Annotated in this window: 48 protein-coding genes, 2 tRNA genes and 1 pseudogene (1 of these 51 running past the window's edge); 27 read left to right on the top strand and 24 right to left on the bottom strand. The window is 23.4% G+C overall.

The window, feature by feature from the left end; genetic code table 11:
• From N3A58_06955 to uvrA, 3 genes are all read left to right on the top strand, one after another.
• Window positions 1–388, top strand: partial view of a hemolysin family protein gene (locus N3A58_06955; protein ID MCX8059135.1) — the final stretch only. Its footprint begins 443 nt before the window's first position; 388 of the gene's 831 nt are visible here — the last part of the coding sequence; its start codon lies beyond the left edge, outside the window; it ends in the stop codon at window positions 386–388.
• Between the two features lies 1 nt (window position 389).
• Window positions 390–1217 (top strand): hypothetical protein, encoded by an 828-nt coding sequence (locus N3A58_06950; protein ID MCX8059134.1) that lies wholly within the window; start codon window positions 390–392, stop codon window positions 1215–1217.
• A 134-nt stretch (window positions 1218–1351) separates the two neighbouring features.
• Window positions 1352–4189 (top strand): excinuclease ABC subunit UvrA, encoded by a 2838-nt coding sequence (gene uvrA / locus N3A58_06945; protein MCX8059133.1) that lies wholly within the window; start codon window positions 1352–1354, stop codon window positions 4187–4189.
• Between the two features lie 133 nt (window positions 4190–4322).
• Here the strand turns inward: uvrA and N3A58_06940 are convergent, their stop codons facing one another.
• A complete protein-coding gene (locus N3A58_06940; protein MCX8059132.1) occupies window positions 4323–4877 on the bottom strand; it encodes a hypothetical protein in 555 nt (184 codons plus the stop codon).
• Between the two features lie 176 nt (window positions 4878–5053).
• Here N3A58_06940 and N3A58_06935 point away from each other — a divergent pair, with 176 nt between their 5' ends.
• The 12 genes and pseudogenes from N3A58_06935 to rsfS all read left to right on the top strand — a co-directional run bounded on the left by N3A58_06935 (window position 5054) and on the right by rsfS (window position 18116).
• Window positions 5054–5662 (top strand): S-layer homology domain-containing protein, encoded by a 609-nt coding sequence (locus N3A58_06935; GenBank protein ID MCX8059131.1) that lies wholly within the window; start codon window positions 5054–5056, stop codon window positions 5660–5662.
• Window position 5663: 1 nt separating this feature from the next.
• Entirely contained in the window at window positions 5664–8162 is a 2499-nt protein-coding gene (locus N3A58_06930; protein MCX8059130.1) for a hypothetical protein, read from the top strand.
• A 46-nt stretch (window positions 8163–8208) separates the two neighbouring features.
• Window positions 8209–10965, top strand: a complete 2757-nt coding sequence (locus N3A58_06925) for an AAA family ATPase (protein ID MCX8059129.1) — start codon at window positions 8209–8211, stop codon at window positions 10963–10965.
• Window positions 10966–10972: 7 nt separating this feature from the next.
• Window positions 10973–11359, top strand: coding sequence for a hypothetical protein (locus tag N3A58_06920; protein ID MCX8059128.1), 387 nt, complete (start codon window positions 10973–10975; stop codon window positions 11357–11359).
• A 29-nt stretch (window positions 11360–11388) separates the two neighbouring features.
• On the top strand, window positions 11389–12519 hold the full coding sequence (locus N3A58_06915; GenBank protein MCX8059127.1) for a hypothetical protein: 1131 nt from the start codon (window positions 11389–11391) through the stop codon (window positions 12517–12519).
• A 97-nt stretch (window positions 12520–12616) separates the two neighbouring features.
• Window positions 12617–13954, top strand: coding sequence for a signal recognition particle protein (ffh, locus tag N3A58_06910; protein ID MCX8059126.1), 1338 nt, complete (start codon window positions 12617–12619; stop codon window positions 13952–13954).
• A gap of 78 nt (window positions 13955–14032) precedes the next feature.
• Complete coding sequence (locus N3A58_06905; GenBank protein MCX8059125.1) at window positions 14033–15604, top strand: FAD-binding protein; 1572 nt, start codon at window positions 14033–14035, stop codon at window positions 15602–15604.
• Between the two features lie 53 nt (window positions 15605–15657).
• The gene (locus N3A58_06900; protein ID MCX8059124.1) at window positions 15658–16167 is read left to right on the top strand and encodes a hypothetical protein; all 510 of its coding nucleotides are present in this window, start codon (window positions 15658–15660) and stop codon (window positions 16165–16167) included.
• Window positions 16168–16333: 166 nt separating this feature from the next.
• A complete protein-coding gene (locus tag N3A58_06895) occupies window positions 16334–16882 on the top strand; it encodes a hypothetical protein (GenBank protein ID MCX8059123.1) in 549 nt (182 codons plus the stop codon).
• Between the two features lie 53 nt (window positions 16883–16935).
• Window positions 16936–17394 (top strand): small multi-drug export protein, encoded by a 459-nt coding sequence (locus tag N3A58_06890; GenBank protein MCX8059122.1) that lies wholly within the window; start codon window positions 16936–16938, stop codon window positions 17392–17394.
• A 129-nt stretch (window positions 17395–17523) separates the two neighbouring features.
• Window positions 17524–17604 (top strand): annotated as a pseudogene (locus tag N3A58_06885) (30S ribosomal protein THX).
• A 131-nt stretch (window positions 17605–17735) separates the two neighbouring features.
• Window positions 17736–18116 carry a ribosome silencing factor gene (gene rsfS, locus N3A58_06880; GenBank protein MCX8059121.1) on the top strand — a complete coding sequence of 127 codons (381 nt, stop codon included), beginning with the start codon at window positions 17736–17738 and terminating at the stop codon, window positions 18114–18116.
• 229 nt (window positions 18117–18345) lie between these two features.
• On the opposite strand, the gene N3A58_06875 is transcribed toward rsfS, so the two are convergent.
• Window positions 18346–19638, bottom strand: coding sequence for an MFS transporter (locus N3A58_06875; GenBank protein MCX8059120.1), 1293 nt, complete (start codon window positions 19636–19638; stop codon window positions 18346–18348).
• 151 nt (window positions 19639–19789) lie between these two features.
• Window positions 19790–21634 carry a pyruvate kinase gene (gene pyk / locus N3A58_06870; protein MCX8059119.1) on the bottom strand — a complete coding sequence of 615 codons (1845 nt, stop codon included), beginning with the start codon at window positions 21632–21634 and terminating at the stop codon, window positions 19790–19792.
• 116 nt (window positions 21635–21750) lie between these two features.
• Between pyk and N3A58_06865 the strand changes: the two genes are divergently transcribed.
• Window positions 21751–22506 (top strand): methyltransferase domain-containing protein, encoded by a 756-nt coding sequence (locus N3A58_06865; GenBank protein MCX8059118.1) that lies wholly within the window; start codon window positions 21751–21753, stop codon window positions 22504–22506.
• A 23-nt stretch (window positions 22507–22529) separates the two neighbouring features.
• Here N3A58_06865 and N3A58_06860 read toward each other — a convergent pair whose 3' ends face one another.
• The 7 genes from N3A58_06860 to N3A58_06830 all read right to left on the bottom strand — a co-directional run bounded on the left by N3A58_06860 (window position 22530) and on the right by N3A58_06830 (window position 28955).
• A complete protein-coding gene (locus N3A58_06860) occupies window positions 22530–22901 on the bottom strand; it encodes a DUF493 domain-containing protein (GenBank protein MCX8059117.1) in 372 nt (123 codons plus the stop codon).
• Between the two features lie 78 nt (window positions 22902–22979).
• The gene (locus N3A58_06855; GenBank protein MCX8059116.1) at window positions 22980–23150 is read right to left on the bottom strand and encodes a 4Fe-4S binding protein; all 171 of its coding nucleotides are present in this window, start codon (window positions 23148–23150) and stop codon (window positions 22980–22982) included.
• 113 nt (window positions 23151–23263) lie between these two features.
• Window positions 23264–24076 (bottom strand): hypothetical protein, encoded by an 813-nt coding sequence (locus tag N3A58_06850; GenBank protein ID MCX8059115.1) that lies wholly within the window; start codon window positions 24074–24076, stop codon window positions 23264–23266.
• 272 nt (window positions 24077–24348) lie between these two features.
• On the bottom strand, window positions 24349–25692 hold the full coding sequence (gene gdhA / locus N3A58_06845; GenBank protein MCX8059114.1) for an NADP-specific glutamate dehydrogenase: 1344 nt from the start codon (window positions 25690–25692) through the stop codon (window positions 24349–24351).
• 286 nt (window positions 25693–25978) lie between these two features.
• Window positions 25979–26869, bottom strand: a complete 891-nt coding sequence (locus N3A58_06840; GenBank protein ID MCX8059113.1) for a DUF2075 domain-containing protein — start codon at window positions 26867–26869, stop codon at window positions 25979–25981.
• 51 nt (window positions 26870–26920) lie between these two features.
• Window positions 26921–28087 (bottom strand): cyanophycinase, encoded by a 1167-nt coding sequence (locus N3A58_06835; protein ID MCX8059112.1) that lies wholly within the window; start codon window positions 28085–28087, stop codon window positions 26921–26923.
• Between the two features lie 19 nt (window positions 28088–28106).
• Window positions 28107–28955 carry a ZIP family metal transporter gene (locus N3A58_06830; protein MCX8059111.1) on the bottom strand — a complete coding sequence of 283 codons (849 nt, stop codon included), beginning with the start codon at window positions 28953–28955 and terminating at the stop codon, window positions 28107–28109.
• A 380-nt stretch (window positions 28956–29335) separates the two neighbouring features.
• On the opposite strand from N3A58_06830, the gene N3A58_06825 reads away from it, so the two are divergent.
• From N3A58_06825 to N3A58_06795, 7 genes are all read left to right on the top strand, one after another.
• A complete protein-coding gene (locus N3A58_06825; GenBank protein ID MCX8059110.1) occupies window positions 29336–29752 on the top strand; it encodes a transcriptional repressor in 417 nt (138 codons plus the stop codon).
• Between the two features lie 109 nt (window positions 29753–29861).
• A complete protein-coding gene (locus N3A58_06820) occupies window positions 29862–29999 on the top strand; it encodes a rubredoxin (GenBank protein MCX8059109.1) in 138 nt (45 codons plus the stop codon).
• A gap of 162 nt (window positions 30000–30161) precedes the next feature.
• Window positions 30162–31322, top strand: a complete 1161-nt coding sequence (locus N3A58_06815) for an FprA family A-type flavoprotein (protein MCX8059108.1) — start codon at window positions 30162–30164, stop codon at window positions 31320–31322.
• Between the two features lie 136 nt (window positions 31323–31458).
• A complete protein-coding gene (locus tag N3A58_06810; protein ID MCX8059107.1) occupies window positions 31459–31983 on the top strand; it encodes a ferritin in 525 nt (174 codons plus the stop codon).
• Between the two features lie 143 nt (window positions 31984–32126).
• Entirely contained in the window at window positions 32127–32507 is a 381-nt protein-coding gene (locus N3A58_06805) for a desulfoferrodoxin (protein ID MCX8059106.1), read from the top strand.
• Window positions 32508–32567: 60 nt separating this feature from the next.
• Entirely contained in the window at window positions 32568–32822 is a 255-nt protein-coding gene (locus N3A58_06800) for a hypothetical protein (GenBank protein MCX8059105.1), read from the top strand.
• Window positions 32823–33002: 180 nt separating this feature from the next.
• Window positions 33003–33581 (top strand): rubrerythrin family protein, encoded by a 579-nt coding sequence (locus N3A58_06795; GenBank protein ID MCX8059104.1) that lies wholly within the window; start codon window positions 33003–33005, stop codon window positions 33579–33581.
• Between the two features lie 295 nt (window positions 33582–33876).
• Here the strand turns inward: N3A58_06795 and N3A58_06790 are convergent.
• The 5 genes from N3A58_06790 to N3A58_06770 form a co-directional block, all read right to left on the bottom strand.
• A tRNA-Gly gene (locus tag N3A58_06790) sits at window positions 33877–33952 on the bottom strand.
• Between the two features lie 4 nt (window positions 33953–33956).
• Window positions 33957–34029: transfer RNA gene (locus tag N3A58_06785), tRNA-Val, on the bottom strand.
• 294 nt (window positions 34030–34323) lie between these two features.
• On the bottom strand, window positions 34324–34971 hold the full coding sequence (locus tag N3A58_06780; GenBank protein MCX8059103.1) for a hypothetical protein: 648 nt from the start codon (window positions 34969–34971) through the stop codon (window positions 34324–34326).
• A 242-nt stretch (window positions 34972–35213) separates the two neighbouring features.
• Entirely contained in the window at window positions 35214–37808 is a 2595-nt protein-coding gene (locus tag N3A58_06775; GenBank protein MCX8059102.1) for a cation-translocating P-type ATPase, read from the bottom strand.
• Window positions 37809–38146: 338 nt separating this feature from the next.
• Window positions 38147–40582 (bottom strand): chitobiase/beta-hexosaminidase C-terminal domain-containing protein, encoded by a 2436-nt coding sequence (locus N3A58_06770; GenBank protein MCX8059101.1) that lies wholly within the window; start codon window positions 40580–40582, stop codon window positions 38147–38149.
• A 376-nt stretch (window positions 40583–40958) separates the two neighbouring features.
• Between N3A58_06770 and N3A58_06765 the strand changes: the two genes are divergently transcribed.
• Complete coding sequence (locus N3A58_06765; GenBank protein ID MCX8059100.1) at window positions 40959–42491, top strand: L-serine ammonia-lyase, iron-sulfur-dependent, subunit alpha; 1533 nt, start codon at window positions 40959–40961, stop codon at window positions 42489–42491.
• A 122-nt stretch (window positions 42492–42613) separates the two neighbouring features.
• Here N3A58_06765 and N3A58_06760 read toward each other — a convergent pair whose 3' ends face one another.
• Together N3A58_06760 and N3A58_06755 are read right to left on the bottom strand one after the other, a co-directional pair.
• Entirely contained in the window at window positions 42614–43987 is a 1374-nt protein-coding gene (locus N3A58_06760) for a metallopeptidase TldD-related protein (GenBank protein MCX8059099.1), read from the bottom strand.
• A 28-nt stretch (window positions 43988–44015) separates the two neighbouring features.
• A complete protein-coding gene (locus N3A58_06755) occupies window positions 44016–45569 on the bottom strand; it encodes a metallopeptidase TldD-related protein (protein ID MCX8059098.1) in 1554 nt (517 codons plus the stop codon).
• Between the two features lie 288 nt (window positions 45570–45857).
• Here N3A58_06755 and N3A58_06750 point away from each other — a divergent pair, with 288 nt between their 5' ends.
• Together N3A58_06750 and N3A58_06745 are read left to right on the top strand one after the other, a co-directional pair.
• Entirely contained in the window at window positions 45858–47003 is a 1146-nt protein-coding gene (locus N3A58_06750) for an ABC transporter substrate-binding protein (protein MCX8059097.1), read from the top strand.
• A 46-nt stretch (window positions 47004–47049) separates the two neighbouring features.
• Window positions 47050–48798 (top strand): methyl-accepting chemotaxis protein, encoded by a 1749-nt coding sequence (locus N3A58_06745; protein ID MCX8059096.1) that lies wholly within the window; start codon window positions 47050–47052, stop codon window positions 48796–48798.
• On the opposite strand, the gene N3A58_06740 is transcribed toward N3A58_06745, so the two are convergent.
• The 7 genes from N3A58_06740 to purS form a co-directional block, all read right to left on the bottom strand.
• Window positions 48774–49694, bottom strand: a complete 921-nt coding sequence (locus tag N3A58_06740) for a hypothetical protein (protein MCX8059095.1) — start codon at window positions 49692–49694, stop codon at window positions 48774–48776. The genes N3A58_06745 and N3A58_06740 overlap by 25 nt on opposite strands.
• A 147-nt stretch (window positions 49695–49841) precedes the next feature.
• Window positions 49842–50468, bottom strand: coding sequence for a phosphoribosylglycinamide formyltransferase (gene purN, locus N3A58_06735; protein ID MCX8059094.1), 627 nt, complete (start codon window positions 50466–50468; stop codon window positions 49842–49844).
• Window positions 50469–50534: 66 nt separating this feature from the next.
• Window positions 50535–51581: a phosphoribosylformylglycinamidine cyclo-ligase gene (gene purM, locus N3A58_06730; GenBank protein ID MCX8059093.1), complete on the bottom strand. Its 1047-nt coding sequence runs from the start codon at window positions 51579–51581 to the stop codon at window positions 50535–50537.
• 17 nt (window positions 51582–51598) lie between these two features.
• Complete coding sequence (gene purF, locus N3A58_06725) at window positions 51599–53014, bottom strand: amidophosphoribosyltransferase (protein MCX8059092.1); 1416 nt, start codon at window positions 53012–53014, stop codon at window positions 51599–51601.
• A gap of 15 nt (window positions 53015–53029) precedes the next feature.
• The gene (gene purL, locus N3A58_06720) at window positions 53030–55333 is read right to left on the bottom strand and encodes a phosphoribosylformylglycinamidine synthase subunit PurL (GenBank protein ID MCX8059091.1); all 2304 of its coding nucleotides are present in this window, start codon (window positions 55331–55333) and stop codon (window positions 53030–53032) included.
• Between the two features lie 159 nt (window positions 55334–55492).
• Window positions 55493–56152, bottom strand: coding sequence for a phosphoribosylformylglycinamidine synthase subunit PurQ (gene purQ, locus N3A58_06715; protein MCX8059090.1), 660 nt, complete (start codon window positions 56150–56152; stop codon window positions 55493–55495).
• A gap of 39 nt (window positions 56153–56191) precedes the next feature.
• Entirely contained in the window at window positions 56192–56437 is a 246-nt protein-coding gene (gene purS, locus N3A58_06710; protein ID MCX8059089.1) for a phosphoribosylformylglycinamidine synthase subunit PurS, read from the bottom strand.
• A gap of 210 nt (window positions 56438–56647) precedes the next feature.
• Here purS and N3A58_06705 point away from each other — a divergent pair, with 210 nt between their 5' ends.
• Window positions 56648–57589 (top strand): phosphatase PAP2 family protein, encoded by a 942-nt coding sequence (locus N3A58_06705; GenBank protein ID MCX8059088.1) that lies wholly within the window; start codon window positions 56648–56650, stop codon window positions 57587–57589.
• Window positions 57590–57671: the final 82 nt, after the last annotated feature.

The following is a 57671-nucleotide window of genomic DNA, read 5'->3' as shown; positions in this document are numbered from 1 at the left end:
TAAAAAAAAGCATATAGCTTTAGTAGTAGATGAATATGGAGGTTTTTCAGGTATAGTTTGTCTGGAAGATATTTTAGAAGAAATAGTAGGTGAAATAAGAGATGAGTATGATAATGAAAAAGATGCTATCTTAAAAATTGATGATAAAACTTATAGAGTTTCAGCAAAGGCTTCAATATATGATTTAAATGAGATTTTAAATATAAATCTTCCAGAAGATCTTTCTGATTCAATTGGTGGTTTTATTATGGAAACTATTGGTAGAATCCCTATACAAGGAGAGGAGATTACTTATAAAAATTTAAAAATTAAAGTTGAAAAGATGAGATCATATAAGATAGAGTCAATAATAATTTCAATACTTGAAGATAATAATAGAGAAGGTTAGTGTGAACTATTCTTTTACCAGAGGAATACTATTATATACAAATAATTTTGATATTGATAGAAAACTTATTCATGTATTGAACGAAAATTCTTCTTTTGAATCTTTTTTTGTAGATAGGAAATATATTAATAGTATTGATAAAATTTGTATTATTAATTATGTTATAAAAAGTTATAAAAAATCTTATAGGATAATTTATTTAGAAAAGATTGAAGAATTTAAAAGTATAAGCTTAGAACTAAAAAAAGTTTTAGTTGTTCATCTTTTTTTTGAATTATTTCGAAAATTTGTTTTAGAAAAGGGGATATTAGTAGAATTCAAAATTTATGATTTTTTATATTATTACCTTTATTTGCTTGAAGAGTTAAACTTCGAAAACAATAGGAATTTTCTAAATAATATTTTTTATATTTTAACAGTTTTTTTAATAATAGAAGGTTTTTTAAATTTTGAATATAATTGTAGTTTTTGCAGAAAAAATTTATATGATGGTTTATATTTTGATATTAAAAACTATTTTGTTAGGTGTAAAGAGCATAGGACTGTTTATTCATATTTTATTCCAATAAAAATTTTAAATTACATAGATAATTTATATAGCTTTTTTTTAAAAAAAGATAATAAAAAAAATTTTTTTATATTGTTAGAAAATACTCATGAAAAAAATAAGCAAACAATAGATTTGCTTAAATATTCACTTCCAACTTTTAATGAAGAAGAGCTTAAAAAAACAATAATGTTTTATTTAAGATATATATATAATATAATTGAAGGCAGGAAAATAAATACCTTAAAATTTGTAAATTATTTTTTAAAAAATAATATGTAATATTTTTTAATTTTTTAATTATATAAAAAAATAAAAAATTTAAAATTTCTAATAATTTTTTTATAAAATATAAAATAATAAAAAAACAATAAAAGAAAATATATTATAATTTCAATTTATAATTAAAAAAGTTTATGAGTAGTAATAATATTGAGAATAGAAAGTGGATTATTGTAAAAGGTGCTAAAGAACATAACTTAAAAAATATTAATGTAAATATTCCAAGAGATTCATTTACTGTAATTACTGGTGTATCTGGTTCTGGAAAATCTTCATTGGCATTTGATACATTATATGCTGAAGGTCAAAGAAGATATGTTGAAAGCTTGTCTTCTTATGCAAGGCAATTTTTAGGAATAATGAAAAAACCAGCCGTTGACTATATAGAAGGTTTATCACCAGCTATTTCAATAGAGCAAAAAGGTTTAAATAGAAATCCACGGTCTACTGTAGGGACAATAACTGAAATATATGATTATTTGAGATTGTTATATACTCATATATCTCATGTTTTTTGTTATAATTGTGGCAAAGAGATTAAAACTCAAACAATTGATCAGATAGTTGAATCGGTAATGAAGAATGAAGTTGGCTCCAAAATACAGATTTTGGCTCCAGTTATAGAAAATAAAAAAGGAACTTTTATTAACCTTTTTGAAAACTTTAAAAAGCTTGGATTTTACAGAGTAATAGTAGATGGTGAATTAAAAACTCTAGAAGATGAAATTAATCTTGATAAAAATAGAAAACACTCAATTTATATTGTAGTTAATAGAGTTATAATTGATGAAGAAAAAAGAAAGACAATTTTTGAATCAATTGAGCAAGCTTTATCAATTGCATCCGGAAAGGTTATAATAGATAAAGAAAGTGAAAAGAAGTTTTATTCTACAAAATTTAGCTGTCCTGAATGTGATATATCTTATCCTGATTTAAAACCTTCTCTTTTTTCATTTAATTCACCAAATGGGGCTTGCACAGAATGCCATGGTTTAGGTTTTAAACTTGACTTTGACCTTGATAAAGTAATTGATTTTAATCTATCAATTAAGGATGGGGCTATAAAGCCATTTAAGTTAAATGAAGATTCCTGGACTGGCAAATATTTTAGTCAGGTATTCAATTTTTTTAATATTTCTCAAGATGTTAGTTTAAAAGATTTAGAAAAAGAGAAACTTAATATTCTATTATATGGTAGTGATAAGAAAATAGATTTAACTTATGAGGGTGAGAACTATACACTTCAATCTTTAAAAAGCTTTGAAGGCATTATAAATATTTTAAGAAGGAGATTTAATGAGACAAAATCGGATGAATTAAAGGATTACTATTATTCTTTTATGAAAGAGATAAAATGTTCAGTATGTAATGGCAATAGATTAAATAATTTTGCTTTGTCATGTAAAATAAAAGATAGAGGAAATAATTTTTACGATATAATGGAACTTTCAAAAAATAATGTCAAAAAAATTTATGAGATAGTTGATAACATCATTTATCCTGAAAATATTGAGACAGCAGTAAAAGATATCTTAAGAGAAATTAAATCAAGGTTAAAATTTTTAATAAATGTTGGGCTTGACTATATTACTCTTGATAGAATGGCCTATACTTTATCGGGTGGTGAAGCTCAGAGAATAACTCTTGCAACTCAAATAGGTTCACAACTTGTGGGTGTTATGTATATACTTGATGAACCTACAATTGGTCTTCATCAAAGAGATAATGAAAAACTTATTAAGACTTTAAAGGAGCTAAAAGATTTAGGAAATACTTTAATTGTTGTAGAACATGATAAGCAAGTAATGCTAGAATCTGATTACATTGTTGATTTAGGACCTTATGCTGGAATTAATGGAGGTTATGTTGTATTTCAAGGAAATAAAGAAGAATTTTTAAAAAGTGATTCTTTAACTGCTAAATATTTAAGAAATGAAAAAAAGGTTTATTTTAATACAATAAAAAGAAAAGGAAATGGGAAATATATTGAAATAAGTGGATGTAGAATGAATAATTTAAAAAATATTAATGTAAAGTTTCCTCTTAATACCTTTATTTGTGTTACTGGAGTTTCTGGATCAGGTAAATCAACTCTTGTAATAGATTTATTATATGATGTAATCTCCCGTATTATAAATGGAAATAAAAATTATAAAAATGAATTTTTTGATAAAATTACAGGTATTGAAAATTTAGAAAGAGTTATTCATATAGATCAAACACCAATTGGAAGAACACCTCGGTCAAATCCTGCAACATATACAGGGGTATTTAATTTCATAAGGGACCTTTTTGCAGAATTGCCTGAATCTAAAATTAGAGGTTATAAGCCTGGAAGGTTTTCTTTTAATGTTAAAGGTGGTAGATGTGAAAACTGTTATGGAGATGGAGAAATAAAAATTGAGATGCAATTTCTTGCAGATGTTTATGTAACATGTGAAGTTTGTGGGGGAAAAAGATATAATTCTCAAACACTTGAGGTAAAATATAAAGGAAAAAATATTTATGAAGTTCTAGAAATGAGTATTGATGAAGCTTACGAATTTTTTAAAAATATTCCACCAATAGAAAATAAACTTAAAATTATGCAAGATGTAGGAATAGGATATTTAAAATTAGGACAATCTGCACCAACTCTTTCTGGAGGAGAAGCTCAAAGAATAAAATTATCAAAAGAATTATCTAGAGTTATAAAAGGTAATACAATTTACTTTTTAGATGAGCCGACTACAGGGCTTCATTTTGAAGATATTGATAAATTGATAAAAGTTTTACATAGACTTGTTGATAAGGGAAACACTGTAGTTGTTATAGAGCATAACCTAGATGTTATAAAAAATGCTGATTATATTATTGATCTTGGTCCTGAAGGTGGGGAAAATGGAGGAGAAATTATTTATCAAGGCTACTATGATGAATTTTTAAAATGCACTAAATCCTACACCTCTTATTATATAAAAAACTCCTTTTAATTTACCTATTTCTAATCATTCTAATCTTAAACTATTATTATTTAGATTTTCAATAATAAAAGTTCTTAGTTTTTAATAAAATAAATACTATAAAAAAAGGATTACTTTAGTAATCCTTTTTTTAATTTTTGTTTTATAATTTTAGTTGTATTCCAATACCCCATATTGAAACCCATCCAATATAAGAGTACTCTAATATTAATCCAAAATTTTTAGATAAATAATAAATAACACCACTTGTTGTAGCAATGCCAATTTCAAATGGTTTTCTGGTAGAAAAATAATAATAGTTATCAGAGCTTTTATATATAGCAAATCCTACTCCAAGGCCAATGTAATAGTCAATTCCAATATCTGCTATTCCAGTATGCATCATAAAAAGTGGAGCTAAGCCTATATATGTTTCAGAATAACCAAACCAACTCCAAGTTTCAAAAATAGTTTTTCCTGAGATTCCAAAATCAATTGGCATAAAATCAGCAATATTCCATTCTCCTAAAATAATTTCAATTTCTCCAGAAAAAGTTAGTCCCCACCACCATCCTACAGAGGCATAAATACTCATTTGTCCATTTTGGTAATAGGAGTCAAAAAATTTTTCTGTGTTAGTTTGAGCTAAAGCTACAAAAGAAGATGAAATTAATAGAAATAAAATAAAAAAAATACAATAAAAAAGATTTTTTTTCATTAAATACTCCTTGTAAAAATTTCATAATTATATTGTTATTTATTTTTTAATAAAGTCAATAAAAATTATACAAAAAATATTATTTTATGATTAAATTAATTAGATAATAAAAAATAGAGATAATTAAATAAATAAATTTAACAAAGAAATATACAAAAATGTAAAGAGGTATTTTTATGAGTAACAAGATAATATTTAATGAAGTTAAGATAAATCTTTTTTATTATATTATATTTGTTATTGTTTTTATTTTATTTTTTTCTATATCTTCTTTTGCACAATCAAGTCAAAGTTCTACAAATCAAACTAGTCAGAGTTCAGGTTCATCTCTAAGTTTCTTTTCTGATGTGCCTCCTGATCATTGGGCTTATCAAGCTTTAGTATATCTTTTTTCATTAAATATTGTTCAAGGATATAAAGATGGTACTTTCAAAGGAGATAGGAATATTACAAGGTATGAAATGGCATTGATTATATATAATTTAATCATATGGATAAAAAATAATTATGATATTAAAACAACTTCTAAACCAAATAGTATGGATGAAATAAATGAGATAATTAATACTATTATGATGAGATCTATGATAACAGAAGAGGATGCAAAGTTAATTAAAGAATTGATTCAAGAATTTAGACTAGAAATTGAGACAATTAAAGAAAAGTTAGCTGAACTTGATAAAAGAGTAAGTAAATTAGAAAATAACAATATTCCATTTTATTTATCAACTCTTTCTTTAATAGTTTCTTTAATAGCTTTAATTATAGTTTTAATTAAAAATTAGTATGTTAAAATTAAAAAATAAAAAAATTTTAATTACTATTCAAATCATTACTTTTTTTATTATTGATTTTTTTTTGTGTTTTATTTTATTTTCATCTTTTTTATATGCTCAAGAAGCAACTTCAATTCTCAATTATTTTACTGAACAACAATTGATTGCTTTTATATTATATAGTGATGCTGAAGACATTTTAAGCATTGCTAAAATGTACGGGCTAGATATATCTAAAGACATAAAATCTTTAAGGTTAGATTTATTTAAAGTATTTAACCTTGAAATAGAATCTATTTTCATTGAGGAAAAATATTTATTAATTATTAAAAAAGCTGATTATCTTTTTACAGAAAACCATGAAAAAGAAAATATTACAATTGTAAAATTGCTAGGCAATATTTATATATATTTTGAGAATAAAGTAATTTCAGCAGATAAATTAACTTTTGATTTAAAAAATCAGCAATTAATAGCAGAAGGAAACGTAGTTTTTATAGATGATAAATCAATATATTACGCTTCAAGAGTTTTTTTTAATTTAAAAACTTTAACTGGTTTTTTTTACAATGTTAGAGGGAAGTTAGACAATATATGGATAATAGGGGAGGTCGTAAATAAACTAGTTGGAAAAACTTTTAGTGGGGAAAATTTGAAAATTTCTACATGCAACAATATCAATATGCACTATTATATATTAAGCAGTAATTTTTTCTATTCAGAAAATCTTATTTTAAGTTTTGATAACAAAGTTTACGTTGGTTCTTCACCTATTTTTTGGTTACCTATTTTCATAAATTTCGATTTTGGAATAGGTTACCCAGGAGAATTTGGTTTCGTCTATCAAAAAAGAGAGGGGTTTACCTTTTATAATACTTATATTGTTGAGAATGATCTTAGTTTTTTTCTAGATATTTATGAAAAATTGGGGATCTTTAGTGGATTTTACTATAATACAAATAATATAAAAGTTTTGTTTGGAATTGCATATTCCCAATATCTTTTTTATAACTCTGAATATGATTTGTGGACTCCATATAATAATTTATTAAATATTGACAAACCATTAAGAATATTTAGATATGGAGGAAAGATAAATTTGTCATATCCTATATTTAATATTCTAAATATAAATATGAATATTGAATACTATGGAGACCCATATTTTTCTTATGATTTTTTAACAAGAACAAGAAAGCTAAAATTTGAAATAGGAGATTTTGCAAGAACATATTACCCTTCTATTTTTCCTTCTTATACTTCAAACTTTGAAGAATCTTTAAATATTTTATTAAATACCAGATTTATTAATGTTTCTTATTCAGGAAAATTGGGTTTATCTTCTTATATTAAAGATCCATTATATATTTATACTCCAGGATACCTTAAATATTTTAAATATTTTTTTAATTTATATAATTTTAATATAAATATGAATCTAATAAATTTTAATCTCAGCTTTTTTTATTTTTCAACGAATATTTCTGGGGTAACTTCATATAGTGAAATTTATAATTCCAATGAAGAAAAGATATCTGGTTACAAGCAGACTAGTTTAAATATCCCATTTAACTTTAAATTAGATATTCTAAAATTATTTAATATTAATTTAACGATTTTAAATTCTTTAAGTTTAAATGATTCGATTGATTTTAAAACAAACACTATAAATAGTAAAAATAGTTATTATAATTTTAATTTATCATCTAATTTTTTAATAAATTTAGATTTTATTAAATTAAACTCAAGTTATACTACTAACTATATAAAAATGTTTTATATTGAAGATCAAAATGGATGGAAAAGTTCAATAATTAATAATTCTTTAAATATAAATTTATTGTATAATTTAATTATTATAAATATTTCAAATTTTATAAATTTATATGATAGTGAAACAAAAAATTTATTTTCCTTTAATTTAAAAAGGGTGTCTAATATAAAATATAGTTTGATTTTTAATCCATCTAGATTGATTAATCTTTCTTATAATGGAGAATATTCAATTTTTTATAATCTTTTTATTTATAATAATTATTTATTAAGAATAAATTTATATAATTTTAATTTTTATAATTTAAAAGTAAATATTTCTAATACAGTAGGATTTTATCAAAATTTAATTGACAAACTAGATACAAAATTTACAAATCTTTTTGTATTAAATGTTAATTTTCAAGATAAATTTAATATGAATGTTTCAATAAACTCTTCTAATGAAAAATTTTATACTTATAATAATTTAATTGATCTGATGATTGATTTATTTAGATCATTTAATTTTTTTAATATTAATGATAGAATTATTTCTTATTTTAAATTAAATTATATTTCAATTGGAATTAAAAGAGATTTTCATGATTTTTTTGGATATTTAAATTTAAGTGGTAATTATTTTTATGATTCATTAAAAAATAGTTATTATTTTAAGTTTGTTATATCATTTGGTATACAATCTATAAGTTTTACAGATTTAAGTTTTGAAGATATTATAGAAAAAATTTATTAGTTAATAAAATATTGAAAAAATTAATAATTCTAGCCAGGAAATTTAAATGAAGTTATCTAAAATTAACATTTATGGTTTTAAGTCATTTGCTGATAAAGTTTCTTTGCTTTTTGATAAACAAATTATAGCTTTAGTAGGTCCAAATGGTTGTGGCAAGAGTAATATTGTAGATGCGATATTATGGATGTTTCAAAAAAGTGGTTTAAAAATTTTAAGAGCTAGAGAAAAACAGGACTTAATTTTTAAAGGTAGTGATACAAGGAGTCAAGCTGGATTTGCTGAAGTAGAATTAATATTTTCAAATGATAGTGGAATTGAATTAGAAGAATATAAAATTAAAAAAAGGTTATATCAATCAGGCGAGTTTGAAGTATATATTAACAACAGGCAGGTAACTATTAAAGAGTTGGAAAAATTTTATCTTCAAAATGGGATAACTTCATCTGATTATTCTATAATAGCTCAAGGAAATGTAGAAACCATAATTTCATCTAAACCTGAGGAGAAAAGGGCTATTATTGAAGAAGCTGCGAATATTAAAAAAAATAGACAAGAAAGGGATGAAGCTATAAATAAATTAAAAAAAACAAATGAAAACTTAGTGCAAATTGATCTTTTATTAAATGAAATAAAAAATGAACTTGACAGATTGTATACCCAAGCTGAAAAAGCAAAAAAATTTAAAGAGTATAAAAATATATTAAGTGATTCTGAAAAAAAATTGTTTATAAAAAAATATTTTACGACTTTGAGAGAGCTTAAAGATCTTGAAGATGAGTATAATAATTTTGAAAAGAAAAATAATGAATTAAAAGAAAAAATAGAATATCTTGAAGCTATCTCTAAAGAAAAAAAAGATCAAATAGAAAACATTGGTAAAAAGATAATTTCTCAAAGAGAATTGGTTATTAAAATCGATGGAGAAATTACGACTGCAGAAAACACGATTGGTTTTTATAGAAGTATAATTGATGATTTGCAAAATCAGTTAAACAATAAAATTAATAACTTAAAAATTTATCAAAGTAAAAAAACAGAGCTTGAAGAATTGATTTTAATGGATATAGAGGATGAAGAAGGAAATATAGAAAGTTTAAAATTGAGGCTTGATGAGTATGAATTAAAAATAAGTGATATAAATTCAGAAATTAGTGCAAAAACAAGTGAAATGGAGAAATTAAAAGAAGAAGAAAAAAGTATAGAAAATCAGATTAATGAATACTCAAAAAAAGAGAGAGATATTGTAACTCAGCAAGTAGAAGATATAAATAAAATTATTTATAAATTGGAATTGAACTTTAAAAATGAAAAAAATTTTTTTAAAAATGAATTTGATAAATTAAACTTAATAAAAATTAAGTTAAAGAACAAATTACAATTTTTTCAAGATATCAAAAATTTAAATAAAAATATATCTGGAGATCTAATAACAAAAACAATAGAAGAATTAAATAATATCTATATTTCTCTTGAAGAACTTTTTAATACATTAGATAATCATTATTATTTGTTTAATGAAGGTGAAAATCTTTTATTTTCAGATAGTAGTTCTTTTAAAAAAAGAGAGGAAATAATAGAAATTTTAAATGATTTAAATAAAAAACATGAAGGTATTAAAAAAAATATTAAAAATTATGATGAAGAGTTGAAGAATATAACTAAGTTAAAAGAGATGTTTCTTATAGAAAAATCAAATATTCAAATTAAACTTTCTACTATTATGGAAAGAGTAAAGAATATTAGAAACCAGAGGGAAAAGTATAAAAAAGAGATAATTGAAATAAATTATCAAATAGAAAATACTAATTCTGAAATATCAAATTTGAATAACAAATTACAGGAGTCAAAAGAGAAAGTTTTACAAACAATTAAAAATAGAGAAAAACTCCTTGAAGAAAAAAATTCTATTGATAAAAATATAAAACAAATGGAAACTGAAATAGACAAATTATCTAATGAGTTATTATTTCTTCAAAAACAATTTAATGAACTTTTTGAAGAAAAGAGAAAATTTAATGACACTATTAATAGTTTTGTATCTTCAAAAGCAAAACTTGAAACACAACTGGAAACTTTAAGGACAATTTTTTTTGAAAATTACAGGGAGGATATTTCTATATTAAATTATGAGGATTTCTCGATTGAAAGTGAAGCTACTTTAAGAAAAAATATTAAAGATGCACAAATAAAACTTGAAGAAATTGGAGAAGTTAATCTTTTAGCTATAGATGAGTATGAAGAGGTAAAAAAAAGATATGATTTTTTGACAGAGCAGAAAAATGATATTCTTAAGTCGATAGAAGATATTCAAAAAGTTATCTCTAAGTTGAATGATGAGCTTTCAAAGACTTTTTTAAAAACTTTTGATGAAGTAAATAAAAATTTTAAAATGATTTTTAAAAATGTTTTTGGAGGTGGGGAAGCTTCATTGATTTTAACCAATCCTGAAAACATTCTTGAGACAGGAGTCGACATAAAAATTCAACCACCTGGTAAAAAAGTTAATTATTTAAATTTATTATCAGGGGGTGAAAAAACTATGAGTGCTATCTCTCTTTTATTTGCTTTGTTTTTATATAGACCTTCTCCATTTTGTATTATGGATGAAGTTGATGCAGCTTTAGATGAAATAAATGTAGAAAGGTTTAAAAAACTTTTAATTGAATTTTCTAAAGATACCCAATTTATTATTATATCTCATAATAAAATAACTCTTGAAATTGCTGATATATTGTATGGAATAACAATGGAAGAAAGTGGTGTTTCAAAGGTAGTTTCAGCTAAACTAGAAAAAATAAAGTAGATTTTTTATGGATGAAAAAAAAGAAAAAAGTATATTTCAAGAATTTCTAGAACTTTTAAGAAAATATTATGGTATATTAATCATTTTATTTGTTTCTATTTTTTTTATTACATTTCTTATAAACTTTTTAATTGCAAAAAGTATTAAAAATAAAGCTTTAAAAGTAAAAGAAAGTAAGAGAGTTGAAAAAATTATACTTTCAGAACCAATAGTTTTTATTGATTATAGCAAAGAATATTTGATTGAAAAGTTTAATATAGAAACAAAATATACTCTCGAAAAAGAAAAAATAAAAAATGCTTTTACCTTTACAGATTTTGGAAATAATATAAATTTTTATTACTTTCCAGATTATTTAATTAGAAAAACTCTTATTTTTTTATTAAGTGAATAAGTTTTTTTATTATAAAATAATTAATTTTTATGAATTACAAAACATTTATAATTATTGTTCTAGAAGTATTATTTATATTTTTGCCTTTTAATCTTCTTGCCCAAAATAAATCTAATTTTATAAATTATGATATAAATGTTGAATTTTATAAAAATGAAAATGAAGAGTTTTTTATCTTTATTAATTATTTAAATGCAACTGTTGATGTTTTGGATTCAAATTATTTTGAAATAAAAAAGGTTATTGATTCATATGATTCTACTATATTTGTAATTAAAATAAAGAAATATGGCAATTCAAATATAATATTCAATGTAAGGGATTTAAATATTGTTATAAAATATAGTCTAAATTTTAAACTTTTGGATTCTATAAATATAAATAAAGAAGTGAATCTAGGTCCTATTTCTGAAAATTCGCAATATTTTAAAAACTATTTTACAAATAGAATTTTTTATTTTTTTAATAATAATATATTTTTATCTCTAAAAGATTCAGAAATAAATAATTTAAACACCTCTTTAGATATTGAAAATTTAAATATTTCTTATTTATTTTATCTTGGTATTTATTATTATTTGACTGGGAACTTCTCCTTAAGTTCCTCTTATTTTACTTTGCTAAAAGATTATTTTAATAATTTTAAAGATAAGATTTATTCTTATAAAAAGCTAGAAAAGGATTTTAAAAAGATTGAAAAAAATATAAGTTATGAACAATCTATTAAATTACAGAATATTCAATATTTTGAAGGGAAAATATTTTTTTATTCATCATATATGCTTGCAAAGATTCATATTTTAGCTCAAAATGAATTTGTATCTCTATCAAACTTTGAGGAAGCATTAAATTTTATCTATAATAATAATTTTGATGAAGAAGATCTTGATAAATTTTTAATTATAATATTAAGAGTTTATTTTATTAAAAACGAGTTTCAAAAAATAGTTGAATTTAGTAAGGATTATTTAAATGTTATTTCAAATAGTAGGTTTAAAAATTATTTTTTTTATATTCTTGGGTACTCTTATTTTTATAAAAACCCACCAGATTTTAAAAATAGTTATTATTTTTTAAAGCAGATTGATAAAAATTTTGTAAATTATAATATTGTTTTAGGATTAATTAATGTGATTGAAAAAAATAAGTTAAATAAATAATTTTAAATGTGATAGCTAAATAAAATTTCTTTAATTAATAATAAAAGCAATAAAAAATATGAAAATAATTTTATTTTTATAAAGTAGAGGTTTTAATATGTTAGAATCACTTTCAAAAGGTATTTCAAATATTTTTAATTCATTATTAGGGAAAAAGGTAATAACAGAATCAAATATTAAAGAAGCAATAGAAGAATTAAGAAGTGTTCTTGTTGAAGCTGATGTTAACTTGTATGTAGTAGATGAATTTTTAAATAAAGTAAAAGTGAAAGCATTAGGTGAAAAAGTAATTAAAAGTCTAACAGTTAGAGAAAAATTTATAAGTATAGTTTATGAAGAGTTGAAGAAATTATTAGGAGATGATTACAAAGATTTGAAGTTAAAGTCCCCTCAAGAGGTTTCTGTTTTATTACTTGCAGGACTTCAGGGATCTGGTAAAACTACAATAGCAGCAAAACTTGCAAATTTTTATAAAGAATCGAGAAGACCTTTACTTGTTGCATGCGATATATATAGACCTGCTGCAATAGAACAGTTAAAAATATTAGGTCAGAGCATAGGTGTTGAAACTTATTCTCAAAAAAATATGTCTCCTGAAAATATTGCAAAATCAGCTATTAAATATGCCATTAAAAATGGATATAATCTTATTATCATTGATACAGCTGGTAGACTTCAAGTGGATAAAGAACTGATGGAAGAACTAAAAAGGATTGAAAAGGAAGTTAAACCAGATGAAACTATTCTTGTTGTTGATTCAATGACAGGACAGGTTGCTGCTGATGTTGCAAAGGAATTTAAAAAATATGTTAAAATTACAAAATTAATATTAACAAAATTTGATTCTGATACAAGAGGTGGAGCTGCACTATCTGTAAAGATGATAGCAGATGTTCCAATTGCTTTTGTAGGTATTGGTGAAAAAATTAATGAGCTTGAGAAATTTTACCCAGATAGAATAAGTCAAAGAATAATAGGAATGGGAGATATTTTAACTTTAGTTGAGAAAGCAGAGAAAGTCTATTCAGAAGAACAAGCTAAAAAACTTGAAAAAAAGATAAAGAAAAATGAGTTTGACTTTGGAGATATGCTTGAACAGATCGAAGGAATGACAAAAATGGGACCTTTAGAAAACATAATTTCTATGATTCCAGGTGCAGCGAATGTTGATAAATCTTTATTTGATAAACAAACACAAAAATTATTAAAATATAAATATATAATACAATCTATGACAAAAAAAGAGAGAGAAAATCCTTTACTTGTAATGAATAATCCTTCTAGAAAAAAGAGAATATCTAAGGGAGCAGGAGTTAAACTTTTTGATATTGAGCAATTAATTAAAGATTTTAATAATCTTAAGAAAATGATGGGTAAGGTATCAAAAAGAAGTATGGAAGATATGATGAAAAACTTTGAAAATTTTAAAATGTAAGTTTTTTTATCTTAATTAATATTTTTTTAAAAATTCATTTTTAAAATTTTAATTATAAAGACTATTTTAAGAAAATAAATGAAAAAAATAACGACGGATGTTTTAATTATTGGTGCAGGAATATCTGGTCTTGTTTCTGGAATACTTTTAGCAGAAAAAGGTGTTGATGTTTGTATTATTTATGATACTGAAGATATTACTAAATCATCAAGTTTTTGGGCACAAGGTGGAATAGTATATAAAGGTAAGGAAGATTCACCTGAACTATTGAAAAAAGATATACTTGATGCTGGAGATCATTTAAATTTTATACCAGCTGTTGATAAACTGGTTTATAATTGTTCAACAATTTTGCATGACATTTTAATAGAAAAAATTAAAGTGCCATTTGAGAAAGAACAAGATTTTTTTAAATTAACTGGTGAAGCAGCTCATTCAGTTAAAAGAATATTATTTGTTAAAGATTATACGGGTAAAGCTATCATAGAGTCTTTACTAAATTATATTAAAAGCAAAAATTTGTCTATAAATTTTTATCCATCATGTTATTCTATAGATTTAATTACATTATCACATTCGACAAATTATAGCTATTCAATGTATGAAGAAGATAGATGTTTTGGTGTATATGCATATGATGAAAAAGAAGATGATATAAATATTTTTATTGCTAAATATACTATTCTAGCTACCGGGGGTATGGGGCAGGTTTATCTTCATACAACTAATCCACCTAATATTTATGGTAATGGATATGCTATGGCTTATAGAGCCCATGTAAAACTAATAAATATGGAATATACTCAATTTCATCCAACAGCATTGTTTACAGAACATGGACACAGTTTTTTAATATCAGAGGCAGTTAGAGGAGAGGGTGGAGAACTTGTAAATATTTATGGTAAACCTTTTATGAAAGAATATCATAGCCTCGGTTCTTTGGCTCCAAGAGATGTAGTAGCTAGATCTATCATTTTTGAAATGCAAAAAACAGATTCAAAGTTTGTTTATATAGATATAAATAAAATAAGAAAAAAGATAAAAGATAGGTTTCCATCGATTTATTATACTTGTAAGGAGAATGGTATTGATCTTGATTATGAAAATATCCCTGTTGTTCCTTCTTTTCATTTTCAATGCGGAGGTATAAAAGTTAATCTTGAAGGAGAGTCTTCTCTTGATGGATTATATGCTGTAGGTGAGGTTTCATGTACAGGAATCCATGGAGCAAATAGATTGGCATCTATCTCTTTATTAGAAGGATTGTGCTTTGCTAAATTTGCTTCTGATTCTATTTATAATAAGTTGTTAAACAAAGAATACAAAAAAAATTATTTTTCTCTTGATTTAATAAAAGATTGGGAATATACAAATAAAGAAGAGTATGATCTTATTCTTGTTAAACAGGATTTGAATTATCTTAAGAATATTATGTGGAATTATGTAGGGCCTATAAGAACAAAGAAAAGGTTGAGAAGAGCTTTAACTGATATAACAAATCTTAAAAATAGTTTTGAAGATTTTTATTATGAATCCAAGTTATCCAATCTAATTCTTCAGTTAAGGGATGCAATTACATGTGGATTAATTGTTGCAACTTCAGCATGGAAGAATAAAAAATCTTCAGGTTGTCATTATAGAATGGATTAAATTAAAAATTATTAATTAAAATATAATATTAATTAAGATATTAAGGAGTTTATTTGAAAAAAATAAATGAAGATGAATTTTTAAACACTGTTAAAGAAATAAGGCTTTATAATTATAAACAAAGTACAATAATGTGGAATATGTTATTTAATGAACATCCAGAATTAAAGGATATTATTGACTCAATAAAATCTCTTGAATTTCATAATAAAAATAAAAAGGTTTTTGATAGAATGTTAACTACATTTGAAAATACAATTTTATCTGTTTATAAGATTATAAAAAATTCTGCTAAAAGAGGAACTATAACATTTAAACTTTATAGCGAGATTTTAAAAAAAGAGATGGAGGAATTTGAAAAGATTGAAGAAATAGATGATAAAAATATTTTAAAACAGAAATTGAATGATTATTTAAATAAAAGTAGTCAACCATTTTTATACTCTTTTTTATATTTTTTATTTCCTAATATTTCAAAAGATTCATGGGATAAAAGTATTGGACTTGTTTTCTTTTTTAGGACAAAAGCTTTAATAGAGTGTTTTAATATAGTTTATTTATAATATTGTTTGTTATGGTTAAATTATGAAAGTATTATTTTATATTATAATTATAATTTATTTTATTAAGTTATATTTTATTAGAATTTTTTAATATATTTTTTATGATTTTTTAATTATTTATAAATTAATATTTTTAAAATAAAGAAAATTTTTTTAATAAAATAATTTGGATAGTAGAAAAAGCATAATTTCAGATAAAATTTTACAAGATTTTGGCTATAAGGATTTTATATTTGATTCTTCTTCATTAATTTATACTTATAAAGCTGATATTCTTTCTTTAGTTTTAGATAATTTTAATATCTATATTACAAAAGAAGTTGTTGATGAGATTAATAATAATAAAGATTATCTTTACAATTTTATAAAAGATAGGTTTAAGCTTATCAATAATAGAAAAGAAGAAATTGAAATTTTCTATAATAAATTGGAGTATAATAATAAAAAAAGGTTAACTTTTGCAGATCTATCAGTTATAGTTTCGACAGAGATTAATAATTTAATTCCAATAACTGAAGACAAAAACATAATAGAGTACTTTCTGTTAAAAGAAAGAGTTTTTTTAAATAGCCTATCTTTAATATATATTCTTTTAAAAAATAATTTAATAAAAAAAGATATTGCAATTAATAAAATTTTTGAAATAAATAGATTCGGCTTTTACAGTAAGGAAGTTTTTTCTTCAATTTTTAATTTAATTTTAAAAACTAATTAATAATAGTTTGTTTAAATAAGAAAGGTAGAGAAATGTTATTAACTTATATTAAAATGATTATATTATCTATGTTACCAGTTATTGAGCTTAGAGGGTCTATTCCTTATGGTTATTTTAATGGTATTAATATTTTTATAGCTTTTTTTTTATCTGTTATATTTAATTCTTGTGCTTCACTTATACTCTTTATTTTTCTTGAGTTTTTTAACCATTTATTCTTAAAAATACCTTTATATAAGAAATTTTTTGATAAAATTTCTGAAAGATCATTAAAAAAAGTAAAACCTAAATTTGAGAAATATGAATATATAGGATTAATGATATTTGTTGCTATACCTCTTCCTGCAACGGGTGCTATTACAGGCACCATTGGTGCTTGGCTTTTAAGATTAGATATAAAAAAATCATTCTTTTTTATAAGTTTAGGTGTTTTGATAGCAGGTATTATCGTTTCAATAATTACAATTTATGGTGGAATTTTTGCTAAATTATTTATTAAAACATCATTTTAGAAATTATTATTTTTTTATCCACTTGATTTTTTAAATATTTTTGAATAAATTTTTTTTATAAAAATCTAAAGTAATAATAAAATAAAAAATTATTAAAAATTTTATAAATAATAAAATATTGGAGGAAATATGGGTAAAGGTGATCAAAGATCAAGAAGAGGAAAAATTTTTAGAGGAACATTTGGGAAAACAAGACCTAGAAAAAAGAAAAAAAATATTACTGATAATCTCTCATTAAAGGAAACAAAAGCTACAAAGGCAAAGGTTACAAAAGAAAAGGCTTCAACTAAATCTAAAAAGGAATTGAAAGATAAAGAATAAATTTTAATAAGGAGTTTAATTTGAAAGAAAACCTCGATTATAAACTTGCATCTCTTATAATTAATATATTAGAAGAAAAGAAAGTTGATAATATAAAAGTTATTAAGGTTATTGATGTAATGCCAATAGCAGATTTTTTTATAATTGGGACAATTGAATCTACACCTCAGGCTTCTGCTGTAGTTAGTGAGCTAAATAAAATTTTAAAAGATAATGGATATTCTTTAATCAATAGAAAAAATTTTACTGTAAATGATTGGATACTTCTTGATTATAATTCGGTGATAATTCATCTTTTTAATAAAGATAAAAGGGATTTCTATAATTTAGAAGGTTTATGGAGTAAGTATGTTATAACAAAGGAGAAGGTTATCGAAATAGTTAAAGAAACAAATAAATAATTACAAAATTATATTCTAATATTAAGTTTTTAAGGTAATAAAATAAAAAGAGAGAGAATAATTTCTCTCTCTTTTTTATTAATAATTATTATTTCAAATTTTTTATATTTTATACTTTACATTTTAAATTTTCTATTTTTTATTTATGATTTTATTTTTATTATTTTTATTTTATTTATGTTTTGTTTTAATTTTTTTATCATCTTATTAAAGTTAAATCTATATATTTTCAATGTGTTTTTGTAGTAGAGGGTTCACCCTTTTTTACAAATCCCATAAGTATAAATGCCCCTAGCATACATATTGCTGCAAATAAAAAGATGGCTCTTATATTTATTAGATCTATAATTGCCCCAGTAACAGGTGGAGAAAAGATAGCAGCAGATTGAGAAAAAGTATAATATAAACCAGTATATATTCCCATGTTTGAATATGTAGCCATTTGCCATAACATTGGAAACGAATTTGTAACAACTGAACCCCAGAAAATACCAAAAAAGAATAGAATAGCCCAAAAAATAATTAAACTTAATCCTTGTTTTAACTGAAAAAAGTCAACAATTGCTTTATGAAAAAACATTAATATCATTGCAATTATTAAGCCTATTAAGCATATTCTAATCATTTTTTTTCTTCCTATTTTATGAGCAATAATTCCTGAAGGTATTGCAAATAAAGCATATGGAATTGCAACCATTCCAGGAGAAATTCCTGCAACACCTTTTGAGACACCTATAATTTCAACAGCATATGTTGTTACAAATGGAAGGACACCTTGATAACCAAAAAACCATAGAAAAAGAGAAAATAATATTAAAACAGCACTTTTATCTTTGTCAGAAAATATAAGTTTAAAAGATTTAATAATTGGAATCTTTTCTTCTTTCTCAGTTTTCTCTCTAAATTTTTCTTTTACAAATATAAATAAAAGTATGGTTGCAAAAACAACTAGTATACCAGAAATTAGAAATGGAATTTTATCCTTTGTTCTACCAATTATTGGTAAATATATATCCAAATCCATAAGTTTGGATAAACCAACTGTGCCAACGATTGCAGCAATTCCTCCCATAAAGTTTATAACTCCATTAGCTTCAGATCTATAATCAGGATGAATGATATCTGGCATTAAAGCAACAACTGGTCCTCTTGCAGCTTGCTTAAAAATATTTAATAAAAATAAAACTAAAATAAGTAAAAACAAACTTTTTAAAGCAGCAAAAGGAATCAAAGCAAAAAATATTGCACTTAATGGAAGTGTGACAAGAATATATGGCATTCTTCTACCAATTTTTGTTATTGTTCTATCTGATATTGCTGCTACAATTGGTATTAAAAAAAGAGCAAAAATATTGTCTAGAGTCATAATTGAACCAATGATTGTTTTTACTTTAATATATTCTTTTAAAAATAATGGTACGAAAGCATCATATAGAGGGTCCATAAGTCCCATAGTAAAAAAGCCAAGCCCTATTAAAATAGTGGTCTTATAAAAATTAAATTTTTCCTCTCTAGTTTGCATAAAACTCCTTTCCAAATTTTATAAAAATAAAAATCTATTATATATTTTTAAATTTAAATTTATTAAAAACTTTTTTATTTTTATTAAATTAAATTATTTTAATATTTAAATTAATATTTTTTATAATGTCAACAATTAAATTCCTGCATATTTATATTTCAATTATTGTTCCATCTTCTAATATTTCAACAAGAGATCTATCTTTTAAAATTTCAGAAGCTCCTGTTGCATTCATTATTATGGGTATATTATATGCACTTGCAACAATTTTTAATTGTGTTTCCCAATAACAATTTTCAATAATTATTCCAGCAGCAAATCTTAAGTATGTAACATAATTTTCTGAAAAGTTTTTAAGTACCACTATTTTATTATCTACATCCTTTTCTTTAAAATCTTCAAGACCTTCTATAATTACAACATTTTTTATTGTTTGTTTTACATTAATTGGTGTTCCTTTAATTCTAGATTTACCTATAGATTCGATTCTTATCATATTTGTAGTTCCTTGTTTTCCTAATGGCATTCCTGCAATGATAACAACCAGATCTCCCTTTGATACAAAATTATTTTCAATGCATAAATTTTTTATTTCATCTATTAATTTTTCAAAGGAGTCCTCTTTAGTATATAAAATTGGAGTAACTCCCCAATTTAATGCAAGCTTATTGTAAACTTTTTTATCATAAGTAAATACGATTATTGGTAAGCCTGGTCTTAACTTTGAAATCATCCTTCCTGCATATCCAGTTTTAGTAATACACAAAATAGCTTTTGCATTACATTGGTAAGCAGTAACAACAGCATTATATGATATGATATTTGTAATATCAAATAATGATTCAGTATAGCTTTTTGAAAATAAAAATTTTTTATAATCTATAGATGATTCAGTTTTTAGTAAAATTTTTTTCATTGTTTGTACTACAAGTTCAGGAAATTTGCCAACAGCAGTTTCACCTGATAGCATAACAGCAGATGTCATATCATAAGCAGCATTTGCTACATCAGATACTTCTGCTCTTGTAGGAAGAGGTGTTTCTATCATGGATTCTAACATTTGTGTTGCTGTTATAACTGGTTTCCCAGAAAGATAGCATTTTTCTATTATTTTCTTTTGAAAAACAGGGACATCTTCTATTGGAAGTTCAACTCCAAGATCTCCTCTTGCAACCATTATTCCATCTGAGTGAATAATAATATCATCGATGTTTTCTATTGCTTTCCTATGTTCTATTTTAGCAATTAAATCTATATTAGCATTTTCGTTTATTTCATTAATGATTTTTTTAACTTTTAGTATATCGTCTGATGATCTGACAAAAGAGAGAGCAATGTATTCAAAATCATTTTGTACAGCAAATTTAATATCTTCTTTATCTTTGTTTGAAAGAAATTCAATAGGATAGTCAACATTTGGTATTGATAGATGTGCTTTTGGTCTCAACTTTCCAGAATTTTTAAATTCTATTTCTATTTTTTTACCTAATAAAAAATTAAAATTATCTTCTAAATCTTTTTCTTTTTTTGTCTGATCTTCAACTATTCCTACCACTTCAGTTGTAAAATACCCATCCATTAATAAAATCTTGTCTCCTATTTTAACTATTCTATCTATATATGGAAGATTAGTAAAAAATGTTTTAGTTTCATAAAAATTATTTTGCTCAAGAAAAACTTTACCTTTTTCGCTTTCTAAAAATTGTCCATCTATACTCTGAATAAAAAATTTTTCTTTTGTTTTTACTTCAATTATTTCCTTATATCCGTATATTCTTATTTCAGGACCTTTTGTATCAAGCATTAAAGCAAGAGGGACTTTTAATTTTTCCCTTAATTTTTTTAAAATATTTATTACTTTTTTGGTTTCATCATAATTTGCATGAGAAAAATTAAACCTTGCTACATTCATACCAGAAATTATTAGTTTTTCTAACATTTCTTCTGAAGAAGTTGATGGTCCTATAGTACATACAATTTTGGTTTTTAAGTTCATTTTTACCTCTTAAAAATATATATTATCTTTATTTATAAAATATTTATTAAATACAAAAAATCAATATAAAAATTTATATAAAAAAAATTAATTTTTGATAAATTATTTTTAAGTTTATGAAGGGTAGATTAAGATATATTAATATTGATGACAATTTGTTTAATAATTATACTTTAAAACTTGATAATCAATTTTTTAAAATAATTGAAAAAAAAATTCAAAAAATTAAGTGCCAAAAACTTAGTTCTGAAAATAATAAATTTGTTTTAGAAGTTTGTTGTGGAAAAGGGGAATACATTAATTATTTAGCTTCAATATATAAAGATACATTATTTTTAGGACTTGATTTTTCTAAAGCAGCAATTCAAAGGGCTATTAAGAAGACACATCAAGAGTCTTTGGATAATGTTTTATATGTTAATGAAGATTTTTTTGATTTTATAAAGTTTTATGAAAGTTCTATTATAAAAAACCAATCATTGAATAGTTCTGAAAAGTTAGATAAAAAAAAATTCGATTTATTTTTATTTGATTTTATATTTATATCATTCCCAGATCCTTGGCCAAAAAAAAGACATCATAAAAGAAGATTAGTAAATGAAGAATCTTTGAAAAAATTAAAAAATTTTCTGAAAGATGGTGGAAAGATTTTTATATTAACAGATCATGAAGATTACTCTAAGTGGATTTTAAATGCTTGTGTAAAAAATAAGGATATTTATAATAAAGGTTTTAAAATATTTAGAATAATAAAAAGTTACATCACAACTTCTAAAAAACAATATGAAAAATATTTTCCCTTTTATGAAACAACATTTTTTAGAAAATCAAAAGAGAAGAAAGTTAAATTTTTTTGTTTAATTAAAAAGTAGGATATTTTTTTCAATATATTTGATTAAAAACAAAATTTTGTTTCTTTTATTTCTTTTAGTTCCCTATAAAAAGAAAATAATTCTTCCTTATTTTCTACAAATATTTCAAAATTATATGAACAATATTTTGAATTTTTTGAATATATTATTGATACTTCTTTTTTCAATTTCTTATCTTTAAGGAAATTTGAAATAGAATTTCTGAAATTTTCATTGTTATCCCCAATAACTTTGAAAAGCCAATAAGAAGGTAAATCATATTTTATATTAATATCATTGCTATCTTTTAAATCACCTAACTCTATAAAATTAGATTCTTTAAAAATATTACTTACCTGTTCGTAAATATGTTCTTTTTTTTCTTTATTTAAATTTTCCTTATCTTTAAAAATCATTATTTTTCCTTTAGAATAAAAAAATTAAAGGCTATCTCTTAAAAGATAGCCTTTTAATATAAAATTTAATAAATAAAATTAATCAGCATCTATAGCTTCAGCGGGACATACTGTGGCGCAAGAACCACAACTTGTACATTTAGAAGGGTCAATAACTCTTCTATCATCTTTTTCATATATAGCATTAACAGGACATTCTGGTTCACAAGCACCACAATTAATGCAATTATCATTTATTTTATAAGCCATTCTTAAAGCCTCCTATTTTTTATAGGTAAATTTTAATTCTTAATTTTTTTTTTTCAATTTAAAAAATTACAAATAACAAAAAAATATTTAACAATAGTTTTAATTTACAGCATTTAGTAGAGATCTTTATGGGATAATACAAGTTTAATAGCAAAAAGAATAATCAATATAAAACTTAAAACTTGTATAAGAATAATTTTTGTGTAAAAAATGAAATAAATACTTAATAAGGGGAAAAATACTTGTGTCCCATATTGAATAGGAGAAACGATAAGTATATCCCCATTTCTGTATGCAAATTGTATTGATAGAAAAGAAGTTATACCTAGAAATAAGTACAATAAAAAGAACTGATTAAATATAAAATTTTTATTAGAAAAAACATCCTCAATTTGAAATATTTTAAGAACTATCATCATCATGCCAGCAAGAGAACCACCAGAAAAAGAGTAAATAATTGTATTAATTAGCTTTATTTTATTATTTTTATTTTTATAAAATTTATTAATTATGATTAATATTAAAAATAATAGAGATGGTAAAAAAACAAAAAAGTAGAGAGCATTTTTAGAGAAAGAATTAAACTCTTTATTTTCTGAAAAATAATTAGCCAAAAAGATAAATAACATCATTAAAATTGAATAGATATAGTCGGTGATTTTTATTTTAGTATTTAAAATGAATTTTGAAAGAAATATTGTTAAAGGAACAGAAATTCCAGATGATGCAGTGACTATTGAAGGTGAGATACCTTTTAATGCAAAATAGTTTATAAGTGGAGCTAAGTTCATCAATATAAATCCTGTTATCCATATTAAAATATCTTTAGTATTAGCAAATTTGATACCTTTTTTTTGTAATACAAATCCTGCAGAAAGAGTAAAATAAGCTAAAAATGCTAAAAAGAGATAAAATAAGTTTTTCATTTTCAATCCTTTTAAAAGTTATTTTTAAACTAAATTTAAGGTTTAAATAATATTAAATGAAATATTAAAATATAAAGAAATAAAATATAAAATATAATAATACAATTGTTTTTTAATTTAATAAATTGAATAAAAATAATAAAATAGTAAGAAAAATTTAAAAAAAGAGGGGAAATTCCCCTCTTTTAATATTATAAAACATATGTATAAAAATTTATAATTTTAGTAAATGATTCTTTATTAAGAAATGATCTTAATTTTATAAAATATTATTACACATGACCTTGTTCAATCATAGCATCTGCAACTTTTTTGAATCCTGCAATATTTGCTCCTACTACATAATCTCCTTTATATCCGTAAGCTTCAGCAGCTTCAAGAGATTTATCATGGATGTTTTTCATTATCTGTCTTAATTTGCTATCTACTTCTTCTCTTGTCCATGATAATCTTATAGAGTTTTGAGACATTTCAAGACCTGATGTTGCAACTCCACCAGCGTTAACAGCTTTTCCAGGTGCATAAATTATTTTGTTAGCTTGCATATATTTAACTGCTTCTAAAGTACAGCCCATATTTGATCCTTCAACAACATATTTACAACCATTTTTATGTAATGTTTTTGCATCATTTTCATCAATTTCATTTTGAGTAGCACATGGTATCGCAATATCACAAGGTACTTCCCATGGTTTTTTTCCAGCAAAAAATTTAGCTTTTGGGAATTTTTTAACATAATCTTCAACTTTATCTCTACCAGAAGCTCTCATTTCAAGTAAATAATCTATTTTTTCTCCTTCAACTCCATCTTCATCATAAACATAACCATCAGGTCCAGAGATTGTAATTATTTTAGCTCCAAGTTCTGTTGCTTTTAGAGCTGTTCCCCAAGCAACATTTCCAAAACCTGAAATTGCAATTTTTTTGCCTTTAATGTCATCTTTATTTACTTTAAGCATTTCTACTAAAAAGTAAATAGCACCAAAACCTGTAGCTTCTGGTCTTATTAATGATCCTCCCCAATTTAAAGCTTTTCCTGTTAATACCCCTGTAAATTCATTTTTTATTCTTTTATATTGCCCATACATATAACCTATTTCTCTTGCACCTACCCCAATATCACCTGCTGGAACATCTGTATCAGCACTTATGTGTCTTGAAAGCTCAGTCATGAAACTCTGACAGAATCTCATTACTTCACCTTCAGACTTCCCTGTTGGGTCAAAATCAGATCCACCTTTTCCACCACCCATAGGTAAACCGGTTAAAGAGTTTTTAAATATTTGCTCAAATCCTAAAAATTTTAATATAGAAAGATTAACCGATTTATGAAATCTTAATCCACCTTTATATGGTCCAATAGCAGAATTAAATTGAACTCTGTATCCCATATTTACTCTGTAATTTCCTTGATCATCAACCCATGGAACTCTAAATATAATAACTCTTTCAGGTTCAACTATTCTTTCTAAAATGCCATATTTTTGATATTTTGGTTCTTTGGAAATAATTGGCTCGAGTGACTCAAGTACTTCTGTAACAGCTTGAATAAATTCTGATTCCCAAGGATATTTTTTCTTAACAGATTCTATAACATCAGATATATATTTATTCATGATTCCTCCTGAAATTTCTTTTCTACTTAAATTTTAAAATATGTTAAAATTAAGTCAATAAATTTTTTAAAAATATTTAAGAATTTAATAAAAAAAACTAATTATTTTAAGAAAAATATAAATATATTTTATAAAATAATAAAAAATACTAATAATATTAGGATTATTCATTAAAATAATATAATCTATGAATATCCAAATAAAATGTTATTTTATTTTATTAATAAAATTTTATTATTCTTATTAAAAAAGTTTTTCAAGTTAAATTATATATTGAAAAAGTTTTTTAAATTTTATTTATTAAAAATTCTATAAAATCAGGGTTTTCAGGAGTAATAATATTTTCTATTTTTTCACCAAAAGAAACATATGAAAGAGATAAATTTAATTTTTTACATATATTATAAATTGAGCCACCTTTAGCTGTTGAATCAAGCTTTGTTATAGAAAAAGAGTCTATTCCAATAATATTATTAAAAATTTCAGCTTGCTGTATTGAGTTTTTCCCTATGTTTGCATCTATAACTAGAATTTTTTTATAGTTAATACTTTCTATTGTATTAGAATCTGTCTTTTTATCAATACTATTTTTGTTATCTGGAAGGTTATATTTTTCTTTATTGTATTCATCTATCTTTTTTCTTATAACCTTATCTATTTTTTTTAATTGCTGATTTAATTCCTCTTTATTCTGTAATCTACCCGCTGTATCTATTATTAAAATGTTATAATTAGAATTTAAAAATTTTGTCATAGAATCAAATATTACAGAAGCAGGATCAGCACCCTGAATATTACTTATAAAATCAATTTTATTTTTCTCACACCAATGTTTTAATTGGTCAATAGCAGCAGCTCTAAATGTATCTGCCCCTGAAACTAAAATATTATAACCTTTATCTTTGTAATATTTTGAAATTTTAGAAATAAGAGTTGTTTTACCAGAACCATTAACACCAATAATTAAAAATATATTTTTCTTATTTTTATCAGGGATAAAACTCCATGGTATAATTAAAGACTTAAGAATATCTTTCAACTCTTTTTTATTTTTTAGTTCTTTTTCTATATAATTAATTGTATCTAAATCAATATCAGCAAGTAATAGATTGTTTTTTATTTCAGAAAAATTAGCATTTGATTTTAATAGATTTAGTATTTTAGTAAATAGACCCATTTTATCTCAGTTCCTTTTTGAATTTAATTAATAAATTTTATATTTAATTTTTTAATATACTCGATCAGGATATAAAGTTCCATTATCAACCCATATATAATAAGTTTCGCCATAATTTGATGACCAATTTTTAAAATCAAAAGTATTACTACCAGATAAAGTTCCTTTAACTCTAATACATTTTACAGCTTGTTTATTCCCATACCAATCAAGAGGGCTTTCACTCCTACATCTTTCTATTGGTCTATTTCCAATTAAGAAGAAAGCATAACCATAACCAAAAACTTTTCCAATGCCATTATTATCAATACATATTGCAGTTTTTTCATCACATGCTACTGCTTTTATTTCATTGTAATTGATTTTATAATCTGTTACTATTCTTGCCATAAAAGTTATTAATCTTCCCATTCTTTTTCTTTCATAAAAATGGGTATCGAAAATAATATTTTTAAATATTTCAAAGTTTTCAAGAAAATCATTTTTAATATAATCCATATTTTTATGGTATGGATTTTGGAGAGCTTCGTCAGAAGTTACTCCATTATTGTACGGAATATAGTCAAAGTGTCCAAGCACAACCATTCCAGCAGAAGTTCCACCAATAGGAACTTTTCTTTCAAAATAAGCTCTTTTTATAGCAGATTCAAGTTTTGTACCTTTCCAGTATTTATAATATTCATATTGATCACCACCAGCAATAAAAATAGCTTCAGCATTATTAATTACATTTTCTACATAAGATGAATTTGCAAAGGTATAAGAATTAACAACTAAAGTATGAACTGAATTTACTCCTTTAAGATCATAATATATCCAATCATTATAGCCTTTTGAATCATTAGTTCTTAAAACAACAAAATCTCCTCCATCACATCTGTTTATAAGCCATAAAAATGCTTCATCAACATCAAGACCTCCACCTTGAATTAAAAATCCACCAATTGGATTTCTTTTTATAAATTTTTTGTTTCCAGTAGAATATACTATTAAACCTATTGGTTTATTTCCTGGATCTGGTTCATAATTTGAAGCCTTTGTATCATAGGATTCATTTTTTGATGAAGTGTTAGTAATAGTATTTGAACATGAATATAATATTGAAACTAGCAATAAACTTAATGTTAATGTTAAAAATATTAAACTTTTTTTAATTGTTTTAATACCAATTATTTTAATAGAATGATTATTTTTAAAATTAGAAAGATTTTTTTTCATATTATCCCCCTATTTTATTTTATCCAAGACTTATATCTAAAATAGTCATTATTATAAAGCCTGCAATGAAAAAAAGTGTAGCAATATCATTGGTTTTATTTTTTTGAAATTCTGGAATTACTTCTTCTATTATTATATAAATCATAGCTCCAGATGCGAATGACATAGAAAAGGGTAGAATATTTTTAAAAATTGAAACAAAAATTACACCACATAGAGCTGAAACAGGTTCCACTATTGCAGAAAGTTGTCCATAAAAAAAACTTTTTCTTTTTGAAAATCCATTAGCATAAAGAGGAAGGGCAATAGCTAAACCTTCAGGTATATTTTGTAACCCAATACCTATAGTTAATGTTATAGCACTTACCAAAATATTTATATCATTAATATTGTTTATCAATGCACCAAATGCAACACCTACTGCTAAACCTTCTGGAATATTATGTAAAACAACAGCAAGAATAAATAAATAAGTTTTTTTTAAATTTGTTTTTATTCCTTCTATTTCAGTATCTGAATTTTCTTGAGATATTTTAATTTGATTTTCTTGAATATGTTTATGAGGGATTAACCTATCGAGTAAAAAAATAAATAAAGAACCAGATAAAAGACCTAAAGTAATATTTAAAAATGGGTTTATCCCTAGATCTTCCGCTATATTTTTTGCCGGCAAAAGAAGTGACCAGAAACTAGCTGCAAGCATAATGCCGCCAGCAAGTGAAAGCATTGAACTAAATATTGTTTTAGAAGGTTTTTTATTAAAAAAAATAAAAATAGCTCCAAAAAGAGTTAAAAACCATGTTAAAAACCCACCAAATAAAGCTTGATAAAGAGGATTTTTTATTTTTAAAAAAATTTCAATTATCATAACCAAATTAATATTTAATTATTAAATTTTCCATCTACAAACTATAATTAACTTAATATAAAAGTAATAGAATTTTTATTTTAATTTATTTAGTAATTTAATTATTAATCTTTAAAAAATATAAAAAAAAATAATAAATTTTCAAATTTTTTACAATTAAAAAAAATAAAATTTTGAATTTTAAAAAAACTATATTATATTTTAATTATAATATTAAGATATTATGTAAATTAATTTATTAAATGAAAATAATTAATATATTTAAAAATAAAAATATTAAAATCAAAGATATTATTAAAATAAATTAGATAATTTTTAATTTGTATTGATTTTTTGAAATTATAGATAGGTTTTTTAATACAACTAAAAAAGGGAAGCATATGGATACACAGGCAATTTTTGAGTATAGTTTATTGCAGAAATACGAAATTAAACCTTCAGTACAAAGATTAGCTATATTAAAATATTTTATTTTAAAAAGAAATCATCCTACAATTGAAGAAATTTTTAATGAACTTGAAAAACAGATCCCGACTTTATCAAAAACTACGATTTATAATACCTTGAAAATATTTATAGAAAAAGGTTTAGCTATTTCATTTATTAATGGAGATAAAACAGTATATGATTTAAATTATATTCCCCATTTACATTTTAAATGTATAAAATGTGATAAATTATATGATATTGAAGATAAGTTAGTTGTTGATAAATTTAAAATAGATTTTATAGATGGTAATAAGGTAATTAGTAATATAGTTATTTTTGAAGGGGTTTGTAAAAATTGTATAAATTAAGATTTTAATGTTTAGTAATTTTTCATAAAAAAAGTTATTGAAAAAATTTTCAATTTAATTATTATATTAATAGTGATATTTATAAATAAAAAATATATGAGGTGATTAGATGGAAAGATGGGTTTGTACAGTGTGTGGTTATATTTATGATCCTTCAGAAAATGATAGTATTCCTTTTGAAAAGTTGCCTGATGATTGGGTTTGTCCAGTTTGTGGTGCCGAAAAAGATGCATTTGAGAAGGAGTAATTTTTTTTGAAGGGTGGTGGGTGGGGTTTAATTAAAATTTAATTAATTTTTTTTAAATTTATTTTGTAAAAATTACAAATTTGTATTTAATTTAATATTGTATAAAAATTATTATTCTTTTATATATTTTATATTTAAAAAAATTAAAATTACGGAGATTTTATGGATGCTATTAAAATTAAAGATGATATTTATTGGGTTGGTGCTGTTGATTGGAATTTAAGAAATTTTCATGGTTATTTGACTCAAAGAGGTTCAAGTTATAATTCTTATTTAATATTAGATGAAAAGATTGTTTTAATTGATAATGTTAAGCATTATTTATTTGATGAATTCAAAGAAAGAATTGAAAAAATCGTTCCTATTTCAAAAATTGATTACTATATCTCTAATCATGTTGAAATGGATCATTCAGGTTCACTACCTAAAATATTAGAATTAAATCCTAATTTAAAAATTTATACTTCTCCTAATGGTTTAAAAGGACTGAAAGCTCATTATAAAAAAGAATTTAATTATATAGAGGTTAAAAGTGGAGATAAATTAAATATTGGGAAAAGAAATCTAGTTTTTCTATTAACCCCAATGGTTCATTGGCCAGATAATATGGTTACATATTGCCAAGAAGAAAAAATCTTATTTTCTAATGATGGCTTTGGTCAGCACATTGCTTCTTTTGAGAGATTTGATGAAGAATATGATAGAGATATTCTTTTTTATGAGGCAAAAAAATATTATGCCAATATAGTTTTACCATATGGTGATCAAGTTCAAAAGGAGCTTTCTGAAGCTCAAAAGTTAGAAATTGAAATTATCTGTCCGAGTCATGGGTTAATAATTAAAAAGTTTATTAAAGAATTTATTTCGAATTATGATAAGTGGAGCAAAAACTTAACTGAAAGAAAGGCTGTTATAGTTTATGATACAATGTGGAATTCAACAAAAATGATAGCGGATGCAATTAAAAGTGTATTAGATGATAAAAAAATATCTTTTAAATATATGCCATTACAAGAAAATCATATCTCTGATGTTATTACTGAAATATTGGATTCTGAATATATTTTTATAGGTTCCCCAACTTTAAATAAAAACATGTTGCCTACAGTATCAGCATTTATAACATATTTTAAAGGGTTAAATCCTAAAAATAGAAAAATATTTGTTTTTGGTTCTTATGGTTGGGGTGGTGAAAGTATAAAAGATATTGAAAAAATTATTAATGAAATGGGTCTTAATATTATAGGATCATATAAAATACAATATGTTCCTTCAGATGAAGATCTTAATAAAATTAAAGATGATATTAGTAATAAACTTTAAATTTTTTATATTATTGAATTTTATAATTGTATAACAATTAGTAAAATAAAAAATTAATAGAAAAAGAAATGTTAAAATTATTATAAAATTTATAGATATTTTTTATAGTTTAATTTAAAAAGTAATTAAGGAGAAAATTATGACTGATAGAATTTTTAATGAGTTAAATAGACAGGTAAATGAGGAGTTTTATTCAGCATATCTTTACCTTTCTATTGTATCTTATTTTGAATCTATAAATTTACAAGGGTTTGCACATTGGATGAAAGCTCAAGTTCAAGAAGAGATTATGCATGCAATGAAGTTTTTTAATTATCTTGTCGAAAGAGGGAAAAAACCTGAACTTTTAGAAATTAAAAAACCTGAAACGAAATTTGAATCAATTTTAGATGCTTTTGAAAAAGCTTTAAAACATGAAAAATATATAACTTCAAGAATATGGGAATTAGTAAAAATTTCAGAAGATGAAAAAGATTACGCTACTTTGGATTTCTTAAAGTGGTATGTTAAAGAACAGGTTGAAGAAGAATTGTCAGTGGATACTATTTTGCAAAAGTTAAAAATGATTTCTAATTCAAATAGTGGTTTACTTTATCTTGATAAAGAAATGGGTAAAAGAGAATATCCACAGAATATTTTTGATAAAGGTTATATAGATTAAAATTTAAGAACATTAATAGTTACTTAGATAATATTTAACTTAATTCAATATTTTATTTTAATTTGTAATATTATAAATGAAATTATTTAATATTTAAAATTTTAAAAAATTTAAATAATCTAGAATTAAATTAAGGAGGGTTTATGGCAACTAAAATGGGAATTTATAAATGCAAAATTTGTGGTAATGTAGTTGAAGTTTTTATTGAAGGTGAAGGAGATTTGGTTTGTTGTGGGCAAGAGATGACTTTAATGGATGAGAAAAATAGAGAAGGTGCTGGAGAAAAACACTTACCTGTAATTGAGGATACTAGCAATAAAATATTAGTTAAAGTTGGCTCTGTTCCTCATCCAATGGAAGATTCTCACTGGATCCAATTTATTGAAGTTGTTACAAAAGATGGTTATATTTTAAGAAAAGAATTAAACCCTGGAGATAAACCTGAAGCTATTTTTAATGTTAATAGATCAGATATATTATATGTTAGAGAATTCTGTAATTTACATGGGTTGTGGAAAGTTTAAATTTTCGTTTATTTTTTTAATAGACTTTTAAGTTAAATAAATCATAAAGCAGGAAATATTATGGAAAAAAGATTTATGATTATAATTATTGATAAAAGGAAAAATAATGCTATTAAAGTTCAGGAAATTTTAACAGGTTGGGGTTGTTTAATAAAGATTAGACTTGGTATACATGATGAGGTTCTAGATAAATGTTCCGATAATGGGACTATTTTCCTTGAGCTTGTTGGAGAAAAAGAAAAACATTTAGAGCTTGAAAGAAAATTAAATTTACTTGAAGGTGTTAAAGCAAAATTGATTGAAATTAATTTGTAATTTTATTTTTATAAAAAAATTGTTTTGAAATTGTTTATATAATTTTTTACTATAAATATTTTTATGTTAAATAAATTTCTAACTATTTTTATGAAATGTTATAAAAAAATTAAGTATATTTATTATATAATATAATATAAAACTTACTTTTAACTTAATATTTTTAAAAAAGGAGGTTTTATGGCTAAATCTGTTAAAGGAACAAAAACTGAAAAAAATTTATTGGCTGCTTTTGCAGGTGAATCACAAGCAAGGAATAGATATGATTATTTTGCATCAGTTGCAAGAAAAGAGGGATATATTCAAATTGCAATGATTTTTGAAGAAACAGCTTTAAATGAAAAAGAACATGCTAAGAGATTTTTTAAGTTTTTAGAGGGAGGTGAAGTTGAAATTAATGCAGCTTATCCAGCAGGGAAAATTGGAACAACTCCTGAAAATTTATTAGCTGCTGCTAATGGAGAGAACTATGAATGGACAACTATGTATCAAAATTTTGCTGATGAAGCTGAAAAGGAAGGTTTTCCAGAGATTGCTCAAGTTTTTAGGAACATTGCAATTGTTGAGAAGCAACATGAAAAAAGATATAGAGCTTTACTTAAAAATATAGAAAATAGAAGTGTCTTTAAAAAGGATAAAAAAGTTTGGTGGAAATGTAATAATTGTGGTTTTATTTATGAAGGAGAAGAAGCACCACAAAGTTGCCCAGCTTGTGCTCATCCTCAAAGCTTCTTTGAAATTTTATGTGAAAACTGGTAAAATTTTTAGAGTAAATATTAGATATTAATGAAGTATAAGAAAAATAATTATTAATAATCTAATACAGAGAAGTTTTTAAAACAGCTTAATTTTTAATTATATGAAATATATAATAATGTTAATATATATAAATATTATATAGCTTTATTTTATTTGGATTAAATATATAGCTACCTTTTTTAATTAAGGTAGCTATATTTTTTTTAAAAAAGATTTTATAATTATTAAGTTTATAAAAATATTAAACATTTTTATTAAAGTTAAATATATTTTAAAAATAAAAAAGAGGGATTTATGGAGCGGGAAACGGGGCTCGAACCCGCGACATCGACCTTGGCAAGGTCGCGCTCTACCAACTGAGCTATTCCCGCAGATTGGGCGATGCAGGGCTTGAACCTACGACCCTCTGCTTGTAAGGCAGATGCTCTCCCAGCTGAGCTAATCGCCCATAATCCTTTCTATCCCTCTTTCTATAAAAATAAATATAAAAAATAAAAAAATTGTCAAGAAAAAATTTATTTAAACTCTATATATAGATTAGAAAAAATAAAATATAAAATAATATTATATTTATAAAATTGAAATAATAAAAGCAGTGTATTGAAAAAAGTATAAAACTAAACCAAATAAAAAATTAAAATATAAGAAATTATAAAATAAAAATATAATTTTAAAGTTAAACTAATAATAAATAACTAAAAAATTAATATTGAAAATAGAAATTGTAAAATAAAATAAATATTTAAAATTCAAAATAAATATATAAACCTAAAGATGAATAATAAATAATTTTTTTATTGTTTACTGGTTCTTTTAAAAAAAGAAAAGCATTTGAATTTGATAAACCGAATCCAAAAAATTTTGCTAAAGGATATTTTAAATTTAATTCAGGTTTAATTGAGTAGAAAGATGCCTGAATATTTTTTTCTGCTTGAATTTCAATAGATCCAAAGCCAAATTTGGATATAAAATCAAGTTTGAAGTTAGGTTTGTTTACAATATTTATACCAGTTACAATGCCAAGATTAATAATACCTATAGTTGGAGGTATCTCGGGAAATGGAATTTTTAGACCAATTGAAATTGGAAAAAAAACAATCCAACCTATTGTTTCAAATGTTTTAAGAATTGAAATAATTCCTGTTGATAAATCTAAATAAAAACCTAAAATATAAAAATCATTCATTATATAACATAATTTAAAGCCACCATCAACAAGTAAAGAATTAATAAAAGAAGGACTTATATTTGTAAATGGAGGTGGAATGATAAAATTTGAAGTAAATCCAATATTGAATTTTGCAAAGCAATTTAACGAGAAAAAAATTAAAATTATTAATAAAATTAAAAAAAGATTAGAAAACTTTTTAATTAGTTTATTTTTTCTCATAAATTTTACCTCTTAATTGTAATTAGTTATTATTAAAATATATAACATTTAAATATATAATATATATATTATAAATTTCAACTTATTTAATTGAATATTATATTATTAATTATTTATAAATATTATAAACATTGTTTGAATAATAAATTAATCAATAATATAGATTGATATTGTAAAGAAAATAATTTTATTAAAATTACAGATTGGATATTATTTTTTTAAAAATTTTTTAATTAAATAATTTAAAATTCAACTTTTATTCTTTTTAGTAATAATGAATTAATTACCACAGATATAGAACTTAATGCCATTGCAATTTCTGCTAAAATTGGATTTAAAATTCCAAGAATTGCTAAAGGAATCATAATAATATTATAAAAGAAAGCCCAGAATAAATTTATTTTTATTTTATTAAATGTTTTTCTTCCTATTATTATTGCTTTGTACAAATCAAAAATTTTTCCTGAAAGTAATATTATATCTCCACTTTCAAGAGCAAGATCTGTTCCAGTACCTATAGCTACACCAATATCTGAAGCTTTTAATGCAGGAGCATCATTTATTCCATCTCCTACCATCATAATTTTTTTACCCTTTTTTTGTAGTTCATTGATTATTTTAAGTTTATCTTCAGGCAGTAGTTCATAAAAATAATTATTTATTTTTAATTTATTTGCTAATTCTTCCGTTCTTTCTTTTTTATCACCAGAAAGTAAATATATATCATAATTTTTTTTATTTATAATTTTAACAGATTTTAAGTTATGCTCATTTATATTTTCATTTATTAAATATATTAAAAAAATATTACCATCAATAGTAAAAAAATTAGAGTTTTTGTTAAAACTTTCCTTTTCAAAATTTATTATAATTCCATTTTCTTTAATAAAATTATAATTTCCGGATAAAATTAATATATTTTCAGCAATAATTTTATTTTCTTTTGTTTTATCATCTTCTTTAATAATGCTAATGTATGATTTAATTCCTTTTCCAGTAAAATATTCAAATTTATCTATTTTTATTTTAAATTTTAAAAATTTTTTATTTATATTTTTTATTTTAAAAAGATTATTAATATAACTTGTAATTGATTTAGAAATAGGATGATTTGATAAATTTTCAATTTCTTTTGAGATTTTTAATACAAAGTCCTCATTTAAAAGTAAATTATTAACTATTTTTTCTTCTCTATAAAATAATTTTGATCTATCTATTTTCTTGTTTTTCAAAAATATATGCTTTTCTATGGAAGGAATTTCAGATATTATAGTTCCAGTTTTATCAAATATTATAGTATCAATTTTATTTATTTTTTCAAAAAAGTCACCATTCTTTATTAATATTTTGTTTTTATATGCAACTCCTAAGCCAGTCATAATAGCTGTTGGAGTAGCAAGGCCCAAAGCACATGGACAAGCTATAACTAAAGTAGAGATTAGAGAATAAAGGCCCAATGAAAATTTTTCGAAAAAACCTATTTTTGGATATTTTAAAAAAATTTCAACTAAAAAAGTATTTTCTAAAAATTTTAATAAATTAATTTTTGAAGATAAGTTTAAAAAAATTGTTGCTAATTTATCGTAAAAGAAATAATTAATAAAAAAAGAAAAAATAGAAAGTATAAAAATTATAGGAACAAAGAAGCTTGTAATCTTATCAGCAAAAAGTTGTATTTTGACTTTTTTAAGTTGGGCATTCTCTATTAACTTTTTAATGTTCTCTATATAGGTTTCCTCTCCAATTTTATTAATTTTAATTTTTAAATAACTAGACTTATTTATAGCGCCTCCAACAATAAAATCTCCTTCTTTTTTGAGTACAGGTTCAGATTCACCTGAAATTATTGATAGATCAATTAAAGATTCTCCATAAATAATTGTACCATCAGAGGGTATTTTTTCACCTGGTTTTACAAGTACAATATCACCAGGTCTTAGTCTTTCTAGTGGAACATCAATTGTATTATAGTTTATATTATTTAAAAGACTATTGTTATAAATATTTAACTTATTAATAGATTGATCTTTAATTAACTCATGATTTTTTTCTTCTAATAATAAATGAGCTTCTTTTACAGAGAGTTTTGAAATTTCTTCAAGTAATCTATTAGTTTTTTTTATTGATCTATTTTTTATAAAATTTCCTATATTATTAATTAGAATAATCATAGCACCAATCATTGAGAAATTACTTATTCTCACAAAGGGACTTATAAGAACTGTTAAGAAAGATGAGATAGCACTTATAGCTATTAATGTGTCCATTGTAAAAATAAAATTTTTAAAAGAAAAAAAAGCTTTTCTTAATGTTGTATAACCTGAAATAAAAATAACTATAAATGAAAAGATAATATCAATAAAAATATCAAAATTGAGAAATAGAATTTTATGAACACCTATATAATGATTTATTAAATTTAAATTAAAATGGTTGCTCATAAAGAACATTTTAATAAATAGAGGAATTGAAAAAATAATAGAGATTAAAAGATTATTTTTTTCATTTAAAAATGATTTTATATTTTTTACTTCATTTTTTTTATTATATTGAGCTAGATTATTTTTATCAAATGAATTACCATCAGAAAGAATTGAGCTATTATTTTCGTAAAGATCATATCCTAAATTATTTAGTAGGTTTTTTATTGTAATAAAATTTATAGTTTTGTTTGACTTTATTCTTAATTCATTTGAAAGTGGATTTATATCAACTTCATTAATACCATCTATATTGTTTTTTAGAACTTTGGTAATGATATTAATGCATGATGAACATGTTATCCCTTTTACAATATATTTTGATTCAAAAAGATTATTTCTTATTTGGTCTTCCATAATTATACATCCTTTCTTTTTAAAATATAACTAAAATAGTGATATTTGTCAAAAACAGTATATCAAGATTTAAAATTTAATTAAAAAATTTTTTTAATCTAAATATTGGTTGATTTTTATTTTTTAATTTATTGAGTTTAACTATTTAATTTTAAAAAGCATTAGAGATAAATCTATTAAAACTTTAAAAAATATCAGTGATGTTAATATTAATAAATATTTAGCAAATATAATAAAATGCTAATATAATTATAATTGTTGATATAAAATAAAAGTAATAATAAATAATAAAGTAAGATAAATTTATTAAAATATCAAATGGATTAAATTTTATATATTTAATTTTGCTCATAAATATAGAGCATATTTCCAATTATTCCTAGAATATAAATTTTATTATTTAATTTGCTAAAATTGATTGCAGAGTTAAGATTATTATTTGATGTTGTAAATATCTCTATATTTCCTTCATTGTTTATTATGGCATATTTTAATATATAAGAATTTGTAGAATTAAAATATCTACAATATATTATATGTAAATTGTTATTTGAATCAATGACTAGTTTATTAAACAATCCATCATTAAATCCTTGAATATTTTCAATATATGAAATTTGCCATGATCCATTTTTGTTTGTTGCAAGTTTTAAGGCCCCAGTTGATTTTGATTTGTATTGATAATATGTAATATATACTTTATTATTGTTATCTATAGCAATAGATGAGTATTTGCCAACATTTCCAGTAGAATCAATTGTTTCTTTAATCCATTCTGTTCCATCAAAATAAGCATATTTAAGAGAAACTGTTATTGCATCATAATAAGATATATGAGGAAAACCATTTTGATCGAGATCTAAAGAAATATAAGAATTAAAATCACCATTAGTATCTACTGTTTCTATTTGCCATTCTTCATTTTCTACATGCTTTTTAGCATATTTTAAATAACCATTTGTTGAATCATAATAAGCAACATGAATATAATCATTTGAATAATCATATTTAATAACACAATAAAGTCCTACATCTCCATTTGTATCAATTTGCGAATTTATCCATGAACCTGATCTATTTGTGATATAATTTAAATTCTTATTTGTTGCATCATAAAATACAATATGAACATAATCGGATGAATCGATTGCTATAGAAGAATAATTTCCTACATCTCCTGTAGTTAAAATAGGACTTGCAGATTTCCAAGAAGGATTATTATTAACATAATATAGATCTTTAGCAGAACCTCCACGATAATAAGAAACATGTAAAAATTTCCTAAAATCAGAAACTAAAGACAAATGTTCAATATCATTGCTAGAATTATTTGTATATATTTTATTAAATAAAATGTTATAAAAACCTTGAGTTAGATCTGAATCAGCATAACCGGTTTTTTTAGCTTTTACTTTAAGATTTGTTGGGATCGATAAATTAATTGGTGCATTATAATTAATATATGGATCACTTAAATTTGTAGAGTAAAGAATAGAAGCTCCAACAGTTATTGTAGAAATAGAGACAGAAGTTTCTTCAAAATATTTACCAGGATTTTTGTTAAAAGTTGGTTTTGCAACTTTTAATAAATAATTGGCAGAAGAAACAATAGAATTTTCATACCCTGCTTTTACTGCTAATACTCTTAATTTATAATTACCGTTACTTGAAGGTGTACTACCTGGAATGTTTATTGGTGAATTATATTGAGGAGATGATCCAGGTATTGGGTTACTTCCATCTAGAGTGTAGTATAGAATTACACCTGGAGTTGGGCAATTAAGTGTTATAGTTTGATTATTAAAATAAGTACCACTTTCTAAGTCAATATAAGGAGGCAAACATTGTAATGTATAAGAAACATTTAATTCGTTAGAATCAATATATCCTGTTTTTTCAGCATAAATTCTAAAGTTCATACAACTATTTATGTTAATCTGAGAATTGTTATATAATATTCGAGATGGTGAAGTCTTTGGGTCTGTTCCATCTGTTGTATACCATATATTTGCTTTACTTGTTTGACATGATATTGTAAGAGTTTTATCTTCATAATAAATACCAGGTTGTAAGCTAACTTCTGGATTTGAAACTTTTAAATCATATGAAACTTCAGAAATATTAGAATTTATATAACCATCTTTAATGGCTATTGCTTTAATTTTTAATGAAGTGTTAACCAAAATCTGTTCTCCATTGTATTTATCAGATACATATGGTTCTGGATCAGTTCCGTCCAATGTATAAAAAATTTCAACATCATTTAAATCGCAAAAGATTCTAACTTTTATATCATTATTATAAACTCCGCTATTAACATCAAATTTTGGAAGGGGAACTTTATTTATAGTGTAAATAGCTTCAACTATATCAGAATTCTGATAATTTTCTTTAGTTGCAATTGCTTTTATAGTTGTTGTTTTATCAATAAAAATTGGAGTTGTATATAAGTTTGAACTTTGAGGTTCTGGGTTAGATCCATCTAAAGTATACCATATCTGTGAACCATTAGTACTACAAGTGATTTCTAATGTTATATATTCATCAAAACTTCCACCTTCTAAAGAAAAAACAGGTTTTTCAACCTTTAATGGTGTAGCTCCCCCATTGTTTCCATTTCCACTGTTATTACCACTATTATTGTTTGAGTTCGAACCTGCAGAGGATGTTTGTGTATTTGAAACAGGATTACTACAAGAGGAAAAAATGAATAAAAAAATAATTGTGATAATTGTTAATAAAATATATATAAAATTTGATATTTTTTTATTCATTTTAACCTCTTTTAATAAAAATAATTTGTTTATACTGTAAATATTATTGTATAATATATTATAATGAATTTATTTTATAAATCAACTTCTTTAAATATTTTTTAAAAAATTTTTTTACATAATTTTTTAGTTTTTTTTAATTTAATAATGTGTTAATTTATTTAGTTTATTTTTTTGTCTATTTTATTATTTTACTTATAAAAATATTTTCTTGAAAAATTTAAAAATGTTTAGATAGTTAACTTTAGTTATTATTTCGAGTTATTTTTTAAAAAAATTTATTTGAAAATAAAATAAATTTATGATAACTAGTAAAAAAATTTGATTTAATTTGATATAATAAAAAAAATTATATACCCTTTAAGGATAAAACTTTATGAATTTATTTAGAATAAGAGAATTTTTATTAAGTATGCTTGATTTTACTTATGGTTGTACAGAACCTGCAGCAATAGCCCTAAATGGGGCTAAATCAAAGGAGATTTTAATTGATTATTTATATGAAAAATATAATGATTTTGATAATGAAAATATATTACAAAATTCTTTAATATTTTTTATTATTGACAAAATGACATATAAAAATGCTTACAATGTAGGGATTCCTCTTTGTAATATAAAAGGAATAAAAGAGTCTTACTTTTCAGGATTTTTATTTGGGAATTCTAAAGATAAATTAGAGATTTTTAATAGTATCAAAGAACAGGAACTTTTACTTATTAAACAAATTTTAAATAATAATAATAATTATATTTCAAATGATAAAATCTCAAATATTAGTTATAAAAAACTAAGTTTCCTTATTCATTTATCAAAAAAATTAAAAATCAAAACTGTAGAATTTAATAGACTCCTATTATTAACACTTATTTTAATTAAGGATAAGATTTTTATTATTAAAACAGAGGAATTTCATGATAAAATAGAAATATTACAAATTAATCTACGAGATTTAATAAATAGAATTAGTAATATTGATAAAAAATTTATTATTAAAAATTTAAATGATGTAAATAACATATCTAACTTTATAAATAAAATTACATCCAAATCTACTTTTATAAAATTGATTAATTTATTTTTTGACGGAAAAGAAAATAGAATTGAAAAGAGATATTTATTGAATAAAGAAATATATTATATTGAAACATGGTACCATATAATTGATGAGTTATATAATGATAAAGAAATTAAAGAAAAAATAGTAGAAGGAGCAGTCTGTAATGTTTTAACATCTTATGAGAAAAATGAATTAACTTGTATTGATGATAATTTTGTTTCTTCAGCAATATATAATAGAATGATTGGTAAAAGGTTAAAAGTTCTTGCATGTGCTAAATCTGGAAATAAAGGTATAACTGCTTTAGCCTCAGTGCTTAATTATTATTTAACAAGAAATCATAAATCGCTTATAGATGAGGTGTTAATAAATTATTGTGAAGAAAAAAGAGATTATTATTATTCTATAATTAAGAAAATAGTTTTACAAGATGTTAAACTTATAAAATCCTTAATTTTGTCATGTTTAATAACAAGTATAATTACTTACAAATTTGGTTTCATATCTTCAATATGTGGTGTTATTTATGGAGCTGGTGCTGGATTTTTAGGAGCTATTTTATATTATGATGATAGATTAGAACTATTTGAGAAAGCTTTTTTAAATTATATATCAACCTTTGGAGGTGTTTTCTGTGATGGTGCTAAAACTTCTTGTGCTTCGAGAGGATATGTATCTGTTAAAACAGCAATTAAAGCAAAAGATTTAATTGATAAAAGCTTTGTTTTTAGTTATAAAGATGGTTATTTAGGAAAGAATTTTATGAATACTCTTGATAATTTAACTAAATTTAATAGTATTTTAAATAAAATAAATTCTAAGATGATAGATATACTTGAGAGTAAGTAAAACATAACTAAATTAGAATATTTAAATATTTAAAATAGAAGTTTTCAATGGGGCAAAGTAAAATAAATTTAAAAATTAGAAATAATATAAAGAGTATATTAATAATAAAATGATCAAAATTCTTAATTTAAAATGTTTAATTTAGTATAAAAAGAGTATTTATTATTGTAGTTGTTTTTTAATATTTTAAAATTTCCACTTCTAAAAATATCAAAAATATTCCCGTTTATATTTCCTTTAATTAATCCAACAAAATTGCCTTTTTCTTTTAGAAGGCCGGTAGAAACAGAAAGTGAAAAGTTTCCAGATATTGGTTCTTGTGTATGTAATCCTAATATATCAAATATAATATAACAGTCATCAATTTCATTAATAAATTCTACCAAATTATTATCAAAAGGTTCTAATATTAATTTACCATTTCCAAAACCATTATTTGGAGGCATATTTAGCATTTTTGAACTTTTCAAAGTTATAGATGGTTGAGTAAGTTTTCCATCCTTTATAAAAGTTGTTTTTTGTGGAGTTAATCCTTCAGTTGAGATAGCATAACTTGAAAGTTCATAATCTAAAAATGGATCAAAATAAAGATCAAATTTCTTATTTGATATTTCTTTATTATTTTCAAAATCTTTCATATTAAAAAAAGATTTATTATAATAAATATTTTTTCCATCCAAATTATATCCAAAATAAAAATTTAGAAGACTATAAAATACAGGAGATAAAAATATTACATTATTTGTATTTATTTTTTTGTATTCAATAGGAACTAGTTTATTATAAAACAAGGAAAAAAAATTAATAAATTCATCAAGATCACTTTTTTCAAGTTTTTTATGCTTTGCGTTTGAATAATAAAGAAGTGAATCAAAATCATATGATAAACCATTTTCCGAGTAAATTTTTCCAAAATATAGATCCTCTGAGTTACAAAAAGTTTCATAGTAAATAGAATAACTTAAATCTACATTAGAAAATTTAACTCCATTTTCTTTAAAAAAATTAAACACTTCAAATACTTTTTCAAACAATTCAAAATTATTATTTTTAATATTTTCTATCAAAAGATTGTCGAATGATTTATAATCTCTAAAATTCTGATCTTTTAATATTTCTGGTACAAATTTTTCTTCATAAGAGATATCTCTAAAGAAATTAAGATAGTTTTCAAAATTTACTATTTTTTCATAATCAAGATCAACAAGAGATATCTTATTATCTTTCCAGATAATTGTCAATGATCCAGAAAAATCTTCACTTATACTTATTGGACTATATACATTTCCAATATTATTATTGTTTATTCCAAAATAATAAGATGTTTCTTTAGAAATGTTAAACATGAACTGTTTAACTTCTTTTGTATTTTTAATAATACTTTTAATTTTGTTTGATAAACTATTTACTTGATTAATATTAATAAGGTCTTCTAAAAAATTTTTATCTATATCTTTTATTACTTCTGCTTCTCTTTCATTATTAAAAATTATCATATTTTTTATCCTTAAAAAATTATTATTTTTATTTTCCTCCAATTATTATATTCTCATTGTAATTTATTCCTAAAAAGTAATGTGATCCACCTGAAGAATTAACGCTCTGTCCTGATTTACCACATCTTCCAATGGCATCAAGTTTTAAATTCCCTATACCAAAACTTATAGAATCTAGTGTTTTTAGAGTTATTCCGGAAAAAACTGATGGTTTAAATATCTTTATTTTGTTATTTTCAACTTTGTAAATGGCTTGACAATTAAAAACAAAATTTCCTTTAACAGTGTCTACTTGACCTCCACTATAACCAGATAGCAGTAATGTATCTTTGTCATTTTTAAAAAGTTTATTTTCTAGAACATAATTTAAAATTTCTGATGGCTTAATTTCATTAAAGTTTTTATTGAAAATATTATCTTTGTAAACAAAGTCAGGATTAAGTTCTATTCTTATATTTGACATTCTTGGAATTGGTATGTCTGAATATCTTTCTGACCTTTCAGCTCCTGTTAATTCAGTTTGAGCTTTTTTATAAGAAAAAACATCCGAAAGTCCATTATTTAATATTCCATCTTTGACAATATAGACTTTTTTTCTAATAAGCCCATAATCTGAAAATGGAGTATAAGCCCATTCATTATCGAAAGATTCATCTATTATATTTAAAAAAGATTTGCCTACTTTTAAACCTTTATTAAAAATTCCATTTTTTGAAAGTATTGAGTTTTCAACAAAATCAGTTTCAGCAGCATGGCCAAATGCTTCATGTGCTAAGCCTTTAGCTAGGGCATAATCTATAATAAGATTATAAGATCCACCATCAACATTTTCTGCTAAAGATAAATCTTTTACAAGTTTATTATTTTTTGAGGTTAGACTTAAAAATTCTTCAAGTTTGTCTTTATCATTTAGGATATCTAATCCAAATTTATGAATTTTATAATAAATAGAAGCTTTTGAATTCGAAGATATTGAAAGATCTCCTGTAATAATTGAATAAAATTCATTATAATATATATCTGTTCCATCTGATCTAAAAATAAAATTATCAATATTTTTTAGTGAGATTCCTATGGAGTATGAAATATCATTCTCTTTAGGTAAATTATTATAGAATTCTAAGAAGTCCCTCTGAAATTTTTCTGAATTAATTTTATCTATATCAACATTGCTTTTTTTTTCTAATCTTGCTTTAATAGGTTGTAATTCAAAAATATTTTTATTAGGATCATTGCAAATTTTATTATATTTTTTAAGTAAATTCATACCATTATTTATTAAAGCTTTTATCTTATTCATATTTAAATCAAAAGTTGAGACAAAAATAGAAAAACCATTTTTATCAAAAAGATGAAAACCTATTCCAGCTTCTTTGATATTAAAATAATTATTAATGTTACCATTTGTTATAGAAGAAGAGATTAATTTGCATATTTTAATTTTTCCAACTATATAGAATTCAGTTTTATTAATATAGCTAATAATATTATTTATTAGTATTGATATATCATCTTGTGCTTTTAAACTATTTGAAAGATTTAGTTTATTGTTTTCATATATATTTTCTAATTTTTTATTCATAAAATCCTTCTCTAATAGGTTATTATAAAAAGTTTAATTAAGTTTAAAAAGTTATTCCACTAAAATTATGTCTTTTTATAGTTACTAAAAAGTTAAATTAAAAAAAAATAATTTTCAACAGTTTTATTTTATTTTTATCTTATATAATCAAAAAATTATATTATAAAAATATATATTATAGAATTTACTATATTAATTAAAAAATATAAAAGATATTGAAATTATATAAAAATATATTATTAATATTTTAACTTAGTATTAAAATAAATAATTTTTTTGGAGGTATTTATGAAGTCAAAATTATTTTATTTTTTATTTTTGGTTTTTTTTCTTTTTTTATTTTTTAATATTAATGCTCAAACAAAAGTTGTTAAAATTGGAGGAATTTTTGATTTAACTGGAGCTACAGGAGATGTAGGGGCTCCTTATTCTTTGGGGGCAAGAGATTATGTTGAATATATTAATTCTAAAGGTGGTATAAATGGTAATAAAATCGAATTTGTATGGACTGATTATAAATACAATGTAGATATTGCCCTCGAATTTTATAATAATAATTTAAAAGGAAAAGTTGTTGGTATTATTGGTTGGGGAACAGGAGATACATTAAAGTTAGCACCTTTAGTTGCACAGGATAAAATTCCTTTTGTATCAGCATCTTATGATGAAAATTTAGCAGATCCAAAAAAGAATCCATATAATTTTGTATGTGGTCCTACTTATTCAGATCAAATTAGGGTTATTTTAAAACATTTTTCTTCTAAATTTGGTAAAAATGCTAAGGTTGCAATTTTTCATCATCCATCAGCTTTTGGAGAATCACCAATACCAGCTGCAAAGGATGAAGCAAATAAATTAGGAATAATTATATCTGATATTATTCCTATGACACAGGATGTAGATTATGTTGCAAAGATTAAAACTTTGAATGAAGCTGGAGTTAAAGGAATCATTATAAATAATGTAGCTGTTCCAACATTAAATTTTCTTAAAGCTTATTCTACTACTGGTGCAAAGATGCAAATTTATGGTTTAAATTGGACTGTAAATGAAGATATGATACAACTAGCAGGTAATTTACTTGATGGTTTTATCTATGCTTCTGCAGTAGCTTTCCCACATGAGAATGTAGAAGGAATAAAAGAAATTTTATCTTTTAAGGATACTCCAGTTTCAAGAAGAATTAATTATATACAAGGATGGGCTACAGTAAAAGTTCTTGTTGAAGGAATAAGACTTGCTGGTCAGAACTTAACAGGGGAAGGTATAAAAAGTGCTTTGGAAAAATTAAGTAATTTTTCTACAGGCAATATTTTTTATAATATTACTTTTACCCCAAATTCACATAAAGGTTCTCTAAAATTAAGATTATATGAGTATAAAGCTTCTGAAGGAAAATTTATAAAAATAGCTGATTTTATTTCTGCTCAATAAAATAATCTACATCAAGATAAAAATCAAAAATAATTGAGGTTTTATTATGAAAACAACCACCGGAAAATTTAAATATAATTTATTTGACAAAATAACTTTTAAAATCTTACTTTTGTTTTTAATCATTTTTGTTATAGTAGTCCTGTTTTTATCTTATATCAGTATTAAAGAAATTTCGAAAAATTTATCAAAAATAGATTATGAAAAAAATATATTAAGTGTTAAAAATATAATTGAATCTTGTGTTAATCCTTTAAGATATTATATAATAGGAGACATAGAAAGGATACTTAAAAATGCATTACAGGATAATCCTTCATATGTGGAGATTACTTTGTATGATAAATATGGAACAATTATTTTTTCATCAAAACAAGAAAAAAAAGTTACACCAGAGGAATTTGAACAAAAGATAAAGAAAGTTGAGAAAATAGAAAAATTAGAATTAAAAAATGGATATGAAATAATTTCTCCGGTGGTTGTTGATAATAATATAGCTGGTTATCTTTATGTAAAAGTATCTATAAATTATATTAATAAAATAATAGCTAATGAAATTAAAATAATAATTTTAGTTTCAATTTTTCTTTTTATTATTTTTAATTTTATATTTAATGTGTCATTAAATATCATAGTTATTAATTCTCTTAAAAAAGCAATTTTGATTATGAAAGATATTTCAGAAGGTGAAGCAGATTTAACTGCTTCAATGGATGTTAAACAAAAAAATGAAATTGGGGAGATGGCATTCTACTTAAATAAATTTATAAAAAACTTAAGAGATACAGTTTTAGTAATTAAAAATTCAATTAACAGTTTAAACAATAGTTCACTCGACCTTGCAAGTAATGTTACTGAAACTGCTTCATCGTTACATAATATAAATAGCCATGTTATGAATATAAAAGAGCAGATAAACACAATAAATAATAAGATTGAAACTGTTTTTAATTCAGTTATTGAAATAGATCAAAATATTGATGAACAGAGAAAGGCAACTAATATTTTACTAAATAATATTAATAACTCTTCTGATGTATTTAAAAAGATGAGAGATTATCAAGAAAATGTTTTTAAAAATGCTAAAGAAAAAGATGAACTATTCCAAAAACTTATAAACTCAATAAAAATAGGTAAAGATAGTTTAATTGAAGTAAAAGGCTTTATCGATAGTGTATTTAGTAATTCAGATACTCTTAAAAAAACTACTGAAACTATTCTAGGCATTGCTAATCAAACAAATTTGCTTGCAATTAATGCAGCAATAGAAGCAGCACATGCTGGAGAAGCAGGACAAGGTTTTGCCGTTGTTTCTGAAGAAATAAGAAAATTATCTGAGTCAACTGAAGAACAAGCAAAGAAAACAGAAGAGATGCTTAATAATATAGTTTCAACTATTAATCAACTTTTTGATTCTTCAAATTTACTTGAAAAGTGTTTTCTAGAAATTTCTAAACACATTGATCAATTAACTTCATATGAAATAAAAAATAATGAAGTTATCCAAAATGAATATAATGAAGGTATTAAGGTTTCTAAATTACTTGAAGGAGCTGTTAATTTATCAGAAAAAGTTGATATGAATTCAGAGAAAATAGAAAACTTATCTAAAAATATAAAAAGTTTAATGGATGATTTTAAAAAATTGATTTTAGGAACAAATCAAAATATGGAATCTATTTTTTTAGGGATAAAAGAAATAGATGAAGCAATGAATTCAGTTTCACAATTGGGTATAAGAAATAAAAATGATGTTGAAAAACTTTCTAGTCAGATAGAAAGATTTAAATTATAGATCAATAGTTTTTTAATTATAAAATAAAATGATTCTTTTAATTTATTTGAATCCCATGCTTGTAACCAATTCTTTTTATTGAATTCTATCTTGTCAGAAATTATGTAAATAGATGTTGTTTTAATATTTTTTGATTTACAGAAGCCAAAAAATGTAGCTCCCTCCATTTCAACTGTTTTTGCACCACATTTTTCTAATAAATGAAATTTTTCTAAAGTTTCTTTAAAGATAAATTCTGTTGAAAAGTGTTTTCCTTTAAAAATATTTATATTTTCTTTATTATTTTGATTTGTTGAATTAGTAAATTCAAAAGTTTTTAAATTGTTCAAATTTGTATTATTTAATTTATTAATAGTTATATTTATATTTCCTAATACATTTAAAATTTTTTCTGTTAATTCTTTATCAGTCTCATAAAAGTTATCAATAAAATAAAATTCATTTAAACCATCAAAATTTAAAGGTTTATTTGTATATACATTTGGAATTATAGAATCTGTAAATGCTCCTTCTGATATAAAAATATCACCAATATTGATTTCTTCAAAAAATGACCCAGCATAACCAATTTGGATAATATTTTTAAAACAATAAAAGGAAGAGATTTCTAGTATTTCAAGAGTAGCAGAACTACCAAGTTTATAGGGGGCAAAAAATATATTGTCATTTAAAGAATAAATTTTATTAAGTTTTTCAACAATTTTAATTTTTATATTACTTTCTGAAGAACTTGAAGATAAGAAATAATTAATAAATTGTTTAAATAAAGGACTGTAGATTAAAAAAATTGTTTTGTTATTAAATATATGAATAAAATTTTTAATCTGTTCATCACTATAAAAGTGTTTTAAAAAATAATAGGGAGTTATTAAATGATTGTTTTGATTTTTTACCATTTTATTAAAAATGCTTTCTTATTTTTATAAAGATAGTAATTTGTTATTTTTATATTTTTCTATTTATGGTATTGTCAATTTGTTTTACAAATTAACAATTTTATTAATTTTATAATTTTTATTTATTTATACATACATTTAGTTATTTTAATTCCATCTTGTTTTTTTATTTTCAATTATTAGTTTTTTTTCAGAAAAATTTTTTAGTACATCAATTAAAATTTTGTGTTCTATTTTGTGAGTTTTTTCTTCTAAACTTTCCAAACTTTCATTTTCATCTATTTTTATTACTTCTTGAGCAATAATTGGACCTGTGTCTGTTCCTTCATCAACAATATGTATAGTTACTCCAGTAAATTTCACACCTGAATTTAATACTTCTTCAAAAACTTTTTTACCATACATTCCTTTCCCACCAAATGAAGGTAAAAGAGCAGGGTGAATATTAATAATTCTATTTTTATAACTGTTTATAAATTCAGAGTTTAATATTGATAAAAAACCTGCTAAAACTATAAGGTCTGTTTTGAAATTGAATTTACTTTCAAGCTCTTTTACACTTTGTAAAATTTTATTTGAAAGATTTTGTTTATATATTTTTCTGTCTATTAGTAGATTAGGGATGTTAAACTTTTTAGCTCTTTCTAAAGCATAGGCTTCTCTATCTGATATAACAGCTTTTATGTAAGTATTTATTAAATAACCACTATTTATAGCATCAATTATAGCTTGAAGGTTTGTGCCATTTCCTGAAACTAAAACTATGATATTCATAAAAAATTTTATTAAATAAAAAATTATTACATTAAAAATTAATTATATCATTTATATATTATTTTTTCACAAATCTATGCCAATAATTTTGGTTTCTTTTTCTCCTTTTGCAACTTTACCAATTATAGAGGTTGATAAATTGTATTTTTCAAATATTTTTCTTATATTTTCAAAATCATTTTTATCTTTAACACATAAAACCATACCAGTTCCACAATTGAAGGTATTAAACATTTCTTTATCACTTATACCAAAGGATTTAAAGTACTCCATAATTTTTGGAAGCTTGATCTTATCTTTCTCTATTATTGCTGTAAAATTATCTTTAAACATTCTGGGAATATTTTCATAAAAACCACCCCCAGTTATATTTGCTATACCTTTTATTTCAATTTTATTTCTTAAGCATTCTAAAATAGGATTAACATAAATAAATGTTGGTTTTAGTAACTGTAGTCCAATTGTTGATTCTCCAAAATTAGAATTTAAATCAATCTTATTGTCATTTATTATTTTTCTTAAAAGAGAGTATCCATTGCTATGAAAACCTGAAGATTCAATACTTATTAATATATCTCCCTCTTTGATTTTTGATCCATCAATTAAGTCTTTTTTATGAACAATTCCAACTGTGAATCCAGCTATATCATACTTGCCTTCTTCATAAAAACCAGGCATTTCTGCAGTCTCTCCACCTATAAGAGAACAGCCTGCTATTTTACAACCTTCAGCTATTCCTTTAACAAGATCTCCAGCTATTTTATGATCAAGTTTTCCGCATGCAAGATAATCAAGAAAAAATAGGGGTTTTGCACCAAGACAGATTATATCATTTACACACATTGCAACACAATCAATTCCAACAGTATCATATTTTTTAAGCTTAAAAGCTAATTCTAATTTAGTTCCAACACCATCTGTTGAGGAAACAAGGAGAAAATCTTCATTCTGAGGTAATTTATAAAGTGAACCAAAGGAACCTATATCTAGAGAAACATACTTATCAAATGTTTCTCTTGCAAATTTTTTATATAATTCAACAGCTTTATAACCTTCATTAATATCAACACCAGAATCTTTATAGCTAAATTTACTATTTTTTTTATCATTCATATTATTTTATCCTAAAATTAAACTTTTTTTTCAATTTCATTATCGAGCTCTTCAAATGGTGCAGATAATGGGTATTCTCCAGTAAAACAACCAAGGCAAAAATTATTTTCATTTGTTTTCCCAAAAATAGAAAGTAGTTCATCTATAGTAAGATAGCCAACTGAGTCAGCATCTAGTTTTTTCTTTATTTCATTTATGGTAACTTTGTTTGAGCCTATAAGTTCTTTTCTTGATGCTATATTTATTCCAAAATAGCAGGGAAATCTTACTATAGGAGAAGCAATTCTAAAATGAACTTCTTTTGCCCCAGAATTTCTAATAATTTTTACTAATTGGTTTCCAGTTGTTCCCCTTACAATAGAATCATCTATTAATACTATTCTTTTATTTTGAATAACTTCTTTTAATGGATTTAGTTTAACAGAAACATCTTTTTTTCTTAATTCTGGTGATGGATTTATAAAAGTTCTTCCTATATATTTATTTTTAATTAAAGCAAGTTCATAAGGTATGTTTGATTCTTTAGAAAATCCAATAGCAGCAGGGATTCCTGAATCTGGGACTCCAGATACAAGATCTGCAGAAATAGGATAATTTCTTGAAAGTAACCTTCCTGCTTCGATTCTTGATTTATAAACATTAATACCATCAATAGTACTATCAGGTCTTGCAAAATAAATATATTCAAAAATACAAACAGATTTTTTAGTTTTTTCTGAGAAATTTATGGATTTTATATCTTTTCTATCACATATTATTATTTCCCCAGGATTTAAATCTCTAATAAATTTAGCTCCAACTGTATCAAGGGCACAACTTTCAGAAGCAAAAATATGGTAGTCATCTTTAATTCCATAGCAGAGAGGCCTTATTCCGTATGGGTCTCTCACTGCAATAAGCTTATCTTGGAATAAAATAACAAGAGCAAATGACCCTTTTATTGCAGAAATAGCATCTAAAACAGCCCTCTCTATTCCATATTTTGAACTTCTTGCAATTAAAGATAGTATTACTTCAGAATCGGATGTTGTTTGAAAAGTAAAACCTGAATCTTCAAGAAGATCTTTTAAAACATTTGAATTTACAAGGTTACCATTATGGGCGATTGCAATGTTTCCGAGTTTTGAATTTACAACAAAAGGTTGTGCATTTAAAGCAGTTGATTCTCCTGTTGTAGAATATCTTACATGTCCTATACCTGCAAAACCTTCTAGATTTTCCAAAATATTTTGACTAAAAACTTCATTTACAAGTCCCATATTCTTGTAAGTTTTAAAATCTTTTCCATCAGTTAAAGTTATTCCGCAACTTTCTTGACCTCTATGCTGTAAAGAATAGAGCCCATAATATATTATAAAAGGTATTTCAGATTTAGTTTTTTTTGATGAATTATAAATTCCAAAAATACCACATTTTTCTTTAAATTTTTCCATTGTTTTTTACCTAATTTAACTAATCAAATTTTCGAGAGATTCTTTCCAAATTTTTTTTATCTCTTTTATATCTTTTTTAATCACAATTCTATCATTTATTTTAATATTAAAAGTTCCAGAACTTAAGTCAGAATTTGAAACTATAAAACCTATATGAGAAGCAAAAATACCATTTTTTTTGAAAGAGTTGATTACCTCTTCTATGTATTCATGGTTTACTGAAATTATAAATCTTCCTTGAGTTTCTGAGAATAGAAATTCATGAGGTTTTAATTCACTTTGTATGTTTACTAAAACTCCTGTTTCATTATTAAAACAACACTCTGCCAGAGAAACTATTAAACCTCCATCAGATATATCATGAGCAGAATTTATTAAACCTTTTTTAATAAGTGAGAGTAAAGTGTCATTTGTTAAAATTTCTTTTTGTCCTTCTATTTGTGGGATTGGACCTATTTCTTTTTTATAAATATAAGATAAATATTCTGAACCACCAAGTTCAGCTCGAGTTTCACCAACTAAAATTATAGCATCACCCAAAACATAATCGTTTTCTTTAATATCAGTTAAAAATTTTTCTAAATAAAAAGATATGTTATTTTTTGAAAAATTATATTTATTTTTAATTGGTTTTTTAAAATCTATTTTTGTAATATATTCAGGCTTTTCTATTAAACCAACCATTCCAATAACAGGGGTAGGATATATTTTATGTTCTTCAGATTGGTTATAAAAACTTACATTTCCACTAATTATTGGAGTATTTAAAAGTTTACAAGCTTCTGTAATACCCAATATTGCTGCTCTAAACTGATAATAAATCTCTTCTTCTTCAGGGGAAGCAAAGTTTAAACAATCAGTTATAGCTAATGGTAAACCACCTGTTGCTACTATATTTCTTGCAGCTTCAAATACTGCTATTTTAGCACCATCATAAGGGTTCAAAAAACAATATCTTGAATTACAATCTATAGTTAAACTTATAGCTTTGTTTATCTCTTTTAGATATAGAACTGAAGCATCTCCTCCAGGTCTTATAGCAGTTCTTCTTTGTACCATATGATCATACTGTTTGAATACCCATTCTCTTGAACATATATTAGGTGAAGATATTAATGATAAAAAATCTTTTTCAATGTCAGGGTTAAATATTATTTTAGAAATTTCTCCTGAATAATTTTTTTCAATAAGATATGCTGGATATTTATATGGTCTTAAATTTGTTGGGCTCCCTTCAGCTAAAGCTTTTGCAGGAATGTTGGCAACTATTTCATCTTTATTTTTGATTCTAATCATTCCATCATCTGTCACATAACCGATTATTGAAGCATGAAGATCCCATTTTTTAAATATTTTAAAAGCATCTTTTTCTTTTCCCTTTTTTATAACAAGCAACATCCTTTCCTGAGACTCAGATAGCATTATTTCAGCTGGAGTCATATTTGGTTCTCTTGTTATAACTTTTGAAACATCTATTTCTATTCCGGAATTACCACGGGAAGCAATTTCACAAGAAGAAGAGGTTAATCCAGCAGCTCCAAGATCTTGAATTCCAATTATATCTTTATGAGCTATAAGTTCCATTGTTGCTTCTATTAAGAGCTTCTCCATGAATGGATCAGCAACCTGAACATGTGACCTTTTTTCTTCTGACTGTTCAGTAAGATTTTCTGAAGCAAAACTTGCCCCTTTTATTCCATCTCTACCTGTAGTATGTCCAACAAGTATTACAGGATTTCCTTTGCCTTTAGCAACTCCTTTTTTAATGTTACTTTTTTTTAGTAAACCAACACACATAGCATTTACAAGTGGGTTATCATTATAGCAAGTATTAAAATATATTTCCCCAGATACATCTGGAACACCAATTTTATTTCCATAATCAGATATTCCTTTGATTACACCATCAAAAAGTTTCTTTGTTTTATTTAAATTTATGTTGCCAAATCTTAAAGAATTAAGTAATGCTATTGGCCTTGCTCCCATGACAAAAATATCTCTTACAATTCCACCTACCCCAGTTGCTGCACCTTGAAATGGTTCAACTGCAGATGGATGATTGTGAGATTCAACCTTAAAAGTTAGAGCATAACCATCACCTATATCTATAATACCTGCATTTTCTCCTGGGCCTTGTAAAACTCTCTCATTTTTAGTATAGAAAAGTTTTAGTAAAGCTTTGGAGTTTTTATAAGAACAGTGTTCTGACCACATAACTCCAAACATAGCAAGTTCAAGGTCATTTGGTTCTCTTCCGATTAGTTCTATTATTCTTTTATATTCATCATAGGTTAAACCTTCTTTTTCCCATCTTTCCATAATTTACCTTTATAATATAAAATTTTTTATTTTTTATTTTATAAAAAATTATTTTTTTATTTTATGCAATAATAAACAATTGCTCTGAAATATAATGATAATAATTAAAATATTATTAATAAAAATTTATGCATAAAAATTATCCTCTTAATTAGAAATTTAAATTTTATAAGAATTTAGAATAGATTTAAAAAATTTTAAACCTACATCAGAACCTAAAATTTTGTTTGATACTCTTTCAGGATGAGGCATAAGCCCTAAAACATTTCCTTTTTTATTAATAATTCCAGCTATATCTTCTTTAGATCCATTAGGGTTAATTTTATATTTGAAAACAATTCCGTTATATTTTTTTAACTCAATAAGAGTAGCATCATCTATATAATAGTTTCCTTCACCATGTGCAATAGGAAAATTTACAATTTCTTTTTCATTAAAAAGATTAGTAAAAGGTGTATCATTATTCTCAACAATTAAATCGCAATCAGAACATATAAATCTACATTTTTTGTTTAACATTAAGGTACCAGGTAAAAGCTTTAGCTCAGTTAATATTTGGAATCCATTACAAATACCAAGAACAAGTTTCCCTTTCTCAACAAATTCATTAATATTTTCTAAAATTCGGGCAAATCTAGCAATTGCTCCACATCTTAAATAATCCCCATAAGAAAAACCACCAGGCAATACAAGTAAATCAGCATTAATCTTTTTTTCTTCATGCCATAAAAAAGAAACTTTAATACCAATCTCTTGTAAAGTATAATAAACATCATAATCGCAATTTGAGCCTGGAAATATAACAACCTGAGCTTTCATTTCTAATCCTTTTTATTTTTTGGTTTACAAATTAAAAAATTAAATTTTTTCAATAATAAAGCTATATTTTTCTATTTCAGGATTGTATAAAAGTTTTCTACACATTTGATCTACCTTTTCAGTTGCTTCTTTTTCATCCTTTGCTTCCAATTTTATTTCTATATATTTACCAATCCTTACAGATTCAGAATTAAAACCAAGTTTTATTAAAGCTTCTTTTATTGTTTCCCCTTGAGGATCTAAGATTGAATCTTTAAGTGTAACATTTATTTTGGCTAGATACATTTTTAACCTCTTTTATTATATAATTTAAAAAATTTTATATTTCTCTTATAAAGTTTTATTATCATAAAAATGATTTTTATCAATTAAAATAGAAATTTTTTTAAAACTATTTTAATTAGGTTAAGAAATAAAAAAATTATTTTTTATTTAATTTATATGGATATTATTAGATAATAAGTTAATATATCTATATAAAGATTAGGATTAAAGATGGAGAATTTTTTTATAAATGGATTGGAGATATTAGAATATATTTCTAAAATAAGAACACCATTTTTAAATTATTTTTTTTATTTTTTATCATTTTTAGGGTCAGAAAAATTTTATTTAATTATTTTACCTTTACTATTTTGGTGTATTGATGAGAAAGGAGCTTATAAATTAACAATTTTGTTTTTTATTTCATATTTTATTAATGATTATTTGAAATCTTTATTTAAAATTCCAAGACCTTTTTCAATTAATAAAAATATAGCAATAGCATATGAAGAAAGTTTTAGCTTTCCATCTGCACACTCTCAAGGTTCTGCAACTATATATGGGGCTATTTCTTTGAGATTTAAGGGATTTTTAAAAATATTATTTTTGATTTTTTTACCAATACTTATTGCTTTGTCAAGGATATACCTTGGGGTACATTATCCTATAGATATAATATGTGGATTAATTATTGGTTATTTTTTTGTTTTTTTATTTAGTTTTTTTGAAAAAAGGATTGAAAATTTTTTTGAAAATAGATCTTTTTTGTTTAAATTAGTTATTATAATTGTTTTAGATTTTTTATTAATAATTATTAAATATAATAGTACTTCTATTACAGGAGCTTTTTTTGGTTTATCTTTTGGTTATATTTTATATAATCAAATAAATGATGTTAAAAAAAATAATAGAACATCAGAAAATGAAATTATTTTACAAAAAAAAGGTATAATATTAAAAAAACTTATAAAATATATTATTGGTTTAGTTTTTATTTTTATATTTTATTTTGGAGGATCTGTTTTTTATTCAAAGAACCATCATGATTTAAAATATTATATTTTTAGTTATATAAAATATTTAATAATTGGTTTTTGGATATCTTTTGTTTATCCTTTAATTTATAATATAATTATTTCAAAATTGAATTTTTATGGAAAAAATAGATATTAAAAAATTATGGTTTAATGTTGATTCTAAATTAAAAGAAAAGATTACATCAATTTTTATTGATGCTTTTTATGAAAAGGATTTT

The sequence above is a fragment of the Spirochaetota bacterium genome, assembly GCA_026415295.1.
In the GTDB taxonomy this organism is placed as follows: Bacteria; Spirochaetota; JAAYUW01; order JAAYUW01; family JAOAHJ01; genus JAOAHJ01.
Note: the sequence above shows the minus strand (reverse complement) of the source record. Positions and strands in the feature narration are given on the sequence as shown.

Excerpts from the sequence above, each read along its gene's own strand:
- uvrA (MCX8059133.1), top strand. The coding sequence starts at position 1,352 with ATGAGTAGTAATAATATTGAGAATAGAAAGTGGATTATTGTAAAAGGT.
- N3A58_06940 (MCX8059132.1), bottom strand. The coding sequence starts at position 4,877 with ATGAAAAAAAATCTTTTTTATTGTATTTTTTTTATTTTATTTCTATTA.
- N3A58_06935 (MCX8059131.1), top strand. The coding sequence starts at position 5,054 with ATGAGTAACAAGATAATATTTAATGAAGTTAAGATAAATCTTTTTTAT.
- N3A58_06930 (MCX8059130.1), top strand. The coding sequence starts at position 5,664 with ATGTTAAAATTAAAAAATAAAAAAATTTTAATTACTATTCAAATCATT.
- N3A58_06925 (MCX8059129.1), top strand. The coding sequence starts at position 8,209 with ATGAAGTTATCTAAAATTAACATTTATGGTTTTAAGTCATTTGCTGAT.
- N3A58_06920 (MCX8059128.1), top strand. The coding sequence starts at position 10,973 with ATGGATGAAAAAAAAGAAAAAAGTATATTTCAAGAATTTCTAGAACTT.
- N3A58_06915 (MCX8059127.1), top strand. The coding sequence starts at position 11,389 with ATGAATTACAAAACATTTATAATTATTGTTCTAGAAGTATTATTTATA.
- ffh (MCX8059126.1), top strand. The coding sequence starts at position 12,617 with ATGTTAGAATCACTTTCAAAAGGTATTTCAAATATTTTTAATTCATTA.
- N3A58_06905 (MCX8059125.1), top strand. The coding sequence starts at position 14,033 with ATGAAAAAAATAACGACGGATGTTTTAATTATTGGTGCAGGAATATCT.
- N3A58_06890 (MCX8059122.1), top strand. The coding sequence starts at position 16,936 with ATGATTATATTATCTATGTTACCAGTTATTGAGCTTAGAGGGTCTATT.
- N3A58_06875 (MCX8059120.1), bottom strand. The coding sequence starts at position 19,638 with ATGCAAACTAGAGAGGAAAAATTTAATTTTTATAAGACCACTATTTTA.
- pyk (MCX8059119.1), bottom strand. The coding sequence starts at position 21,634 with ATGAACTTAAAAACCAAAATTGTATGTACTATAGGACCATCAACTTCT.
- N3A58_06865 (MCX8059118.1), top strand. The coding sequence starts at position 21,751 with ATGAAGGGTAGATTAAGATATATTAATATTGATGACAATTTGTTTAAT.
- N3A58_06860 (MCX8059117.1), bottom strand. The coding sequence starts at position 22,901 with ATGATTTTTAAAGATAAGGAAAATTTAAATAAAGAAAAAAAAGAACAT.
- N3A58_06855 (MCX8059116.1), bottom strand. The coding sequence starts at position 23,150 with ATGGCTTATAAAATAAATGATAATTGCATTAATTGTGGTGCTTGTGAA.
- N3A58_06850 (MCX8059115.1), bottom strand. The coding sequence starts at position 24,076 with ATGAAAAACTTATTTTATCTCTTTTTAGCATTTTTAGCTTATTTTACT.
- gdhA (MCX8059114.1), bottom strand. The coding sequence starts at position 25,692 with ATGAATAAATATATATCTGATGTTATAGAATCTGTTAAGAAAAAATAT.
- N3A58_06840 (MCX8059113.1), bottom strand. The coding sequence starts at position 26,869 with ATGGGTCTATTTACTAAAATACTAAATCTATTAAAATCAAATGCTAAT.
- N3A58_06835 (MCX8059112.1), bottom strand. The coding sequence starts at position 28,087 with ATGAAAAAAAATCTTTCTAATTTTAAAAATAATCATTCTATTAAAATA.
- N3A58_06830 (MCX8059111.1), bottom strand. The coding sequence starts at position 28,955 with ATGATAATTGAAATTTTTTTAAAAATAAAAAATCCTCTTTATCAAGCT.
- N3A58_06825 (MCX8059110.1), top strand. The coding sequence starts at position 29,336 with ATGGATACACAGGCAATTTTTGAGTATAGTTTATTGCAGAAATACGAA.
- N3A58_06820 (MCX8059109.1), top strand. The coding sequence starts at position 29,862 with ATGGAAAGATGGGTTTGTACAGTGTGTGGTTATATTTATGATCCTTCA.
- N3A58_06815 (MCX8059108.1), top strand. The coding sequence starts at position 30,162 with ATGGATGCTATTAAAATTAAAGATGATATTTATTGGGTTGGTGCTGTT.
- N3A58_06805 (MCX8059106.1), top strand. The coding sequence starts at position 32,127 with ATGGCAACTAAAATGGGAATTTATAAATGCAAAATTTGTGGTAATGTA.
- N3A58_06800 (MCX8059105.1), top strand. The coding sequence starts at position 32,568 with ATGGAAAAAAGATTTATGATTATAATTATTGATAAAAGGAAAAATAAT.
- N3A58_06795 (MCX8059104.1), top strand. The coding sequence starts at position 33,003 with ATGGCTAAATCTGTTAAAGGAACAAAAACTGAAAAAAATTTATTGGCT.
- N3A58_06780 (MCX8059103.1), bottom strand. The coding sequence starts at position 34,971 with ATGAGAAAAAATAAACTAATTAAAAAGTTTTCTAATCTTTTTTTAATT.
- N3A58_06775 (MCX8059102.1), bottom strand. The coding sequence starts at position 37,808 with ATGGAAGACCAAATAAGAAATAATCTTTTTGAATCAAAATATATTGTA.
- N3A58_06770 (MCX8059101.1), bottom strand. The coding sequence starts at position 40,582 with ATGAATAAAAAAATATCAAATTTTATATATATTTTATTAACAATTATC.
- N3A58_06765 (MCX8059100.1), top strand. The coding sequence starts at position 40,959 with ATGAATTTATTTAGAATAAGAGAATTTTTATTAAGTATGCTTGATTTT.
- N3A58_06760 (MCX8059099.1), bottom strand. The coding sequence starts at position 43,987 with ATGATAATTTTTAATAATGAAAGAGAAGCAGAAGTAATAAAAGATATA.
- N3A58_06755 (MCX8059098.1), bottom strand. The coding sequence starts at position 45,569 with ATGAATAAAAAATTAGAAAATATATATGAAAACAATAAACTAAATCTT.
- N3A58_06750 (MCX8059097.1), top strand. The coding sequence starts at position 45,858 with ATGAAGTCAAAATTATTTTATTTTTTATTTTTGGTTTTTTTTCTTTTT.
- N3A58_06745 (MCX8059096.1), top strand. The coding sequence starts at position 47,050 with ATGAAAACAACCACCGGAAAATTTAAATATAATTTATTTGACAAAATA.
- N3A58_06740 (MCX8059095.1), bottom strand. The coding sequence starts at position 49,694 with ATGGTAAAAAATCAAAACAATCATTTAATAACTCCCTATTATTTTTTA.
- purN (MCX8059094.1), bottom strand. The coding sequence starts at position 50,468 with ATGAATATCATAGTTTTAGTTTCAGGAAATGGCACAAACCTTCAAGCT.
- purM (MCX8059093.1), bottom strand. The coding sequence starts at position 51,581 with ATGAATGATAAAAAAAATAGTAAATTTAGCTATAAAGATTCTGGTGTT.
- purF (MCX8059092.1), bottom strand. The coding sequence starts at position 53,014 with ATGGAAAAATTTAAAGAAAAATGTGGTATTTTTGGAATTTATAATTCA.
- purL (MCX8059091.1), bottom strand. The coding sequence starts at position 55,333 with ATGGAAAGATGGGAAAAAGAAGGTTTAACCTATGATGAATATAAAAGA.
- purQ (MCX8059090.1), bottom strand. The coding sequence starts at position 56,152 with ATGAAAGCTCAGGTTGTTATATTTCCAGGCTCAAATTGCGATTATGAT.
- purS (MCX8059089.1), bottom strand. The coding sequence starts at position 56,437 with ATGTATCTAGCCAAAATAAATGTTACACTTAAAGATTCAATCTTAGAT.
- N3A58_06705 (MCX8059088.1), top strand. The coding sequence starts at position 56,648 with ATGGAGAATTTTTTTATAAATGGATTGGAGATATTAGAATATATTTCT.